A 54,277-nucleotide genomic window follows, 5' to 3' on the forward strand; every position below is an offset into this window, starting at 1 on the left:
GATCACGCCGGTGCACACCCCGGCGATAGCGGCCAATGCGGCGACCGCCGCGTTCACGTCCATGGCATCAAGGTTATGCGGGACGGCTGACACTCTCCCAGCCGTCCGGGTCCCTGCTCGAACAGTCGTCGCCCAGAGTTCACCATGGGGACTATGCGGGTTCACTTGGCCTGGGAGGGACCGCGGCGTACGTCGCCAGGAGTTCACCTGAGGGAAAGTGCCGGTTCATGTGAGGGGTCGGATCCGGACGCGTACGGGGTCGACCGTGGGACCGTGGGGGTCCGAGCCCCACCGGAATCACCGGAACCAGGACCCCGAGGCTCTGCGTAGAGAGGGACATCGATGCGGGACGCGTACCACGAGGAACTTGACTCGATCGGCGAGGGCCTGGTCGAGATGGCCCGCCTGGTCGGGTCGGCCATCGGGCGCGCCACGACGGCGATGCTGGACGCCGACCTGAAGCTCGCGGAGAGCGTGATCGCCGCGGACCAGAAGGTCGACGACCTCCAGCACGACCTGGAGGCGCGGGCGATCGCACTGCTCGCCCGGCAGCAGCCGGTGGCGACGGACCTGCGGATAGTCGTGACCTCGCTGCGCATGAGCGCCGACCTGGAGCGCTCGGGCGACCTCGCCCAGCACGTGGCGAAGCTGGCCCGGCTGCGCTTCCCGGACCGCGCGGTGCCGAACGACCTGCACGCGACGATCCTGCAGATGGGACACCTGGCGCAGCGCCTGATGGCGAAGGCTGCGGAGGTCATCATCACCAAGGACGTGGATCTGGCGATGCAGCTGGAGCAGGACGACGACGAGATGGACCTGCTGCACCGCACGCTCTTCCAGCACCTGATGGACGACCGCTGGAGCCACGGCATCGAGACGGCCGTCGACGTGACGCTGCTCGGCCGCTACTACGAGCGGTTCGCCGACCACGCGGTGTCGGTGGCCAAGCGCGTCGTCTACCTGGTGACGGGTGAGCACGCCGACGAGCTTCAGCCGTCGGAGGCTCCGGTCGAGGGCGCGTAAGCCTTACGGAGCGGGGGCTCGCACACCAGTGCGCCGTTGATGCGCCCTCGTGGGTGGGCATGCAATGGGGGAGGCGAGGTACGCCTTCCAGGGAGGGACCCCCATGGCCGAATCCGCTCCGACCACCGACCCCCAGCAGGAGACCCCGCGCGACCCGGTGTTCCTGCCCGTCCTCGGCGCCTGCGGCTGCGGCTCGGGCTGCGGCTGCGGCTGCCAGTCCGGCGGGCCGTGCCAGTGCGGGGGCTGCTCGGGCTAGCCACGATGCGTGGTGGGCCCCGCTTCAAGGCGGGGCCCGCACTGCCCGCCGCCAGGCACCCCCCTAGGCGAGGTCCAGGACGCCGACGGTCTGCGCGCCGGCGGTCTCGCCGGTCGGGCGGAAGCCGAGCCTGGCGTAGAACTCGCCGGGCCCCTGCTCCCCCGGCTCCCAGCTCACGTACATGCGCCGCGCCCCGCGCCGCACCAGCTCCTCGCGTACGGCCTCGACGGCGAACCGCCCGTACCCCTTGCCCTGGTGCGCGGCCCCGATGTTCAGCCGCCACAGGCCGCTGCGCCGGTCCGCCGGGTCCTTCTCCGGGTTCCACTGGATGTCGAGGAAGGCCATCAGGAAGCCGACGAGCTCGTCCCCGTCGACGATCAGCCGCGGCCAGGCGGTCTCGCCGTACGCGTACGCCTCGGCGAGGGAGCGGACGACGGGGGCGACGTTCTTCGCCTGGTGGGGGTGGACGCCCAGTTCGAGGGCGGCGTCGACGTTGGCGGGGGTGACCTGCTCAAGGCGCAGTGGCGTGCTCATGGCCTGGACCGTAGTGATTCGGCTTGATCATCGCGCGCCAATATCGGGGCGGGCCAGGTCACGAGCACGCCTGTGAGGACTTCCGATGCCGGTCCACCCCGCCACCGCCGCCGTGCTGACGCGGTTCGTCACCCCGGAGCAGGTCACCCCCGCCCTTCATGGGGAGCTGGTCGACTGCTCATCCGCGTCTGCTGACGCCTCACTGACCGGTGAAGAACACCGACCGGAGCTTCAGCCGGTCCGCGGCCGGGTTGCCGTGTGACCGGAGGGTCCAGGAGTCCCCGGTGCAGTCGGGCTCGGTGAAGACGATCACCCACGTGTCGGTGTCGTTGTGCGGCGCGAAGGCCGGCTCGGACCAGCCCGGGTCCGCGACCTCGGGAAGAGTGGTGCAGCCGGGGCTCTCCGGGTCATGGCGGGTGGCGTTCTGAGGGCACGAAGAAGCCCCCGCCCGGCCGGGGACCGGCAGGACGGGGGCTCTCACGTCGTCGTCAGGGCTACTTCTTGCCCTGGTTCTTCACGGCCTCGATGGCGGCCGCCGCGGCGTCCGGGTCGAGGTAGGTGCCGCCCGGGGTGAGGGGCTTGAAGTCGGCGTCGAGTTCGTAGGCGAGGGGGATGCCCGTCGGGATGTTGAGGCCCGCGATGGCCTCGTCCGAGATGCCGTCGAGGTGCTTGACCAGGGCGCGCAGGCTGTTGCCGTGGGCGGCGACCAGGACCGTGTGGCCGTCCAGGAGGTCCGGGACGATGCCGTCGTACCAGTACGGCAGCATGCGGTCGACGACGTCCTTCAGGCACTCCGTGCGGGGGCGGAGCTCCGGCGGGATGGTCGCGTAGCGCGGGTCGGCCGACTGGGAGAACTCCGTGCCGTCCTCGAGCGGCGGCGGCGGGGTGTCGTACGAGCGGCGCCACAGCATGAACTGCTCCTCGCCGAACTCCGCGAGGGTCTGCGCCTTGTCCTTGCCCTGCAGCGCACCGTAGTGGCGCTCGTTCAGGCGCCAGGAGCGGTGGACCGGGATCCAGTGACGGTCGGCGGCCTCGAGGGCGAGCTGCGCCGTGCGGATGGCGCGCTTCTGCAGCGAGGTGTGCAGTACGTCGGGGAGCAGGCCGGCGTCCTTCAGCAGCTCACCGCCGCGGACCGCCTCCTTCTCGCCCTTCTCGGTGAGGTTGACGTCCACCCAGCCGGTGAACAGGTTCTTCGCGTTCCACTCGCTCTCGCCGTGGCGGAGGAGGATCAGCTTGTACGGTGCGTCGGCCATGGGTCCGAGCCTAAACGACGGTCGACGATTGACGTGCACCGTCAATTCGCTGGCGTCCGGCGTATGAGATGCGTAAGTTACGAGAGCCGCAAGAGGGACTTACACAGGACTGACACACGCCAGGGGGCCGGCCACACATGTCCATCGACTCACTCAGACGATCAGCACGCGCCACCGTATCGGGGCTCCCGGGGGGCTTCTGGTGGCTCTGGCTGTCGACCCTGGTCAACCGCACCGGCGCCTTCGTCCTGACGTTCCTCTCCCTCTACCTCACCCAGGAGCTCGGCCACTCCGCCTGGTTCGCCGGACTCGTCGTCGCCCTGCACGGCCTCGGCGGCGTCGCCGGCTCCCCGCTCGGCGGCGCGCTCACCGACCGCTGGGGCCGCCGCCCCACCATGGTCACCATGCACCTGGCGGCCGCCACCTGCGCCCTGCTCCTCGCCGTCGTCACCAGCACCTGGGGCGTCGCCGTCGTCGTCCTCCTCATGGGCGTCGCCATGCAGGCCGTCCGCCCCTCCATCAACGCCACCATCGCCGACCTCGTCCCCGACCACGAGGTCCGCCGCGCCTACGCCCTCAACTACTGGGCCCTCAACCTCGGCTTCGCCATCGCCGCCATCGGCGGCGGCGCCGCGATCGTCCTCGGCTACCGCACGCTCTTCGTCGTCGACGCCGCCGCCACCGCGCTCTGCGCCCTCATCGTCTTCCTCCGCCTGCCCGAGACCCGGCCCGAGGCCAAGGCCGACCAGCAGACCGGCGAGGCCGTCGCCGAGGAGAAGGTCAGCGTCCTGACCGTCCTGCGCGACGCGCCCTTCCGGACCCTGGTGACGCTCAACCTGCTGGTCTGCCTCGTGTTCACCGCTCCCTGGATCGGCCTGCCGCTCACGATGGCCGGCGAGGGCCTCGCACCCTCCGCCTACGGTGTCGTCATCGCCGTCAACGGCATCGTCATCGTCGCCTTCCAGCTGCTCGTCAACAAGGTGACGGACAAGCGCTCCCCGGCGATGCTGCTCACCGTCTCCTCCCTCCTCTTCGCCGTCGGCACCGGCGCCACGGCCCTGGCCGGCTCCTCCCTCGCGTTCGCCGCCACCGTCGTCGTCTGGACGATCGGCGAGATGGTCCACGTCCCCACCAACGCCGCCGCCACCGCCCGGCTCGCCCCGGAGCACGCCCGCGGCCGCTACCAGGGCGTGATGGGCATGTCCTGGGCGGTGGCCGGATTCGTCGCGCCGATCCTGGCCGGCTGGGTCGTCGACGGGCCCGGGCCTAACGTCCTGTGGATCGCCTGCGCCGTCCTCGGCGCCCTCGCCGCCGTCGGCTACCAGACCCGGCTGCGGAAGGCCCTCGCGGACGAGCCCGTCGCCGAGGAGCCGCCCGTCGCCTCGGCCGGCACCGCCGTCACCGTCACCGGCTCCGGCTCCGGCTCCGGCTCCGGCTCCGGCTCCGAGGATGCCCTTCCCGTGGCCGCCGACGACAAGGTCAGCTCCTCCTGAGCGACCTCTGCGCCTCGTAGAGATTCCGGGGGCGTACGGTGCCGGGCGCGCCGTACGCCTCCAGTCGTGCGTGCAGCTCCCCCGCGAAGTCCGGCACGTCGACCTGGTCGAACTCCCGCACCTCGCTGATGCCGACCGTCGCGCTGTACGGGGCGACCGTGTCCAGCCTCACCAGGCCGGCCCGGCCGTTGGTCACCGTCACGTTCCAGTGCGCGAACCTGGCCCCGTAGAGCGGGCCCGCCGAGGCGTCGCCGCCGTGGCGGCCGTCGTTCTCGACCGTGATCTCGGTGCGGACGTTGGCGAAGGGCATGCCGCGGTGGGTGTCGAAGGTGCCCGTCTCCATCACCCCGCGCGACCACACGTTGTGGCTCGACAGGCCCTCGACGTTGATGCCGTGCAGCTGGGTGCCGGCCGGGGCGGGGACGGTACGGGCCGCGACGCGGAAGTCCTCGACCAGGTTGTCGTGCGCCCCCTCCCGGCAGAAGTACGGGTGGTGCGAGCCGCGCCCCTCCACGCGCGTACGGCGCAGCGTGCAGGCGGATGCGGCGACCAGGCCGAAGCCGTTGTCGACGTGGCGCACGACGACGTCCTCGGCCCAGCAGTCGTACGCGCACTGGAAGGTGACGCCGTTGTAGCCCTTGTCGAGGAGGTGCGGGGCCTGGGGAGTCTCCACCGCCTCCAGGGTCAGGCCCACCACCCCCGAGCCGGTCAGCGGTGCGACCCCTGACACGAGCCGGGGGTCCCACTCGGGGCGCACGTCGAGGGGCAGGGGGCGTTCGAGGCGGACGCGACGGCCCTCGACCCGCGTGATCCTCACGGGCCATTCGTAGGGGACGTACGAGGTCAGCTTGGTCTTGTCGTCCCAGGTGTACGCCTCCGGGCCCGGGCCGCCGCCCGCCATGTGCTCCAGGAGGCTGTGCGCGGGGTCGTCGGCGAGCCGGAGCACGACGAACTGCCCCCGGGTCAGGCCGGAAGGGTCCTCGACCGTGACCGTGCGGTCGCCGCGGCGGGCCGGGCGCAGTGCGGTCAGGGTGCGCCACTCGTCGCGCCGGTTGCCGGTCCAGCCCTCGAAGGGCCAGGCCCGCTCCCGTATCGCGGCCACGAGCGAGGCGTGGCGGGCGCGCGGGCTGAGCCAGATCAGGCCGCCGGCCCAGGACCAGGAGGACTTGTCGCCGCCGTAGCGGGACCCGTAGGGGCCGATCAGCTCGGTGAGGCTGCGGGTCGCGCGGAGCGTCGTACGGCCGGAGCCGGCGCCGCGCAGGACGACGCCGCTTTCGGCGATGTGGACGTAGCCGTCGATCCGGTACGTGCCGGGCGGGACGAGGACGGTGCCGCCGCCCCGTTTCCCGGCCGCCGCGAGGGCGCGGTTGACGGCGGGGGCGGAGTCGGCCGATCCGTCGGGGGTGGCCCCGTAGGCGAGGACGTTCGCGACGACGGGCGGGGCGGGGAGGCGGCGCGCGCCGCGGTGGGCGCCGGCGGAACCCACGTAGGGGATCTGCGGGTGGGTGTAGGGGGCGTCCGCGTACTCCTCCCAGAGGGGAGTGGACGCCCGGCCGGGGGTGAATCCGGTGGTGGCGGCCGCTGTCACGATCGCCGCGCCGCCGACGAACTGCCTTCTGCTGAGTGCCATCCCCGAAACCTTTCATGTATATGAACGGCGTTCAGATCCATGCCGGGCGTGAGCATGGCACTCCACGGCCCTTGCGGGAAGGGGGTGAGTGAAGGTCAGTTCGCGGGCTTCTGGGTCAGGTTCTTGAACGCGTCGAGGTTGCGGGTCGACTCCCCGCGCGACACCCGCCACGCGTACTCCCGCCGGATCGCCGTCGCGAAGCCCAGCTCGAGGAGCGTGTTGAAGTCGCCGTCGGCCGCCTCCAGGACGGACCCGAGGAGCCGGTCCAGCTCCTCCGGCGTGACCGCGGCCAGCGGCAGCTTGCCGGCCAGGTAGATGTCGCCGAGGCCGTCGATCGCGTAACTCACCCCGTACAGCTTGAGGTTGCGCTCGAGGAGCCAGCGGTGGACGCCCGGCTCGTTCTCGTCGGGGTGGCGGATGACGAAGGCGTTGAGGGAGAGCGAGTGGCGCCCGAGGCGCAGCGAGAGCGTCGTGAAGAGCTTGCGCGTGCCCGGGAGCTTGACGACGTAGGAGCCCGGTTCGGGGGACTCCCACTCCAGTTCTGCGTCCTTGAACGTGTCCTCGACGACCCGGCGTACGTCCGCAGCCTCAGTCCCCGCCTCTGCCTCAGCCATGGTGGGAGCGTACGCGACGGCGGTGCTCGCGCAGCCGGTGGTCGTGCATGGCGGCCGTGTAGACGTCCGCCGTCCCCGCGGCGGCCGTGTCCCAGCCGAAGGACTCGGCGTGCCGGGCCGCCGCCGCGCCCATGGTCGCGCTCAGCTGCGGGTCGGCGACGAACCGCCCGAGCGCGCGGGCGTAGTCCGCCGGGTCGTGGCCCTGGACGAGGAAGCCGGTGACGTCGTCCCGTACGGCCACGGGAAGACCGCCCACCGCCGCCGCCACGACCGGGGTGCCGGCCGCCTGCGCCTCTATGGCGACCAGGCCGAAGGACTCGCTGTACGAGGGCATGACGAGCACGCTGGCCGCGCGGAACCAGTCCGCGAGCCGGTCCTGCCCGACCGGCGGGTGGAAGCGGACGACATCGGCGATGCCCAGCTTGGCGGCGAGCTTCTGCAGCCCCTCCGGCTTGGCGAGGCCGCTGCCGCTCGGGCCGCCGACCACCGGCACCACCATCCGCGAGCGCAGCGACGGGTCGCGGTCCAGGAGCAGGGCGGCGGCGCGCAGCAGGATGTCCGGGGCCTTCAACGGCTGGATCCGGCCGGCGAAGACCGGCACGAACGCGTCCTGCGGCAGCCCGAGCCGGGCCCGGGCGGCGGCGCGGCCGTCGGCGGGGCGGAAGTGGTCGAGGTTCACGCCCGGGTGGACGACGGCGATCTTGGCGGGGTCGGCGTCGTAGAAGCGGGCGAGCTCGTCCGCCTCCTCCGCGGTGTTGGCGATCAGCCGGTCGGCGGCCGAGACGATCTGGGTCTCGCCGATCACCCGGGCCGCGGGCTCGGGGGTGTCGCCGTCGGCGAGCGCCGCGTTCTTGACCTTGGCCATGGTGTGCATGGTGTGGACGAGCGGCACGCCCCAGCGCTCGGCGGCGAGCCAGCCGACGTGGCCGGAGAGCCAGTAGTGGGAGTGGACCAGGTCGTAGTGGCCCGACCGGTGGCCCGCCCAGGCCTGCATCACGCCGTGCGTGAAGGCGCACAGCTGGGCCGGCAGCTCCTCCTTGGCGAGCCCCTCGTAGGGGCCGGCGTCCACATGCCGTACGAGCACGCCGGGCGCGAGCTCGACGACCGGGGCGAGGCCGCCGGTGGTGGCCCGGGTGAAGATCTCGACCTCGATGTTGATCGCGGCGAGGCGTCGGGCCAGCTCGACGATGTAGACGTTCATGCCGCCGGCGTCGCCGGTGCCCGGCTGGTGCAGGGGGGAGGTGTGCACGCTGAGCATGGCCACGCGGCGCGGGGTGCGGTGCCGGCCGGGAAGCCGGAGCCGGGGCGGCGCCGCCAGGGTGCCGGCGAACCGGGACACGTACTGGCTCACGTCGGCGGTCCTTCCGCTGTCGGGCATGGCAGAGGGAGGGCGAATCTCACCCACCAGCCGCCACAACACCGGAATGCCCCCTTTCATTTCCTCCGGGTCATCCGTTTTGCCAAGTCATTACGGTGACACCGGCGGGTCGCGCCCCTCACCTGGCCCCTCACCTGGCCCCTCGCCTGGCCCTTGCCCGGCCCCTTACGGCCCCGCACCTGCCCCCATAAGGCACCCCTTACGCTCGTTTCATGGCCCCCCGCACCCCCCGCCCCGTCGGCACGATCACCCGCGGGACCACCAACCCCAACCGGTTGCGCCGCCAGGACCGCTGGATCGCCGCCGTGCACGGCCCGGCCCTGCGCCGCAGCCCCGCACCCCCGCTCGCCGTCGACCTCGGTTACGGCGCCGCGCCCTGGACCGCGGTCGAGCTCCTGGAGCGGCTGCGCACCGCCGACCCCCGCACCACCGTCGTCGGCATCGAGATCGAGCCGGCCCGGGTCGCCGCGGCGCAGCCGTACGAGCGCGAGGGCCTCACCTTCCGGCACGGCGGCTTCGAGGTGCCGGTGCCCGGCGAGGTCGCGCTGATCCGGGCCGCGAACGTGCTGCGTCAGTACGACGAGGCCGAGGTCGCCGCCGTGTGGCAGGGGCTGTGCGCGCGGCTCGCGCCCGGCGGGCTGCTCGTGGAGGGGACCTGCGACGAGATCGGCCGGCGGCACGTGTGGGTCGCGCTCGACCGGAGCGGGCCGCGCACGGTGACCTTCGCCACCCGGCTCGGCTCGCTCGACCGGCCCTCGGACCTCGCGGAGCGGCTCCCGAAGGCGCTGATCCACCGGAACGTTCCGGGCGAACCGGTGCACAGCTTCCTGCGGGACTTCGACCGGGCCTGGGCGGCGGCCGCCCCGTACGCCTCGCTGGGCGCCCGGCAGCGCTGGATCCGCTCCGTCCGCGACCTGGCGGCGGACTGGCCCCTGACGGACGGTCCGCGGCGGTGGCGCCAGGGCGAGGTGACGGTGCGGTGGGAGGCGTTGGCGCCACGCGGGTGACGGCAGTCGTGTCGCGCGCCTCCCGGCGGCTCCCCGCCCGCCGCCCGCCGGCTTCCGGCCGAGTTCCTGAACTCCCCCTGAATTTCTCCCGTATCGGGAACGCGGCAGGCGAAACACTCGTCACCCCTGGGGGGATGTGACCCGACAGGCCCAGCTTGCCCCTGTCGTTTTCGTGCCTCGCATGGCACTATCGCCAAGGTCACGAACAAGTTACTGACGGTAAATCAGAAGTGGGTCGCCAGAGGGGGAGCCTGTGAACCGACGCCGCCGTGCCAAAGCCGCGATCATCGTGGCCTGCGCCCTGACGGTGCTGGCATCACCCGCACTCACCCTCCAGGCCTCCGCCGCCCCACTGCCCCCGCCGGCCCAGCCGGCCGCGCCGACCGCGCCGGCCGCACCCGCCCAGCCGAAGAAGACCCTCGAAGAGGTCCGCCAGGAGATAGAGGCCCTCTACCGCCAGGCCGCCGTCGCCACCGACGCGTACAACCTGGCCGAGGAGAAGGCCAAGGAGCAGTCCGACGAGATCGTGAAGCTCGCCCGGATGATCGTCGAGGGCCGCGAGAAGATCGACGACCTCAAGGCGAGGGCGGGCGCCGCGGCCCGGGCCCAGTACCGCAACGGCGGGCTGCCGGACGGCGCCCAGTTCGTGCTGACCGACGACCCCCAGCTGTTCCTGGACAACGCCGGCCGGCTCAAGGAAGGCCACAAGGCCACCAAGGACCTGCTCGGCGAGATGACCCGTACGCAGGCCGAGCTGACCACGTACGCCAAGGACGCCAGCATCAACTGGACCAAGCTGGAGGCCAACCGGGTCAAGCAGGCCAAGGCGAAGAAGGAGATCAACGACAAGATCGCCGCGGCCAGGAAGCTGGAGTCCGAACTCGCCGCCGAGGAGCGGGCCCGGCTGCTGCGCCTCGAGCAGCAGGCGCAGTACCGCGCGCAGACCGCCTGGCTCGACACCGGCGTCCTCAAGGGCCTGAGCGGCAAGGCGACGCCGGCCGGCAAGCGGGCGGTGGAGTTCGCGACGCAGCAGATCGGCAAGCCGTACGTGTGGGGGGCCGAGGGCCCGGGCTCGTACGACTGCTCGGGGCTGACCCAGACCGCGTGGGCGTCGGCGGGGCACACCATCCCGCGCACCTCGCAGGAGCAGTGGCGCCTGCTTCCGCGCGTGGACATCAAGGACATGCGGCCGGGCGACCTGATCGTCTACTTCAAGGACGCCAGTCATATCGGGATGTACGTCGGAAACGGGGCGATCGTGCACGCGCCGCGGCCGGGACGGAACGTGACGATCGCGGGCGCCGGCTCGATGGAGATCCTCGGAGTCGTCCGCCCGGAGTGACGTTCGCCTGGCGTGACGCACGTCCCGAGTGACGTTCGTCATCGCCTCCGGGTCGCCAGGGAGGCGGCTACCTCCCCTTCCGCGGCATATGCCAGTGCCCGGATCCCGATCAGAGTGTGATCACCGTTCCGCTGCGGCGCGCGGTACCGCTATGGTCGGTCCCCGGCCCTCGGGGGGAGGGAAGGAAACCCAGACCGATGCCCGTACCCGTACCGCGTCAGAGAATCGATTCTCTCGCGGCGCCCGGCACCGCCACCGATCTCACGCTCCTGGTCGTCGAGGACGACCCGGCGGGCGCCCTCGCCGTACCCGAACTGCTCGACGCGGCCGGCACCCGGCTCCGCATCCGCACCGCCCGCAACCTCACCGAGGCCGAGCGGCTGCTCACCGACGACGTGCACTGCGTCCTCGTCGACCTCGCCCTGCCCGTACCGCGCACGGCCGACGACGACCCGCTCGCGCCGCTCCGGCACATCCTGCGGCTCGCGCCGCGCCACGCCGTCCTCGCGCTCGCCGCCTCCGCGGACGCCGAACTCGCGGCCGAGGCGGTGCGGGTCGGGGCGCAGGACCACCTCTTCCGCGAGGAGCTCGACGGGCGGGTGCTCAGCCGGGCGATCCGTTACGCCGTCGAGCGCAAGCGGGCCGACGTGGTGCAGGTCAAGCTCGCCGAGTCGCGGCTGCGCGCCCAGGAGAACGCCCGCCTGGAGCGCGGACTGCTCCCGACGCCGCTCCTGGAGGGCTCCGACCTGCGGTTCGCCGCGCGCTACCGGCCGGGCCGGTCCCGGGCGCTGCTCGGCGGCGACTTCTACGACACCGTCCGTACGCCCGACGGCACCGTTCACGCGATGATCGGCGACGTCTGCGGGCACGGCCCCGACGAGGCCGCCCTCGGCGTGGAGCTGCGAATCGCCTGGCGGGCGCTGACCTTCGCCGGGCTGTGCGGGGACGAGCTGCTCTCCACCCTCCAGCAGGTCCTGGAGCACGAGCGGGAGAGCGACGAGATCTTCGCGACCCTGTGCACGGTCGACATCGCTCCCGACGGCCGCCGGGCCGGGCTGTGCCTGGCCGGCCACCCCTCGCCGCTGATCGCCCGGCACGGCCGGGCCGCACAGCTCCTGCCGTACGAGGACAGCGGCCCGGCCCTCGGCCTGCTGCCGCGCGCCCGCTGGCCGCGCCGGCAGGTGGAGCTGGGCGCGACCTGGAGCCTGCTGATGTACACCGACGGCCTGATCGAGGGCCGCTCGGCGGGCCCTGGCTCGCCGCGGCTCGGCCAGGACGGGATGGTCGAGATGATCAACCGGCAGCTGGCGGAGGGCCTGCGGGGCGAGGAACTGCTCGACGCGGCGGTGACGGAGGTGCGCTCGCTGAACGGCGGCGAACTGACGGACGACGTGGCGGTCCTGGCCCTGGAACGGGACAGGGCCAGGGGCTGACCTTGGAACGGGGCACGGTCCACGGCTGGCCTTGGAACGGGACACGGTCCACGGCTCGCCTTGGACGGGACACGGTCCACGGCTGACCGGCCTTGAAAACGGACAGGGCCCGGGGCTGACCCCGGACCCTGTGTCGCTCGCTGTGTCGCTCGCTCTGGCTGCCGTCTCTCTACCGGCCGCCGTTGTACGGACCGTAGGGCCCGTCGCTGCTGGATCCCCCGCGGCGGCCGCCGCCTCCGGAGACCTCGCGGAGGGCGGGGCGCACGTCGACCATGAAGACGATGGCGGCGATGAGCCCGGCGATCTGGAGGAAGAGCATCGGAAGCAGCAGGTTGAGCAGGAGGTTGATGCCCAGCAGGATCAGCCAGAACTTCTTGGTCTGCTTTTCGGCTGCCCGGTACGCGTCCTCACGCGCCATGGCGGCGAAGACGAGCGCGGCGACGGCGAAGCCGATGAAGACCAGCCCGACCACCAGCCACAGAATCGAGTCGAATCCGTCGCGCAACATGCTGAGCACCGCCTAGGTGAGTGGTAGAGAGCGCCTCGCGGCCAAGGTACCCGTTACAACGCTCCGGACACCGGGTTTGGTGCCCGGTACCCGACTGGACTACTTCGAGGCGCCTTCGGCTGCGGCCTTCTTGGCGGGGGCCTTGCGGGGGGCCGGCTTGCGGGCGGCGGGCTTGGGCACGACGGCCTCTTCGGGGGCCTCGTCGGCCTCCGCCTTCGCCTCGCTCTTCGCCTCGGCCTTCGCCTGGGCCTTGGCCTCCGGCTCCGGGTCGGGCTCGACGACGACGGCGATCTCGGTGATCTCCTCGGCGACCTCGCCGCGCCAGGCCCTCACGGTCTCCTCGCCGTGCGCGGCGAGCTCCTCGTACTTCTCACGCGCCTTGACCGCGTACTCGGCGGCGACCCCGACCCCGCGCAGGGCGAGGTCCTGGGCCTGCTCGCCCAGCTTCTTCAGGTCGGTGTCGAGCCCGCCGACGAGCTCGGCGAACTTCGCCTGCGCCTTCTCCTGCACCGCCTTCGGGTCCGTGCTCCGCACGGCCTCGATCCGCGAGGGCGCCTCGGCGGCGATCTGCTCGATCAGCCCGGGCACCTTCTTGGCCTGCTGCACGGCGAGGTCGGCGGTGCCGGCGGCGAAGTAGAGGGGGGTACGCAGTTCGTCGATGATGGCCATGGTCGTGGTCCTCCCAGAGGTTCTACGTCTCGGTGGGCTGCGGCTGCCCGGTGGGCGGCACGCTCGCGCTCTCGGCGGCGCTTTCGGCGGCGTTCTCCTTGCGGAAGGAGTCGTAGATCTGGAGCAGCACCTGCTTCTGCCGCTCGTTGATCGAGGGATCGGCCAGGATGACGGCGCGCGTCTCCAGCTCCTCCCGCTCCTTCTCGTCGAGGATCCCGGCGCGCACGTACAGCGTCTCGGCGGAGATCCGCAGGGCCTTCGCGACCTGCTGCAACACCTCGGCACTCGGCTTGCGCAGCCCCCGCTCGATCTGACTCAGATACGGATTCGACACCCCCGCGGCCTCGGCGAGCTGCCGCAGCGACAACTGCGCGGTGCGCCGCTGTTCACGGAGGTACTCACCAAGATTGCCGACGTTGAGCGATGCCATGCCTCCGACCATGCCAGCCCGTGCTAACTATTGCAAGCAGGCGCTTGCAATAGTTCCGTCAGCTACGCCGCGAAGTGTGACTGCTCGCGATAGTGCCGCCTACGGAGGTCCCGGCGACGTATACGGGACCACGTGGCTGACGTGGGCTGAGCTGGCCAACGCCGACTGGCAGGAGACAGACCCCTCCGGCACGCGAAGCCGCGCCTCGGCCGCAGGGACCGGTAGCGGCTGGGGCCGAGTGTGGAGCGTCATGCGCCTACTCAGCGAAGTCCACGGTGCCGAGAACGTACGTCTCGTCGTCTGGTTCTACTGACCCAACGCAACCGCCGAGCGCCCACCTTGGCCGTTGATGGCAACCACGGCACGTGGCTCGGTGTGCGCGAACCAGCCGACCGGTGTCAGTGGCGCCACGTACGGTCTGCGCATGATTGATCAGTGGGCAGAAGTGCGGGAACGCGGCGCGGCGTTGGGCGCTCAGCCGGCGAGCGGTGGCTTGCGGCTTTGTTCACGACTCTCGGTTCTGGCACAGCCTCTGTGGACCTGGCGCGGAGTGGCAGGTCGGCCGGCTACGTAGCGCGGATGGGTCCGTGGTCAGGGCGCTGTGCCTCCTGGCCACGGACGCCACCTCACGAATCCGTCAGCCGAGAAGGCAGTGGGTGTCGAACAGTGCCCGCGCTACCACTGCTGGTTGGGCTGGCCGGTGCAGTCCCACTGCCGGACCGGGGCGCCGTTGTCCGTCCGCCAGTCCGCGACCTCAAGACACTTGCCGCTGTGCCTGTTGATAAGCGCATTCCTGGAGCCCGAGAGCACGAACGCCCATTCCTGGTTGGGCCGGCCGGTGCAGTCCCACTGCCGGACCGGGGCGCCGTTGTCCGTCCGCCAGTCCGCGACCTCAAGACACTTACCGCTGTGCTGATTCTGGAGCATCGCGTCGTCGTTGGAATTCCAGTCGATCCAGTACCAGCCTTGATTGGGCTGGCCGGTGCAGTCCCACTGCCGGGCCGGGGCGCCGTTGTCCGTCCGCCAGTCCGCGACCTCGAGACACTTGCCGCTGTAACCGTTGTGGAAGGTCCACACCATCGCTGCGGATGCGGGCGAGGACGGCAGACACAGGGCCATGGCAGCGCCCGCCACCGCTACCCCAACAGCTCTGCGTCCCCTACGGATGATGCTGTTTCTCATGGAGATCCCCCTAAGACGAGGCCGGTGCTCGCGGTTCGAGACAGTACCTGAACGAACCTTAACTTGATCATGCTCTCCTGTTGCGGCTGCGCTCGACCCCAGAAGTCGAGCCAGAGCCCGACTCTCGACAGCGTTTGTTCAGCAGCTCGGGAGGCACCCGGATCGGTCAACGGCCTTTGTTCACAAGGACGGGAGGCACCCGGCCGTATGGAATCCCCTTGCGCAATGGTCAAGAACTGTTGACCATTGGGCGCATGGCTACCGATGATCTTCCCGAGACGCTTCACGTCACCACTGACGACCAGCTGCGCGCGGTCTCCAATCTCACGCGGCACCGGATCATGGCCGTGCTCCGCTTCGAGCCGGCGACGATTACGCAGATCGCCGAGCGGGTCGGCCTCGCGAAGGGGAGTTCCAGCTATCACGTGCGGCTGCTCGAGCGCGCCGGCCTGGTGAAGGTGGTGCGGACGCGGAAGGTGCGTGGGGTCACCGAGCGGTACTACGCGATGACCGCGCGGTCGATCGTGCTGCCGGATCCGGGCGAGGGAGGGCCGGATGTGCTGATGCGGCATGCGGTGGCGGACCTGGAGGCAGCGCCGGTGGATGGCGAGCGGCACGTACGGATGGCGCATCTGCGGCTCACCGGGGAGCAGTTCGCGGAGCTGGGGGCGCGGCTGCAGGCACTGGCGGACGAGTATCGGGAGCTGTCCGATCCGTCGCTGCCGGATGCCTCGCTCGTCTTCGCACTGTTCCACCCGACCCCGCGCGAGCGGGCCGAAGGGGACGCCAAGTGAACTGGGACATAAGGAAGTTGCCCGCCGGGTTCGGCCGGCTGTGGACCGCGCAGACGGTGTCCTCGCTCGGTGACGGGGTGATGCATGCCGCGCTGCCGCTGCTCGCGCTGACGTTGACACGGGATCCGATGGCGCTCGCCGTCGTCACGGCCGCCGGAACGCTGCCATGGCTGCTCTTCGGGGTGATCGGCGGTGCGCTGGTGGACCGCTGGGACCGCCGGCGCACCATGTGGGTCGCGGACGCGGCGCGTGCGGTGCTGCTCGCGATACCGGCGGCGGCCGCCGCCCTCGACGTTCTGAGCATTCCGCTGCTCGCGGCCGTCGCCTTCCTGCTGGGCCTCGGCGGACTCTTCTTCGACACGGCCGCCACGGCCTATCTGCCGGACCTGCTCGATCGCGACCCCGCACTCCTGGAGCGCGCCAACTCCCGCCTGCGCGGCGCCCAGACCGCCATGTCCGGCTTCGCGGGGCCGCCCGCGGGCAGTGCGCTGCTCGCGCTCGGGCGGGCGCTTCCGCTGCTCGCCGACGCGGTGTCGTTCGCGCTCTCCGCACTGCTCGTACGGTCGCTGCCCGCCGCGCCCCAGCCCCTGCCGGAGGCCCGAGAGTCGCTGCTCCGGCAGGCGCGGGCCGGCGCCTCGTACGTCTTCCGGGATCGGTTGCTGCTCGGGCTCGCGCTCCGTCCAGCGGTCGGGAACGTCGCCTTCCTCGCCGTGGAGACCGTACTCGCCCTCTTCGCGCACGAACGTCTCGGCATCGACACCTTCGGCTTCGGCCTGCTGCTCACGGCGGAGGCCACCGGTGGCCTGCTCGGCGCGGGCATCGCCTCCTTCCTCGGCCGACGACTCGGCACCGGCACCGCGCTGACCTGCACGGCCACGGTCGAAGGACTTGCCATCCTGAGCCTTGCCGCCGCCCCGAACCCCTACGTCGCCGGCCTCGCGCTCGCCGTCTGCGGAGCGGGCATGGGCGCCACGATGGTGCTCGGTCCCTCCCTCCGCCAGGCGATCGTCCCCGCCCACCTGATGGGCCGGGTCGCCTCCACCTCCCGCATGCTCGCCATGTGCGCCGCCCCGTTCGGTGCCTTCCTCGGCGGCTGGCTGGCCACCACGTACGACGTACGCACCCCGCTCTACGCCGCCGCCGGCCTCCTCCTCACCATGACCGCCGTCACGGCGACCATGACCGGCAACCGCCGGGTCGAGGCGGCGCTGCGTGGCGCTGCCGCGGCCGCCGCTCCCGTGCGTCCTCACTAGGTGCTGAGGCGCGAGGTTGGTCCGCCGTTCGTGGGACGACAGCCGGCGGTACGGGTCAGGGCTCAGCGGGTGGCGACCTGGGCCCAGATCGACAGGCCGATCGCGACCGGGCAGGTCACGGCGCCGGTGAGGAGGGCGCGGCGCGGGACGGTGCGGCGGCGGACGGCGGGGGTGCAGAACAGGGCGGTCGGCACGGCCGCGGTGACGAGACCGGCCACGAGCCACGGAAGGACGAAGTCCCCGACCGGCTCCCCCTCGGACGCCGTCCACATCGCCACGAAGGCCACCAGGAACCCGAGCCCCGTCACCAGCGCCAGGACAACCGCCCACAGAACACCCGCGAGCACGGCGACACCGGTCTCCCGGGGCCGGACCACCGGACGGCCGGGCCCGTAGAGCGGCGGCTGGGCATCGGGACGCATCGTCTGCTCCTTCGGGCGGATGGCGGTGTGACGCCCCATCATCGGCCGCGCCACACCCGGACGACCTGAGTGCGCCTGCTCAACTCCGCCCGGCGACGTACTCAGCCGACCACTCCCCGACCGCCGTGAAGTCCGCCTCCGCAAGCCCCCGCCGCGGGTCCACCCGGCGGAGCAGGGTCGGGGCCGGGTGATGGGCGGCGGTCCAGGCGCGGTCGGCCGCGGTGATCTCGTCGTCCAGCCAGACGTACGGGCGGTCGCCCGCCCACGCCGACAGGGTGCGGGTCTTCCAGTGCAGCCCGGCCCGCGTGTCCCCACCGGACTCCTCGTCCGGCCAGTCGACCACCGGCAGGCGCGGCAGGCCGAGCCGCGGCGCGAGCACGTCGTTCGCGTCGGACATCCACGTGGTGGCCCAGACAAGCTCGCAGCCCAGCGCCATGAGGCGCGGGCCGAGACCCGGGTCGAGGCGGGAGAGGAGCGGGTGGGCGCCGGGCGGGGTGGGGTCGCCGTACGTCGGGTAGGGCGCCGTTCCGCCGAAGGGAATCAGGGGGCCGTCGACGTCCACGAAGAGGAGGGGGCGCATGGCCCCAGCCTCCCACCCGGTCCGCTCCCTGACCCGAAGCCCACCCGTCGCGGGCGGCGAGAGGTCACCATGGCCGCATGAGAGCCGATCGACTCGTCGCCGCCCTCCTCTTCCTGCAAGGGCGCGACACCGTCACCGCCGCCCGACTCGCCGCCGAACTGGAGGTGTCGGAGCGCACCGCGCGCCGCGACCTCGAAGCGCTCGCCGCCGCCGGCGTCCCCGTCTACTCCCAGGCGGGCAAGGGCGGCGGCTGGCGTCTCGTCGGCGGCGCCCGGACCGATCTGACCGGCCTCACCGCCCCGGAGGTCCGCGAACTGTTCCTCCTCACCGGCGCCGCCACCGACCCCGCCGCCGCGGGCCCGCAGACCCGCGCCGCCCTGCGCAAGCTCGTCCGCGCCCTGCCCGCTCCCCTGCGCCCCGGCGCCGAGGCCGCCGCCCGGGCCGCGGTCACCGACGGCACCGACTGGGCGGGGGCGGGAGCCGAACCCGCCCTGCTCGGCGCCCTGCGCAAGGCCGTCGTCGACGGCGTGCAGGTCCGCATCGGATACGGCCGGCCCGGACGGCCACCGAAGGAGCGGCTGGTCCACCCGCTCGGCATCGCCGCCAAGACCGGGGTGCCCTATCTGGTGGCCGGCACCGAGGACGGGCTTCGTACCTTCCGCGTCAGCCGGGTCGGCTCCGTCACCGAGACCGGCGAACCCGTCGTAAGGCCCGCGGACTTCGACCTCGCCACCGCCTGGCGCGCGCTCGCCGGCCGCATGGAGGACCGCATGGTCGCCGCGACCGTACGGGGCCGGGCGGCGCCCGGCACGGAAGGCGTCCTTGAGGGCCTGTTCGGCGGGCGGCTGCGCTAATGGGCGCGCGAGCCGGGCGGCGGCTGGAGCACCATCGAGGTCGACGGTCCCTCCCCCGAGATCGTCGCCGCCCAGGTCGCCGGTCTCGGCGCCCGTGTCGAGCTCCTCGCGCCGCCCGAGGCCCGCGCGGCCCTCGCCCGCATCGCCGCCGAGCTCAGGGACGTATACGGGCCGACGCCAACGCCTCCGGCAGCGGCTCCCGGTGCACCAGGTCGAGCCGCGACACCGCCCGCGTGAGCACCACGTACAGCCGGTGCAGCCCGCGCGGCTCGGCCGCCACGATCGCGGCGGGCTCGGCGACCACGACGTGGTCGTACTCCAGGCCCTTGCTGAGCGAGGCCGGGACGACGGAGACCCGACCGTCGCCGGCTCCGTCGGAGCCGGGTTTCCCGAAGGACTCCCCGACGGACTCCCGTAGGGGGTCCGCCAACGCGTCCGGCGCGATCACCCCCACCGAGCCCTCCTCCTTCAGCGCCCGGCGCACCGCCTCGGCCACCCCCTGCGCCAGGTCCGGCACCTGACGGATCGTCACCGCTCCGCCCGCGCGCAGCGAACGCCCGGCCAGGACGTCCGCGCCCAGCTCCGGGAGCAGCCGGTTGGCGAGCTCGACGACGGCGGCCGGCACGCGGTAGCCGGTGGTCAGGGGCACGACCGGGGCGTCCGGCTTGCCGAGGTGGGCCAGCTGTTCGCGCCAGTCGCGCGCCGCCCAGGGCGTGGTGCCCTGGGCGAGGTCGCCGAGCACGGTCAGGGAGCCGAAGTCCGCGCGGCGCGCGATGGCCCGGCACTCCATGGGCGAGAGGTCCTGGGCCTCGTCGACGACGAGGTGCCCGTATCCCTTGGGGCGTTCGATCAGGCCGGCCAGCTCGTCGAGGAGGACGAGGTCGGCGGCGCTCCAGCGGGCGCTGCGGTACGAACGCGGGGGCTTCGCCCAGCGGATCGCGTCCCGTTCCCCGGAGCTGAGCAGCGGATCGGCGGGCGGCTCGGCGAGGAACGTGGCCAGGACCTCCTCCGGAGTGACCTTGGGCCAGCACGCGTCGACGCAGGCCTTCACCGGCCGGGCCCGCTCGATCCAGCGCACCCAGGCGGCGCCGAGCGTCCCGGCCCGCCGCTCCGCCCGGAGCCGCAGGGCCCGGACGATCCGGGCGCGGACCCGTTCCCGGCCGGTGGCGTAGGGCGGGGCCTCCTGCCGCACCGCCGCGACGATCGAGGCCAGCTCGTGGGCGGGCACCCGCCAGCGGTACGAGCCGTCGGGGACGGCCAGGTCCTCGGCGGGCGCCGGGTCCACCCGCGCGTACAGCGCCCGGCGCAGCACCTCGGCCATCCGGGCGTCGTGCTTGATCAGGGCCGCGGCCTCGCCGTCCTCGGCGCGTACCTCGTGCCGCGCGATCTCCTCCTCGACGGTCGACTGGCGCACGCCGGTCTCGCCGAGGGCGGGCAGCACCTCGGAGATGTAGGAGAGGAAGGTGCGGTTGGGGCCGAGGACGAGGAGCCCGGAGCGCTGGAGGCGCTGCGGGTGGGTGTAGAGGAGGTACGCGGCGCGGTGGAGCCCGACGGCGGTCTTGCCGGTGCCGGGGGCGCCCTGCACGCAGAGCGAGTCGGCGGGCCCTGAGCGTACGAGCGCGTCCTGCTCGGGCTGGAGGGTCGCGGCGATGTCCCGCATGGGTCCGACCCGGGGGCGCTCGATCTCACCGGCGAGGATCGAACCGGGGCGGGCTGGATCGGGGCGGCGGGCTGGATCGGTGACGGCGACGCCGGCGGTGGCAGCGTGATTGGCGTCGACGCCGGCGATGGCAGCGTCAGTGGCGTCGACGCCGGCGGTGGCAGCGTCAGCGATGGGGGCGTCGGGGGTGGCGCCAGCGGTGGCGGCGTCCCTGGCCGCGACGGTCGCGCCGCCGACGGCGGCGGCGGTGAGCCGCTCGTCCTCCAGTGCCGTCAGGTCCTCCGACGCCCCGAGGCTCCCCGGCGCCCAGCCGAACCTGCGCCGCCGGACGACACCCTGCGGGTCCTTGGGGCCCGCCTGGTAGTACGCGCGGGACACCGGCGCCCGCCAGTCGACGACGAGCGGCGGGGCGGACGGGTGCTCCGCGATGCGGCGGCGGCCGATGTGGTGGATCTGGCCGTCCTCGCGGTCGAGGCGGCCGAAGAACAGCGGCCCCGGCGGCAGTTCGCGGAAGACCTTGGCGCGGCTGCGCAGGTGGTAGCCGAGGGCTTCGGCGTCGGCCCCGGAGGCGGCGGTGTCCTCGCCGGTGACGACCTGTTCCTCCACGTCCTCGGTCATCCGGGCGAGGGCGGCACGGCAGGCTTCGTGGTGGGCTCGTTCCTGGTCGAGGTCATGACGGAGGGACTTCATGCGTCCAGGATAGACGAAAAGCGTTACCCGGTTAAGTTTTTTACCCGGTCACCACACGGCGGCCCGGGTCACCCGTACGGCAGCCCCTCCCGCAAGGTCCGGAACGCCGCCTTCGTCGCCTCCACCGCGTCCCCGTACACCGCGTCCGCGCTCTCCCCCGCCGCGATCCTGCGTACGTTCTCCTCGGCGAGGATCCGCAGCACTGCCGCGATCTGTCCCCCGGCGAGCCGGGCCCGGAGCGGGTCTCCCCCCGAAGCCCCGGCCAGCGCCTCCCCGAGGGCCGACTCCGTCCGGCCGATGTAGCCGTAGAGGCGGGCCACCAGCGCCGGGGTGCCGAACACCAGCCGCTGGAAGGCGAGGACGACGGCCACGTCGCACAGGCCGGTGACGGGGTCGCGCCGCTCCAGGCCGTCGAGGAAATAGGCCTGGAGGGCGTCGAGCGGCGAGGTCCCGGCGGGGCGGCCGGCGACCACCTCCGCCGCCTCCTCCTCGTGGTCGGAGAACCGGTACAGGACCAGGTCCTCCTTGGTCGGGAAGTACCGGAACAGGGTCGGCTTGGAGACCTCGGCGGCCGCCGCGATCTCGGCGACCGACACCGCGTCGAAGCCCTTCTCCAGGAAGAGCTCGATCGCCGTCTCCGAAAGCGTCCGCCGCGTCCGCTCCTTCTTCAGCTCCCGCAGCCCGCTCACCCGTGCACCCCTAAGACCTTCCAGCTCCCGATCAGAAGATGTCCATACTCCACGGCCGCAGCGAGGTCCGCAGCAGCAGGTCCGCCCGGGCCGCCGACCCCGCCGTGGCCTCCTCGACCCGGCCGAGCCGCGCGAGCCGTACCGCCGACTCGTCGCCCAGCGACAGCGTGGCGAGCTCCGCCACGTCCAGGACCAGATCGGGCGAGGCGTCCGTCGGCGTGCAGGAGGCCCCTTCGGGCGAGGCGTCGAGCCGGTAGCGCCCGCCCGTGAAGCCGGCCGCGTCCCGTACGTCGAGGACGAGCGTGCCGGAGGCCGCGTACGTCCGGGGCTCGAGGACCTTGGCCACGTCCAGGACCCGCAGCCACAGCATGTCGGCGTGCGTGAGCACCTGGGCCGCCCGCGGGTCGGGCAGCAGCAGCGGCAGGACGTCGTCGGGGGCGCGGTAGCCGGTCCTCACGCGGGTGATCCAGTCGACCGAGCACACGTACCGCCACAGGGCACGCTCGGCGCCCGGGGTGACGGCGAGCAGGTCGCGCACGCTCGCCGTGTTGACCGGCTGCTTGGCGTCGTTCCACCTGTCGTCCGAGGTGTACGCGACATAGCCCTCGACCTCGCCGGCCGCGGACCGGTAGACCGCGTAGAACGGCTCGGTCCACGGCTCCGAGTGGTACGAGTTCCCGGTGCCGACGTCCCACGCGCGGGCGGTCCGGTCGGTGATCCCGGCCCGCTGCGCCGCGAGGCGGCGGTGCAGCGCCGGGCCCTCCTTGCGTATCTCCGCGCCGTCGGACAGGTCGATCCGCCCGCCGCCGTCCTCGGCGCCCGGCCCGGACCAGCGGCGGTCGAACCCGGCGCGGGTCACGTCGACCACCCACTCGGTGCCCCAGTCGGCCACCCCGAAGCCGAACCGCCCGTAGATCGGGTACTCGGCGGCGATCAGCGTCGCGCACGCGTCGCCCCGCTCCTTCGCCGCCGCCAGGTCGTCCGCCATCATCCGGCTGAGCAGCCCGCGCCTGCGGTGGGTCGGGGAGACGGTGACCCCGCTGACCGCGTCGGCGGCGAGGTTCGCGCCGCCGACGGTGCTCAGCTGCTGGTCGAAGGAGTGGAAGGTGGCGACCAGCCGGCCCCGGTCGAAGGCCCCGTACGTACGGGAGAGGTCGGTGTGCGGAAGCCGGTCGGCGACCTCCTCGTCGGGCACCACCGGCGGCCGCAGGAAGCCGACCCGCTTGGCCCGCAGCCACGCGGGGAACTCCGACTCGTCGATCGCGCGCACCTCAGGACTCATCCTTCGAGGCTATGCGGCCCGGCCACGGCCCCGCACGCGAGTTTCCGCGGGGCGCCCAGCAGGTCAGCCCAGCAGGTCAGGCCAGCAGATCGTCGACCTGCGCCTCCCCCTCCCGGTAGCGGCGGGCGATCTCCGCGCTGCAGTCGTCCGCGGTCCGCTGGAGCTGCTGCCGGCGCCGCGACACCTGCTGCTCGTACCCCGCGAGCCGCCCCATCGCCGTGTGCAGCTCGTCGTCCGTACGGGCCGTCAGGTCCGACAGCTCGACCTCCGACAGCATCTCGGCCGCGAGCCGCCGGTACTCCTCGCTGCGCGGCGTCGACAGCGTCACGTGCCGCGCCGAACGCGCCACCGCGCCGGGCCGCGACGGCGTGTCCGCGAGGATCTCCGAGAGCCGGTCGAGGACCGGCGCCTCCGGGTCGCTGCGCCGGGCCAGCTCGGCCCGCAGGATGTCGATCCGGCCCTGCAGCATCCGCCGTACGTAGCTCAGGTCGGCCTCGTCGCCCTGCGCGTCGCGGCGCAGCGCCCGCAGCTCGGGGAGCCGCAGCGCGGCGAGGTCGGGCTGCGTCCGTTCCGGCAGGCGTTCGGACATGCGATCGGGCAGGCCTTCCGGCAGGCCGGGCTCGGCGCGGCGCTGTACGGGCGGCCGCCCGACGGAGCCGGCGGCCCGGGTCAGCGGTACGGGACCGGACGTGTGCCCGGTGCCAGGTGCACTCATGAGAATCGTCCCCTCGACCGGTGCGTAGGCGCACCGCCTGACACGCATGGTGCCACTCGGGCCCCGCCCGACGCAGGCGGTCTGCACCCGTTCGGCCCTCGTTCCGTCAGCCGGTGGGACGATCGGTAGGTTGGTCCGTATGCGAGCTGTGGTGCAGAGGGTCGACGGCGCGAGCGTCGTCGTCGCAGGGGAGACCGTCGGGGAGATCGTCGGCGAGGGGCTGTGCGTCCTGGTCGGGGTGACCCATGACGACACCTCCGAGAAGGCCGCGCAATTGGCCAGAAAGCTCTGGTCCGTACGGGTGCTGGACGGCGAGAAGTCCTGCTCCGACGTGAACGCGCCGCTGCTCGTCATCTCCCAGTTCACGCTCTACGGCGACGCCCGCAAGGGCCGCCGCCCCACGTGGAACGCGGCCGCGCCCGGCCCCGTGGCCGAACCCCTCGTCGACGAGGTGGTGGCGCAACTGAGGGCGCTGGGGGCGCGCGTGGAGACGGGCCGGTTCGGAGCGGACATGCGCGTGTCGCTCACGAACCAGGGCCCGTTCACGGTGCTGATCGAGGTGTAGAGGTGCAGGGCCTCTCCGGCCCTGATCCGCCGGACACGCCCTGGGTCGCCGTCGTGTGCGTCAGGGCGGTACGCGGGCGCCCTCAGGGCTCGACGACGGTCTCCTGCGCGGCCGCCGTGGTCCCCGCGACGAGGTCGGCGTCCACCGGCACGTTCCGCTTCACCAGGGCCAGCGCGATCGGGCCCAGCTCGTGGTGGCGCGCCGAGGTGGTGACGAAGCCGAGCTGGCGGCCCTCGGGCCCGTCCGCGGCGAGCCGGAGCGGCGTGCCGTGGCCCGGCAGATGGACCTCGCTGCCGTCCAGGTGCAGGAAGACCAGACGGCGCGGCGGCTTGCCCAGGTTCTGCACCCGGGCGACCGTCTCCTGGCCGCGGTAGCAGCCCTTCTGGAGGTGGACGGCGCTGCCGATCAGGCCGATCTCGTGCGGGATGGTCCGGTGGTCGGTCTCGAAGCCGAGCCGCGGCCGGTGCGCCTCGATGCGCAGCGCCTCGTACGCGAGGATGCCGGCGGCCGGCCCGTGCGAGCCCGCGAACGCCTCGAGTCCGGCCCGCGGCAGGAAGAGGTCGCGCCCCTGCGCCGTCTCCCGTACGACCACGCCGTCGGGCACGGCTGCGATGGAGCCGGCCGGGAGGTGGACGACGGCGAAGTCGTCGGTGCGGTCGGCGACCTCGACCCGGTAGAAGAACTTCATCGACTCCAGGTACGCGATGAGCTCGCCCTGCGTGCCCGGCTCGACGTGCGCCCAGACCGTCTCGCCGTCGTCGACGAGGTACAGCGCGTGCTCGATGTGCCCGTTCGCGGAGAGGATCAGCGCGTCGGTGGCCTGGCCGGCCGGGAGGTCGCTGACGTGCTGGGTGAGCAGGAGGTGCAGCCAGCTCAGCCGGTCGCCGCCGGTCACGGTGACGACACCGCGGTGCGAGAGGTCGACGAAACCGGTGCCGTCGGCGAGGGTCCGCTGCTCGCGGAACAGGTCTCCGTAGTGCGCGGCGACACCTTCGTCACGGCCTTCGGCGGGGACGGCGCCGGGCAGGGACAGCAGAGGGCTCTTCATGGGAAAAGCCTACGACTCCGGGCCGGTGTCCTTGCCGTCGGCTTTGCCGTCCGCTTCGCCCGCGGCTTCGGCGGCCTTCCGGGCGCAGTCCCGGCACCGGCCGAAGATCGCGAAGTGCTTCATGTCGGTCTCGAAGCCGAAGGTCTCGCGCAGCTTCCCGGTGAACTCGGCCGCCACGGCCACGTCCGCCTCGATGACCTCGGTGCAGTCCCGGCAGACCAGGTGGATGTGGTGGTGCCGGTCGGCGAGGTGGTAGGTCGGCGCCCCGTGCCCGAGGTGGGCGTGGCTGACCAGACCCAGCTCTTCGAGCAGCTCGAGGGTGCGGTACACCGTGGAGATGTTCACGCCGGACGCGGTCTTGCGGACCTCGACGAGGATGTCGTCGGGCGTCGCGTGTTCCAGGGTGTCCACGGCCTCCAGGACAAGCTGGCGCTGGGGCGTCAGCCGGTAGCCGCGCTGCCGCAGGTCGCTCTTCCAGTCGGTGCTCACCACGCCCCCCAGTGTAGGAGGGCGCGGTGCCGATCCCTCGGGAAAGCCCCTACTTGAAGAAGGCGATGCCGTCGTCCGGCATGTCGGGGAGGTTGCGCGCCATCTCGGCGACCTCCTCGGGCGTGACGACCTTCTTCAGGTGCGCCGACATGTACGGCCGCAGCGGGACCTCGGGGGTGGCCTTCTCGCCGACCCACATCAGGTCGCCCTTGACGTAGCCGTAGAGGCGCTTGCCCCCGCTGTACGGCCCGGAGGCGGCGGTGCGCGCGACGGCGTCGGTGGCCATGTCGATCTGCGGCTTCTGGTCGGCGAGCTCGCCGTACCAGACCTCGACGACGCCCTGGTCGCGGACCATGACGACCTCGACCTTGCGGTCCTTGTCGATCCGCCAGTAGCCGCTCTCGCTCTCCAGCGGACGGACCTTGTTGCCGTCGGCGTCGAGCACCCAGGAGTGCGAGTGGTACTCGACGAAGTCCCGGCCGTCGTGGCTGAACGTCACGGACTGGCCGAAGTTGCACTTCTCGGCGCCGGGGAAGTCGGAGACGCCCGCGCCTTCCCACGTGCCGAGGAGGAACGCGAGGGGGACGAGGTCCGGATTGAGGTCGGACGGGATCTCGATCATGAGCAGCTCAGGCGATCTGTGTAGGGGGTTAGCGCTGGCCCTGGTACAGCTTCTTCACGGTCAGACCGGCGAACGCCAGGACCGCAACGCAGACGAGCGCCAGCAGGACTTCGAAGAAAACGATCACTTTGGTGCTCCTCGAATGAGCGATGAAGGCGGAACGGGCCGGACCCCAGCTTAGTGGGCTGGGGTCCGGTGCTCTCGGTGAGGTGGGTCTCGGCGACTCCCGGTCCCGTACGGTCAGCCGAGCAGCTGGTTCTGCAGGGCGACCGTCTGCTGGAACGGGACCTCCAGGGCCTCGCCCTTGCGGGACTGGACGACGAGGCCCAGCGTGTCCCCGGCCTGGACGAAGGCCCAGCGGGTCTGCTCGGGGCCGTACGGCTGCTGCTCGGCGACCGCGTACAGCGAGGTCCCCGAGACGCGGACGTGCGTGCCGAGCGAGTCCGTCTCCGCCTTGAGCACCCCGTCGAGGAGGATCCGGTCGTCGCTGGAGCCGACCTCCAGGGCGTTGTCCTTGAAGTCCTCCGAAAACGCCACCGACTTGAAGCGCAGCAGGTAGACGGCGGCGTGCGTGCCGTCCGGCATGGTCCACGCACGGGCTGCGACATGGCGGGGCGCGGAGTCCGTGAGGGCCTGCTTCAGGTCCGCGCGCTTCTCCTTCGGGAAGACGGTCAGGTACCGGTCGAGGCTGATCCAGCCGCCGTTCAGCTTCGGGTCGGGTGTGGCGCCCGCGGGCGCGGGCAGCAGCAGTCGGCGCAGGTCGGCGTGGTGGACCTCGCCGTCGTTGCCGGTCGTGAACGGGCGCGGAGAGCCCTCCGGCAGCGCCGGGAGGCTGAGCTGCGGATAGTCCCAGCGGCCGTCGCTCTCGGTGGCGAGCCCGGGTACCTCGGTGCGGTCCATCGAGGTGATCCCGGCGGCGGTCCCGGCGCCGGCGGCGGCGCACACGACGACGGCGGCGATCCAGCGGGCGCCGGCCCACAGCGCCCGTCGGCGCCGGTCGGACGAGGCCGCCGCCTTCACGGTGTCCGCCGCCTCGGCCGCCGGGACCGCCGAGCTCTCGGGGGTCACGGCCGGGGTCGCGGCCGGGGTCTCGGCCGGGGTCTCGGCCGGAGTCGCGGCCGGAGTCGCGACCGGAGTCGCGACCGGAGTCGCGACCGGAGTCGCGACCGGAGTCGCGACCGGAGCCTCGGCCGGGGTCACCACCGGGGTCGCGACCGGGGCCTTCTCCTTGTCCGTCAGCTGCTCGCTCATACGTACTCCCCCGGCGACTTGATGTGGTCCAACTGCTTCTTCACCAGCGCGGCGACCGCGGCCTTGTCGAGCGTCGAACCCGCGGCCTCGACGGAGACCAGCAGCTCGGAGTCGTACGCGGAGCAGGTCATCGCCGCGAGCTGGGTCGCGCCCTTGCCGTCGCCGTCTTCCTTGTCCTCGGGGAGGAGGAAGCAGGCAGAGTTCTTGTGCCCGGAGATCTTCGGGCCCTTGGGCAGCTCCAGGATCTTCGCGAGGTCCTGCTCCAACACGAACATGTCGTGGATGCGCCGCTTGTTCTTCATCCGGGTGATCCGGACCGTGACGAGGTGCTGGTTGTCGCGGGAGAGGAAGGAGCGGACGCCGACGCCCTGGACACCCAGGCGGTCGATCCGCTTCTCGTACTCCCGGCGCTTCTTGCCCGAGATCCCGCGCAGCTGGTCCTTGAGGAGGGCCGTGGCCTCCTTCTCGCCGAGTTCGCCGTCGTTGCCGTAGGCACCCGCGTCCGGGCCGAGTCGGTAGCCGTCGGGTACGGGCAGCAGCAGCTTGGCCATCGGGGTGTCGGCGCGGCCACGGTTGACCGTGGTCTCCGCGGGGTCCTTCCCCTCCGTCCCCGAGGCCGGCTCCGCCCAGACCTGGGTCTCGGCGGTGTTGTCGGCCGACGAGACGGTCACGCCGGTGTACGTGATGCCGCCGCCGACGGCCCCGAGCACGAGGACGGCCGGCAGGACGACAGTGAGGGCCTTGCGGCGCCGGCCGGGCCGGGCTGCGGTGGGTGCGACGGTGTCGAGGTCGTCGGTCACAGGCGCTCCAGCTGCTTCTCGGCGAGCGCGCGGATGTCGCTCTTGCTGATCTTCTTCGAGTCGAAGATGTGGATGTCGACCATCACGTCGCCACGGTGGAAGACGGCCCGCGCGGCGTAGAAGTCCAGGTAACCGGCCTTCCGCTCCACCGGGTACAGGTAGTAACGGCCCTCGGCCGTGCCCTTGAGCAGGTCGCCCTCGTTCCCGGCGCCCTCCTTGGCGTCGGGCATGTAGTCCCGCTGGCCCTCGGCGTGCTCGGCCGCGCCGAGCTGGTCGCCGGAGCGGAACTGGACGAGCTCGATCTTGACGGTGCGGGACTGGCCGCTGTCCCACGACGTGGCCGCAGTCCTGCGGATGCCGAGCTCGTTCGTCGACTCGAACATCCACTTCTCGTCGACGTAGCCGTCCAAGTAGTCCGCCACGTCCACCCAGCCGTCGCCCTGCCAGCGCTCGGCGGTCCGCGCTCCGGCCGGCTTCGGCAGCAGCAGTTTCCGCAGGTCCCCGTCGGTTTTCAGGCCGCGGTCGGCGGCCACGGACAGCGGTGTCGGCTCCTGGCCCTTGGGCAGCGGCTTCGCCGGGTACGCGAGGCCGGGCTGGTTGAGGGCCGGCAGCGGGGTGGGCTCCCGCTCGGCCTGGACGCCGTAGCCGACGGCGGTGCCGCCGACGATGCCGAGGACGGCGGCGACGGCGATCAGCGCGACCGTACGGCCGGTCCGACGGCGCTTCGGCGCCCCTTCCGGAACCGGCACCGGCCCGGGTACCGGCGCGGGGTCCGGCGCGGGCGCCGGGGCGTTCTGAGCGGATTCCACCGCTTCTGTGGCTTCCAAAAGAGTCCCCCCACGAGACTAGAAGCGCGGATTCCGTTACCCGCGCGCACACGTGACACGTGGGAGGTGCATGAGGTTGCACGAGGTCGCATTACAGTTCGGCATATGGCGAAGAAGCTCGTGATCAAGGTGACCGCCGGGGCCGACGCCCCCGAACGCTGCTCCCAGGCCTTCACGGTGGCCGCCGTCGCCGTCGCCAGCGGGGTCGAGGTCTCGCTGTGGCTGACCGGCGAGTCCTCCTGGTTCGCCCTGCCGGGCCGGGCGGCCGAGTTCGACCTCCCGCACGCCGCCCCGCTCCCGGACCTGGTCGACTCGATCCTGGCGGCCGGCCGCATCACGCTCTGCACCCAGTGCGCGGCCCGGCGCGACATCACGGAGAACGACGTCCTGCCCGGCATCCGCATCGCGGGCGCCCAGGTCTTCGTCCAGGAGGCGATGGGCGAGGAGACGCAGGCCCTGGTCTACTAGGGCGCCGCCTGGGGTTCCCGCAGGGGCATGCCTCAGGGCTCCCGCTTCTTCTTGCCGTCGAGTTCGTCCCACCACTCGTCCGACTGCTTGTCGCCGCTCGGGTCGTCCCACCAGCGGTCGTCGGGGCCGCGCCGGTTCGCGACCATCGCGGCGATCGGTGGGATGAGCATGGCCACCACGCACATGGCGATGGCCGCGGGCACCGAGAAAAGGCGCACGACGGCCCAGGCGCCCACGAAAAGCACCAGGCAGACGCCCATCATCCAGAAGTAGACGCGTCGTCGCCGTGCGTACACACCTTCAGCGTACGACTGCGGGCCCGACCGCGACAGCGGCCGGGCAGACCGAAGGGCCGTGCCTCAAGCTCCTGGTGATGGCGTCCAACCCCCCAGGGAGGCACGGCCCTTCGGCCGTTCGGTGGTGCGGTGTCAGACCGCGATGGCGACCTCGGCCAGGCCGCCCTGCTGGGCCACGACCTGGCGGTCGGCGGTGCCGCCGGGGATCAGGGCGCGGACGGTCCACGTGCCCTCGGCCGCGTAGAAGCGGAACTGGCCGGTGGCGGAGGTGGGGACCTCGGCCGTGAACTCGCCGGTCGAGTCCAGGAGGCGGACGTAACCGGTGACGGGCTGGCCGTCCTTGGTCACGTAACCCTGGATCGTGGTCTCACCGGGCTTGATCGTCGAGGCGTCGGGGCCGCCGGGCTGTGCTCCACACATGCTGGGAATCCTTACGGTCGAGGTCGAGGGGTACGGGTCTGACGAGGACCCGCGGTCTTACTTGTTGGCGCCGAGCTCGATCGGCACGCCGACGAGGGAGCCGTACTCGGTCCACGAGCCGTCGTAGTTCTTGACGTTCTCGACGCCGAGCAGCTCGTGCAGGACGAACCACGTGAGCGCGGAGCGCTCGCCGATGCGGCAGTAGGCGATGGAGTCCTTCGCCAGGTCGACGTTCTCGTCGGCGTAGAGGGACTTCAGCTCCTCGTCCGACTTGAAGGTGCCGTCGTCGTTGGCGTTCTTCGACCACGGGATGTTGCGGGCGGACGGGACGTGGCCCGGGCGCTGCGACTGCTCCTGCGGGAGGTGGGCCGGGGCGAGCAGCTTGCCCGAGAACTCGTCGGGCGACCGGACGTCGACCAGGTTCTGGGTGCCGATCGCGGCCACGACGTCGTCGCGGAAGGCACGGATCGAGGTGTCCTGGGCCTGGGCCTTGTAGTCGGTGGCCGGGCGGTTCGGGACCTCGGCGCCGTCGACCAGGTCGCGGGAGTCGAGCTCCCACTTCTTGCGGCCGCCGTCGAGGAGCTTGACGTCCTGGTGACCGTAGAGCTTGAAGTACCAGTAGGCGTAGGAGGCGAACCAGTTGTTGTTGCCGCCGTAGAGCACGACCGTCGTGTCGTTCGCGATGCCCTTGGCCGAGAGGAGCTTCTCGAAGCCCTCCTGGTCGATGAAGTCGCGGCGGACCGGGTCCTGGAGGTCCTTGGTCCAGTCGATCCGGATCGCGTTCTTGATGTGGTTCTTGTCGTAGGCCGAGGTGTCCTCGTCCACCTCGACGACGGCGACCTGCGGGTTGTCGAGGTTGGCCTCGACCCAGTCGGCGTCGACCAGGACGTCGCTGCGAGCCATGCTGTTTCTCCTCCGGGGCAGTGTGCGGCGGTTTGTGCGGGGTGGTGCGGGTACGCGCCGTCGCGTGCGGGCGACGGTGGTGCTGCTGCGCAGGGGTGGCCCCGACATCACGTCGTAGGGCCTGAGGAATACGGGAGCAGTGCGTCCCGCTCAGACGGAGCGACAGAGCATGGCGGCGATGCGGCACAGGTCTACTGCCCGCCGCTTCGTGAGATCCGCCTGTCGCTTCATGCCCACGATCGTAGGGACGGACAGGCGGCCGTGTCACCGGTGTGTCGTATTTTGAGACGCGATCGTCCGAAGAGTGAGACCGGAAAGGGGTACGGCCAGGCCCGGGGCACCCTCGCGTGGAGGTGTCCCGTCGGTTTATCTGCGGATCGGACAGGGGTGTCTCAGAATGTGATCTCCGGACCCGTCCACGGCGCTTCTCGGCCGGTCAGGGGCCCTCCAGGGCCGCGTCCCGGACGGTGCTCGGTCCGCGGAGGCCCCGCACCCAGGCGGTGCTCAGCCCGCCAGTACGACGTCCTTGCCGGTCACGCTCACGGTCAGGCCGTCCTCGCGCGCCTCGACCTTCGTCAGCTGCATGCCCTGCGGCAGGCCTTCGATGCGCCGGTCGAAGTCGGTACGCGCCCGCACCAGGCCCTCCAGGCCCGGGATGCCCTCGCCGGGCACCTGGTCGGCCCGCACCCGGATGGTGTCGCCGCCGGCCAGGGTCACCGTGGACAGCACGCTGCGGGTGAGCGTGCGGCCGAGGATCTGCACCCCGCCGGTGACCTTCAGCTTGCCGTTGCCGCCGTACGCGACCTGCACGTCACGGCCTGAGGCCGCGGCCAGGTCCGCGTACGAGATGAGCGCGGTGCCGGTGGCGGAGCCCGCCCTCGCGCTCGTGTACGAGTCGTCCACCGTGACGTCCCGCAGCGCGGCGGTCAGCTCGCCGATGCGGACCGGCCGGCCGCCCGCGGTCGCCTGGACGCCGGTCAGCTTCACCTCGACCTCGTCGAGGCGCTTGTCCGCCACCTGGGTGAGGAACGGGAAGCCCTTGATGTCGACGTCGGTGGACTCCGCCCGTACGGCTCCGAGCCGCACCCGGTCCGCCGCCTCCGACTCCGCGTACGCGACGGCGAGCCGGTCGACGCCGACGAAGATCCCGCCGAGCACGACGGCCAGGATCAGCACAATCCGCAGTGCCCGCATGGTCTGAGTCCCCCTGGTAGGTGGTGCGTGAGGGCCGGTGCCCGACGCTGATGCCCGGAAACGAGATCGGCCCCCCGACACGAAGATCGACGTGTCAGGGGGCCGGTAGGTTCCCGGGCGCGCTGTGGCGGGTGTTACGCCAGCGCCCGGCCGAGCAGGTAGACGGCGGGCGCGGCCGCCGTCAGCGGCAGGGCGACACCGGCCGTCATGTGCACGAAACGGGACGGGTAGTCGTAGCTGGCCACCCGCAGCCCGATCAGGGCGCACGCCCCGGCCGCGAGGCCGAGCAGCGCGCCCGCGGCGGCGCCCAGGCCGGCGAAGCCACCGGCCGCGATGCCGCCGCCGGCCGCCGCGAGCAGGGCCACGACGACGGAGACCGGGCCGGGGAGGGGGACGGCCCGGGCCAGGACCGCGGCGGCGACGGCGAGCCCGCCGACGACCACCGCGTCCGGCTCGGCGCCCAGGTGCCCGGTGGCCATGATCGCGAGGGCCGCGGAGGCCACCGTCGCCATCAGGCCGTACATGCGCTCGTCGGGGTCGGCGTGGCTGCGCAGCTGGAGCACCAGCGTGAGCAGCACCCACACGCCGAGCGTGCCCAGGATCGCGGCGGGCGCGTGCTCCCGGCCGGTGGCGAGCAGCGCCACGTCGGCGGTGACGCCGCCCAGGAAGGCGAGGGCGATGCCCTGCCGGGCCGGCCACATGCCGTTGAGCCGGAACCAGCCCGCGGCCGTGACCGCCTGCAGCAGCACCAGCGGAACGAGCAGCCCGTACGGGCCCACGGCCGCGCCGCCCGCGAGCAGCACACCGAGCACGGCGGTCAGGGCGGCAGGCTGCATCCCGGGCGCGATGATCGGCGAACGGCCCTCGGCACGGGCGCGCTGGGCGTCGGTGATCCGGGCGTTGCCGGCAGTGGTGGGCGGGGAGTAGGCCGGGGCGGGGGCGGGGGCGCCTTCGGGTGCGACCGCCGCGGTGTCGTACGCCGGCGCGGCCACCGGCGTCTCGTACGCGGACGCGGACGCTTCGTACGCGGGCGCCACCTGCTCGTACGGGCTCTCCGGCGGGAGCGGATGCCCGCCGGTCGGGTGGGCCTCCTGGGCGTAGTCGTACGCACCCTGCGGCTGGCCCTGCGGCGGCAGGTACGCCGTGTCGTGCGACGCCGGCGGCTGCACGACGGGCTGGAACTGGGTGTCCCAGGTCTGGCCCTCCCACGTCTGGGTGACGTGCGGGTCGTACGGCTGACCGCCCGGCGCGCCGCTCCGCGGCTCGTATGGATACTGCTGGTCACTACTCATGCTGTGCGGTTCACCCTCCTGCGAACGGCGGGAGCACCTCGACCGTGCCGCCCTCGGCCAGCCGTACGGTCTCATGGGCACGGGTCCCGACGGGATCGCCGTCGATGAGGAACGAGCAGCGCTGCAGCACCCGGACCAGCTCGCCGGGGTGCCTCACGCGGGCCGCGTCCAGCGCCTGCGCCAGGGTCTCGGCGGCGTACGGCTCCTCGGCGACACCGGCGGCCGCCTTCGCCGCGGCCCAGTAGCGGATGGTTCCCGCTGCCATAGCGGCACTCCCTTCGTTCGTGTGCGCGCCGCCCCCCATGATGGGCTATGGCCGGGTGAGCCAGGCCCCGAGCCGGGCGAGCAGTTCCTCGCCGGCCGCGTTCTCCGCGTGCCCCATGCCACGCTCCAGCCACAGCTCGGCCGCGCCGTCGGGCGCCGCCGCGACGAGGCTGCGGGGGTGGTCGACCGGGAAGTACGCGTCGCGGTCGCCGTGCACGATCAGCAGCGGGGTCGGTGCGATCAGCGGCACGGCCTCGACGGGCGAGAGCGGTACGGGGTCCCAGTCCTTGCCGTCGATCCGGGTGCCGAGCCCGTAGCGGCCGACCAGCCGGCCCACCGGCCGGGTCACCACCCAGTGCACGCGCCGCATCGCGGGCGTACCCCGGTAGTACCAGCGGGCCGGGGCGCTGACGGCGGCGACCGCGTCGGTGTGGGCGCCCGTGCCGCGCTCCAGGGCGGCGTGCCGCAGCACGATCGAGCCGCCCATGGAGAAGCCGACCGTCACCACCCTCGGATGGCCGAGCTCCCGCGCCCAGCGGACGGCGGCCGCCAGGTCGAGCACCTCGCGGTCGCCGACGGTCGAGCGCCCGCCCGAGCCGCCGTGGCCGCGGAAGGAGAAGGAGACGACGTGTGCGTGCTCCCGGAGCGCGAGCGCCGCGCGCCGGAGCGCGGGCCGGTCGACCGAGCCGGTGAACCCGTGCGCCACCACGACCGCCGTATCGGTGACACTTGCGAGAGCCGGTTCGTAAACCGCCTCGATCCGGACACCGTCACCGGTACGCAACATTGCACGGCGAGCGTCCCGGTCATGGACGGAAGTGAGCGAGGAAACATCCACCATGTGAAATCGGCCCTCTGCCTCGGAACTCATGTGGGCTATTCTGCTTGCCAGAGGATCCGGGCAACGCAGCCCCCGGGTCCTTTTGTGTTTTCCGACCGTTGTTACGGATGGATGAACAAAAGCTCTCAGGGCGCGAGAGCCATACGTGAGCCACACCGCAGACGTCCTCGCAGGGACCGAGGAGGAACCGACGTCATGGACGAGCGTACGAAGCACGACCGACGACCGACGACCCAGTCGACGACCCAGTCGCTTACCCGGGCAGGTGGGAAGCGATGAGCTCACTGCTGCTCCTCACCAACGCCCTCCAGCCGTCGACCGAGGTGCTGCCCGCCCTCGGCCTGCTGCTGCACAACGTGCGCGTGGCCCCCGCCGAGGGCCCGGCCCTGGTGGACACCCCGGGCGCCGACGTGATCCTCGTGGACGGCCGCCGCGACCTGCCGCAGGTGCGCTCGCTGTGCCAGCTGCTGCGCTCCACCGGCCCGGGCTGTCCGCTGATCCTGGTCGTGACGGAGGGCGGTCTCGCGGCCGTCACCGCCGACTGGGGCATCGACGACGTGCTGCTCGACACCGCGGGACCCGCCGAGGTCGAGGCCCGGCTGCGGCTCGCGATGGGCCGCCAGCAGATCGTCGCGGACGACTCCCCCATGGAGATCCGCAACGGCGACCTGTCGGTCGACGAGGCCACGTACAGCGCCAAGCTCAAGGGCCGGGTCCTGGACCTGACCTTCAAGGAGTTCGAGCTGCTCAAGTACCTCGCCCAGCACCCGGGCCGGGTCTTCACCCGCGCCCAGCTCCTCCAGGAGGTGTGGGGCTACGACTACTTCGGCGGCACCCGAACGGTCGACGTCCACGTACGGCGTCTGCGGGCCAAGCTCGGCCCCGAGCACGAGTCGCTGATCGGCACCGTCCGCAACGTCGGCTACCGCTTCGTCACCCCCGAGAAGGTGGAGCGGGCGGCCGAGGAGGCGCGGGCGAAGCAGGAGGCGCGCGCCGGGGCCCGGGTCAAGGAGGCCGCACGGGAACTCACTCCTGTGGAGGACCGTTAACGTGGCGTATGCCACAGCGCGACCTGCCGGTAGGTAGGTCACCCCGCGTAGACTGCCGCGCGTGGCCAAGGTGACGCGGGATGACGTAGCGCGACTGGCGGGTACTTCGACCGCGGTCGTGAGTTACGTCATCAACAACGGACCCCGGCCGGTCGCCCCGGCCACGCGCGAGCGTGTCCTCGCCGCCATCAAGGAGCTGGGCTACCGGCCCGACCGGGTGGCCCAGGCGATGGCGTCACGCCGCACCGACCTCATAGGCATGATCGTCCCGGACGCCCGGCAGCCCTTCTTCGGGGAGATGGCGCACGCCGTCGAGCAGGCCGCCGCCGAGCGCGGAAAGATGGTCCTGGTCGGCAACTCCGACTACCGCGACGAGCGCGAGGTCCACTACCTGCGCGCCTTCCTCGGCATGCGGGTCTCCGGACTGATCCTGGTCAGCCAGGGCATGAGCGAGCGGGCCGCGAGCGAGATCGAGGCCTGGGACGCCCGGGTCGTGCTGCTGCACGAGCGGCCCGAGGCCCTCGACGACGTCGCCGTCGTCACCGACGACATCGGCGGCGCCCAGCTCGCCACCCGTCACCTCCTGGAGCACGGCCACCCGTACGTGGCCTGCATGGGCGGCATCCCGAACACCCCCGCCGTCGGCGACCCGGTCGCCGACCACGAGGAGGGCTGGCGGCGGGCCATGCTGGAGGCGGGCCGCTCGATCGAGGGACGGCTCTTCCAGGCCCCGTACAACCGCTACGACGCCTACCAGGTGGCACTGAAGCTGCTGTCCGGCCCGGACAGGCCGCCGGCCATCTTCTGCTCGACGGACGACCAGGCCTTCGGCGTGCTGCGGGCCGCGCGCGAGCTGCGCATCGACGTGCCGACGGAGCTCGCGGTGGCGGGCTTCGACGACGTGAAGGAGGCGGCGCTCTCCGATCCGCCGCTGACCACCGTCTACTCCGACCGCCCGGCGATGGCCCGGGCCGCCGTGGATCTGGTGCTCGACGACTCGCTGCGGGTGGCGGGCTCGAAGCGCGAGCGGGTGAAGCAGTTCCCGTCGGCGCTGATCGTCCGCCGCTCCTGCGGCTGCGCCTGACGACACCCCCCGGCAGCCCCGCGACCGCGCCTGACGACACCCCCCGGGCGGCCCCGCGACCGCGCCTGACGGCACCCGCCGGGCGGCCCGCCGCTGCGCGGGACGGCACCCCGGGCGCCCCTCCGGCCGCGTCGGACAACCCCGCCCAGGGCAGGTCTTTATTTCGGGCATACAGCCTTCTGTCGGGCTTCTCACCCCGTCCTCAGCCCCCTCTCATCTACGACTCCGAGAGTCGTGGTCATGACGGACTACCAGCAGCCCCAGCCGCAGCAGCAGCCGTACTACCCGCCGAGGCCCCCGTACGACCCGACGCGGCCGATCACCACCGAGCCGGGCACCACGGTCTGGCCGGCCGGCGGACAGGTACCGCCGCCGGTGGATCCGACGGTCCCGTTCGCGGCGGCCGCCCCCGCCCCCACCCCGCACCGCAGGGCCCGGCGCGGGGTCGGCCTCATGGCGGCCGTGGCCCTCGCCGCCGCGGCGATCGGCGGAGGGACCGCGACCCTCGTCCAGCAGTGGACGGCCGACGGCGCCACGACCGCCTCCGGCGGCGTGACCGGCACCAACGTGTCGGCGAGCAGCAAGGGCACGGTCGCCGGGGTCGCCCAGGCGGTGTCCCCGTCGATCGTGGAGATCTCCGCGAGCTCCGGATCCGGCAAGTCCACCGGCTCCGGCGTGATCATCACCGGCGACGGCGAGATCGTCACCAACAACCACGTCATCTCGGGTGCCGACCAGATCACGGTGCAGACCTCCGACGGCAAGAGCTACGACGCCAAGGTCGTCGGCACGGACCCCGACAAGGACCTGGCGCTGATCAAGCTGGAGAGCGCCTCCGGCCTGAAGGCGGCCACGCTCGGCGACTCCGGCAAGGTGCGGGTCGGCGACGAGGTGGTGGCGATCGGCTCCCCCGAGGGCCTCACCGGCACCGTCACCAGTGGCATCGTCTCCGCCCTCGACCGCGACGTGACCGTCGCCAAGGACGAGGGCCAGGACAGCGGCCAGGGCAGCGGCCGACCGTACGACCCCCGCCAGGGCTGGCCGTTCGAGTTCGGCGGGCAGCAGTTCAACGGCGACACCGGCTCGTCGAAGACCACGTACAAGGCGCTGCAGACCGACGCCTCGCTCAATCCCGGGAATTCCGGCGGCGCGCTGATCAATATGAACGGCGAGATCATCGGAATCAATTCGGCCATGTATTCGCCCAGTTCTTCGAGCGGTTCCACGGCCGGCAGCGTCGGCCTCGGATTCGCGATCCCGGTGAACACCCTCAAGGCCGACCTCGACGACCTGCGCTCGGGCGGCTCCAGCTGAACACATGCGAGGCTGGGCCCATGACTGGCCAGCAGAACGACGCCGATCGCGCCGAGCGCATCCTCATCGTGGACGACGAGCCCGCCGTACGGGAGGCGCTGCGCCGCAGTCTCGCCTTCGAGGGCTACGGGACCGAGGACGCCGTCGACGGGCTCGACGCGCTCGCCAAGATGGCGTCGTACGGCCCCGATCTCGTGGTCCTCGACGTCCAGATGCCCCGCATGGACGGGCTGACCGCGGCCCGCCGGATCCGGGCGTCCGGCTCGACCGTGCCGATCCTGATGCTGACCGCCCGCGACACCGTCGGTGACCGCGTCACCGGCCTCGACGCGGGCGCGGACGACTACCTGGTGAAGCCCTTCGAGCTGGACGAGCTGTTCGCCCGGATCCGCGCGCTGCTGCGGCGCAGCTCCTACGCGGCGGCGCAGGCCGGGCCGCGACCCGAGGGCGACGTGCTGTCCTTCGAGGGCCTGCGGATGGACCTGACCACGCGCGAGGTCACGCGCGGCGGGCGGCCGGTGGAGCTGACCCGTACCGAGTTCACCCTTCTGGAGATGTTCCTGGCCCATCCGCGGCAGGTGCTCACGCGTGAGCAGATCCTGAAGGCCGTGTGGGGCTTCGACTTCGAGCCGAGCTCCAACTCCCTCGACGTGTACGTGATGTACCTGCGGCGCAAGACCGAGGCGGGCGGCGAGCGGCGCCTGGTGCACACGGTGCGGGGCGTCGGCTACGTACTGCGCGGCGGAGGCACGGAGTGAGAAGCCCGGTGGACGGAGACACGGCGTGAGAAGCCCGGTGGCCTGGTTCCGCTCCCGCCCGCTGCGCTCCCGCCTCGCGCTGCTCACGGCCCTCGCCGTGGCGGTCGCGGTGGCGGCGGTGTCGCTGGCCTGCTGGTTCGTGACGCGGGCGCAGCTGGAGGGGGAGCTGGACGACTCGCTGCGCTCCGCGCAGCTCACCCCGCAGGACGCCCAGCAGCTGCTGAGCTCGTGCGGGCCGGACGCGCAGACCCGGCCGGCGCCCTGGTCGCGCGACTCGCAGACCCTGCAGATCGTCTCGACGGACGGCGAGGTGCTCTGCTCGACCGGCCGCTCGCAGATCCCGGCCCAGGCCTCGGACACGAAGGTGGCCCAGGGGCGGCTCGGCTCCGCGCTGCACACGACGGACGCCGAGGACGGCACGCAGATGCGCGTGTACACGTACCCGATGAACCTGGTCCGGCAGCCGATCTCCCAGCCGGTAGCCGTGTCGGTGGCCCGTCCGACGTACGAGATCGACAACTCCCTGAACACGCTGGGCTGGGTGCTGCTGCTCGTCTCCGGCATCGGCGTCGTCGGCGCCGGCGCGGCCGGGCTCTGGGTGGCGCGGACCGGCCTCGAGCCGGTGCACCGGCTGACCGGGGCGGTCGAGCACGTGGCGGCGACCGAGGACCTGACCGTACGCATCCCGGTCGAGGGCGAGGACGAGATCGCCCGCCTGTCGCGCTCCTTCAACGCGATGACGGCGGCGCTCGCGACCTCGCGCGACCGGCAGTCCCAGCTGATCGCGGACGCGGGCCACGAGCTGCGCACGCCCCTGACCTCCCTGCGCACCAACATCGAGCTGCTCGCCCGCAGCGAGCAGACGGGCCGCGCCCTGCCGCCGGAGGACCGGCGGGCCCTGCTGGCCTCGGTGAAGGCGCAGATGACGGAGTTGGCCGCGCTCATCGGCGACCTCCAGGAACTGGCCCGCCCGGACGCCGCGGCCCCGGGCCGCCTCGAGGTCGTGCCGCTGCACGGCATCCTGCGCTCGGCGCTGGACCGGGCCCGCCTGCGCGGCCCGGAGCTGACCTTCGAGACGGATCTGGCCCCCTGGTACGTGCGGGCCGAGCCGGCGGCGCTGGAGCGGGCCCTGGTCAACGTCCTGGACAACGCGGTGAAGTTCTCGCCGCCGCGCGGCACGATCGAGGTGACGCTGATGCGCGGCGAGCTGACCGTTCGCGACCACGGCCCGGGCATCGCGCCGGACGAGCTGCCGCACGTCTTCGACCGCTTCTGGCGCTCACCGTCGGCCCGCAGCCTGCCGGGCTCCGGCCTCGGCCTGTCGATCGTGGCCCGCACGGTCGGCCACGCGGGCGGCACGGTCGCCCTGACCCCGGCGCAGGACGGCGGCACGGTGGCGACGGTGCGGCTGCCGGGGGCGCCGACACCGCCGCCTGAGGTGACGGGCGGGTCCTCAGTTGTGCCGGATGAGGGACTCGACGAGTCCTGACCGGGTGTCGGGGAAGTCGAGCGGGACGATCCCCAGCCCCTTCCAGCCGGCCGCCTCGGCGCCGTCGAGGAAGGAGTGGACCTGCGGGTTGAGGCGGTCGGAGTTCCAGCGGGGCGGGAGGGCGGCGGCGGTGGAGACGAAGTTGACGTAGAAGCGGCCGGGCTGTGCGGCGGCCTTGCGGAACTGGGCCTGGATCTTGGGCCACTTGGCGAACGGTTCGGCCTGGTAGTCGTCCTGGACGTCGAAGTAGGCGCCGTCGGCCCAGCGAAGCCCCGGCAGCCCGCCGTTGTCGGCGAGCAGCACGACCCGCCCGCGGGCCTCGCCGAGCGTGGGGACGCCGGAGCCGATACGGAACAGCCCCCGCCAGCCGCGTACGTCCAGGTAGTCGTCGAAGACGGCCCGGAAGGTGGCGTCGGACTCGGACGAGTACTCCTGCTTGACGCGCATGAGCACGGTCTCGGAGGGATGGGCGGCGAGGAAGTCGCGGCAGGCGACGAGGACGTCGCCGAACATGAGGTTCTGGTAGGAAGCCCCGTGGTGGATCGCGAACGACCCGCCGGTCACCCGGCACCGCACGTCCAGGAACCGGATCCCGCTGTCCAGTTGCCGGGCGATGGTGGTGTTCTGGCAGGCCGTCCAGGGCCCGCCGTAACGGGCGCCGGAGTCGTGGGTCCCGGGGATCGTGAGCTTCTGGAGCGGGGTGGGGTCACCGTGGGCAGCCATCCAGTCCTGGGTCCCGAGGGCGGTGGCCGCCCGGGCGGAGGGGGTGCCCACGAGGAGTGCGGCACCGGCTGCGGCGGCGCCCGCGAGAAAGCGTCGTCGGTCCATGGCACCGCACTATGGCAGGAGTTGACGTGCTCCTGCCATAGCTTGGACCGGGAAAGGGGCGGTGCCCGCCGCAGCGGACACCGCCCCTTCCTTTCCTGCGGAGTTACTGCACGACCGTGATCCGGTCGGCCGCCGGCACCGCCAGCGGCGTCGTCGCCGTGGAGTGGGCCGCGAGGTACGCGTTGAACACGTCCAGGTCCGAGGCGCCGACCAGCTTGTTGGTGCCGGTGGCCAGGGCCGGGAAGCCGTCGCCGCCACCCGCGAGGAACTCGTTCATCGCGACGCGGTAGTTCTTCGCCGGGTCGATCGGCTCGCCGTTCAGCTTGATCGTGCCGTCGACGACCCGGTCCGCGCCGGTCTTCTTCATGTCCAGCGTGTAAGTGAGGCCCCTGGAGACCTGGAGGATCTTCACCGAGTTCAGGTTCGAGCCGCTGACCTGCTGCTTCAGCGCCGCGATCAGGTTCGCGCCGGACAGGTCGACCACGTTCATCATGTTGGTGAACGGCTGGACCGTGAAGGACTCGCCGTAGGTCACCACGCCGTCGCCCTCGGAGCCGGAGGCCTTGTGGACGAGGTCGGCGCGGATGCCGCCGGGGTTCATCAGGGCCAGCTGCGCGCCGCCCTTGTCGGCCGGGGCCAGGCCCTCGAGCTGGGCGTCGGCGATGACGTCGCCGAGCGGCTTCTCGTACGCCGTGGAGCCGCGGCCGTTGATGTCGGCGGCGATCCAGCCCTGCGGACGGTTGGCGATCGGGGCCGCCAGCGTCTGCCAGTCGCCGATCAGCTTGGTCATGTCCGCGGCCTTCGGGACGTCACGCGAGACGACGTGGTTGGCCGAGGCGACCGCGGTGCGGACGATGTCCCTGGTGCGGCGGTCGTAGGTCAGCGTGGTGTCGGTGTACAGCTTGCCGAACGACGACGCCGAGGTCACCAGGCGCGGCTTGCCCGACGGGTCGGGGATGGAGCACACGTACGCCTGGTGGGTGTGGCCGGTCACCAGCGCGTCGACCTGCGGGGAGACGTTCTTGGCGATGTCGACGATCGCGCCGGACACGCCCTCGCCGTCGCCGTCGCCGTCACCGTCGCAGTTGTAGTTGTACGCGGCAGAGGCCGGCATGCCGCCCTCGTGCACCAGGGCGACGATGGACTTGACGCCCTTGCGCTCCAGGATCTTCGTGTACTTGTTGATCGTCTCGACCTCGTCGCCGAACTTCAGGCCCTTGACGCCCTCGGCGGTGACGACGTTCGGAGTGCCCTCCAGGGTCACGCCGATGAAGCCGATCCTGACGCCGTTCTTCTCCCAGATGAAGTACGGGTCGAGCAGCGGCTTGCCGGTCTTCTCCTTGGTCACGTTGGCCGCGAGGTACGGGAAGTCGGCGCCCTTGAACTTCTCGCCCTTGACGTAGCAGCCGGCGGTCGGGTGACAGCCGCCGTTCTGCATGCGGGCGAGCTCGACCGCACCCTCGTCGAACTCGTGGTTGCCCACCGAGGTGACGTCCAGGTCGAGCTTGTTGAGCGCGCCGATCATCGGTTCGTCGTGGAACAGGCCCGACAGCAGCGGCGAGGCACCGATCAGGTCACCGGCGGCGGCCGTGATGGAGTAACGATTCCCCTCACGCGCCTGGCGCAGGTGCGTGGCCAGGTACTCGACACCGCCCGCGTCGATCTTCTCGGTGGTGCCGTCCTCCTTGACCCGGGTGACCTGGCCGGAGGAGCCGGCCGGCGGCTCCAGGTTGCCGTGGAGGTCGTTGAAGGAGAGCAGCTGGACGTCCACCATCCGCCCCCAGCCCTTGCCGTGGCCGTACGACGCGGCCCCGGCGCGGTCCTGAGACGCGCCCGCCGGCATCGCCGCGACGAGCGCGCCGATGGTGGCAAGTCCCGCCCCCGCGACGAGGATCCGCCGCCCCGCCCTGTTCTTCTTCCGTGTCGCTGCCATCTCTCCCCAGTTTCTGACGACTCCGGTCCTGCCCGCGCAGCCTAGAGTCAACGCGCGTAGCGCAACAGGGGGTACCGGGTTACGAGCTGGTTGCCGTTGGCCACCTGACGGTCTCCCGGTGATCTCCCACCGGGTGGCGCGCCACCGCCGTAGGCTCGTAGCCATGACTCCTGACGCGGCGCCGGCCCTCGAACCCGGACGGCAGATCACCACCCACGAAGAGCTGAGCCCCGGGCAGGTCGAGGACGTCCTCGACCTGCTGGAGGCCGCCGACCGCGCCGACGGCATGCACGCCGTGTCCGAGCAGGGGCGGCTGTATCTGCGCCACGGCCGGCGCGAGGGCGTCCGGCACTTCCTCCTCACCGTCGGCTCCCACCTCTACGGCTACGCCCAGCTGGAGGAGACCGACCCGGTCGAGGCCCCGGCGGCCGAGCTGGTCGTCCACCCCTCGCACCGCGGCCGGGGCCACGGCCGGGCGCTCGGCACCGCGCTGCTCGACGCCTCCGGCAAGCGGCTGCGCGTCTGGGCACACGGCGGCAAGCCGGCCGCCCGGCACCTCGCCCAGGTGCTCGGCCTGACCCTGTTCCGCGAACTGCGCCAGCTGCGCCGGCCGCTGGTGCCGCTGGACATCGCGGAGCCGGAGCTGCCCGAGGGCGTCACCGTCCGCACCTTCGTACCCGGCCAGGACGACACGGCCTGGCTCGCGGTCAACGCCGCCGCCTTCGCGCACCACCCCGAGCAGGGCTCGCTCACCCAGCGGGACCTGGACGACCGGATGGCGGAGCCCTGGTTCGACCCGAAGGGCTTCTTCCTGGCCGAGCGGGAGGGGCGGCTCGTCGGCTTCCACTGGACCAAGGTGCACGCCGAGGAGCAGCTGGGCGAGGTGTACGTGGTCGGTGTCCTGCCCGACGCGCAGGGCGGCGGCCTCGGCAAGTCGCTGACCGCGATCGGCCTGCGGCACCTGGCGGCCCAGACACTGCCGACGGCGATGCTGTACGTGGACGCCGACAACCTGGCCGCGGTGACGGTGTACGAACGGCTCGGCTTCCGTACCCACGAGGTGGACCTGATGTACCGCACGGAGTCGTGAACGGGGTCGCCACCCACCTCCGGATCGTCCAGCAGACCAAACAGGCCCTCCGCACGGGCCTGCTGACACCCGGGGACCGGCTGCCCACGGCCCGCGAGGTCGTCGAGGCCACGGCCATCAACCCCAACACGGCCCTGAAGGCCTGCCGCGAGCTGGAACGCGAGGGCCTCGACGAGGCCCGCCGCGGCCTCGGCACCTTCGGCCACGCCACCCTCGGCACCGGCCCCGCCGAGTCGCCCCTGCGCGGCGAACTCGCCGACTGGGCCCGCCGGGCGCGCACCGAGGGACTCGAACACGACGACGTGGCCGCGCTCTTCACCTCCGTACTGAACGAATGCTTCGAGTCCGAGGGGGACACCGCATGACCACCGGCACCGCCCTGGCGGCCGAGGGCCTGGGGAGACGGTACGGAGGACGGGGCGGGCAGCGACCCCTGCGCGACCGGCGGCGAAGAGGGCGAGGGCGGCGGCCGGTGCGAGGGCGGCGGCCGGTGCGAGGGCGGCGGCCGGTGCGAGGGCGGCGGCCGGTGCGAGGGCGGCGGGGTTGAGTGCGCGGCCCAGGCGCAGGGGGCCGGCGCTGCGCGCCCGGCACCCGTGACCCCGCCTTCAGGCCGGGGCGGGGCCCGACGCGGCCCCGCCCCCGATTCCCGCACGTCACGTCCTCGTTACCAACCATTCAGACGAGCTTGCGACGCTCACGCAATGAAGCGCTCCGTGTCCGCTCTCCCCAAAGGGAGACTTCCCGCACCCACGGCCCGCTCCGACGCGCCCGACCAGCCCTTCGCGCGGAAGAATGGGGCCATGAGCAAGCAGCCCGCCGAGGTCCCGGTCCAGTCGTCCACCAAGACGTCCACGAAGACGTCCGGGAAGACGTCGTCGCAGTCGTCCGAGAAGACGTCCGAGAGGGCGGCCGCGAAGGCGGCCGAGAAGGCCTCCGGGACGACCCCCGGCACGACCTCCTCCCAGCCGTCCCTGGGATCCATAGCCGCCCACCGCCCGCACGCGGTCAACCACGCGGCCGTCAGCGAGCTGGAACCCGACCTGGACGCGGATCTCGACGCCTACGAGGACGGCAGCGCCGGCGAGCTGCCCCAGGGACGCTTCCTCGACCGGGAGCGCAGCTGGCTCGCCTTCAACGAGCGGGTGCTCGAACTCGCCGAAGACCCCACCACGCCCCTCCTCGAACGGGCGAACTTCCTCGCGATCTTCGCGTCGAACCTCGACGAGTTCTTCATGGTCCGCGTCGCCGGCCTCAAGCGCCGCATCGCCACCGGAGTCGCCACCCGCTCCGCCTCCGGGCTCCAGCCCCGCGAGGTGCTCGACCTGATCTGGACCCGCTCGCGCGAGCTCATGGCCCGGCACGCCGCCTGCTACCAGCAGGACGTCGCCCCCGCCCTCGCCGACGAGGGCATCCACCTCATCCGCTGGCCCGAGCTCACCGAGAAGGAACAGGCGCGCCTCTTCACCCTGTTCCGCCAGCAGATCTTCCCGGTCCTCACCCCGCTCGCCGTCGACCCCGCGCACCCCTTCCCGTACATCTCCGGGCTCTCGCTCAACCTCGCGGTCGTCGTCCGCAACCCCGTCAGCGGCCACCGCCACTTCGCCCGCGTCAAGGTGCCGCCGCTGCTCCACCGCTTCCTGGAGGCCTCCCCCGAGCGCTACGTCCCCCTCGAGGACGTCATCGCCGCGCACCTGGAGGAGCTCTTCCCCGGCATGGAGGTGCTCGCCCACCACATGTTCCGGGTCACCCGCAACGAGGACCTGGAGGTCGAGGAGGACGACGCCGAGAACCTGCTCCAGGCCCTGGAGAAGGAGCTCATGCGGCGCCGCTTCGGCCCGCCGGTGCGCCTGGAGGTCGAGGAGTCCATCGACCCGTACGTCCTCGACCTGCTGGTCCGCGAGCTGAAGATCTCCGACTCCGAGGTCTACCCGCTGCCCGGCCCGCTCGACCTCACCGGCCTCTTCGGCATCGCCTCCCTCGACCGGCCCGAGCTGAAGTACCCCAAGTTCGTCGCCGGCACCCACCGCGACCTCGCCGAGGTCGAGTCCGCCTCCGCGCCCGACATCTTCGCCGCGGTACGCGAACGGGACGTGCTCCTGCACCACCCGTACGACTCCTTCTCCACCTCCGTCCAGGCCTTCCTGGAGCAGGCCGCGGCCGACCCTGACGTCCTCGCCATCAAGCAGACGCTGTACCGGACCTCCGGTGACTCCCCCATCGTCGACGCCCTCATCGACGCCGCCGAGTCCGGCAAGCAGGTCCTCGTCCTCGTCGAGATCAAGGCCCGTTTCGACGAGCAGGCCAACATCAAGTGGGCCCGCAAGCTGGAGGAGTCCGGCTGCCACGTCGTCTACGGCCTCGTCGGCCTGAAGACCCACTGCAAGCTCTCCCTGGTGGTACGCCAGGAGGGCGAGGTCCTGCGCCGCTACAGCCACGTCGGCACCGGCAACTACCACCCCAAGACCGCCCGGCTGTACGAGGACCTCGGCCTGCTCACCGCCGACCCGCAGGTCGGCGCGGACCTCTCCGACCTGTTCAACCGGCTCTCCGGCTACTCCCGCCGCGAGACCTACCGGCGGCTGCTCACCGCCCCCAAGTCGCTGCGCGACGGCCTGGTCTCCCGGATCAACAAGGAGATCGCCCACCACCACGCCGGCCGGCCCGCGTACGTGAAGATCAAGGTCAACTCGATGGTCGACGAGGCCGTCATCGACGCCTGCTACCGGGCCTCCCAGGCCGGCGTCCCCGTCGACATCTGGGTCCGCGGCATCTGCGCCGTACGGCCCGGGGTCGAGGGCCTGTCGGAGAACATCCGGGTCCGCTCGATACTCGGCCGCTTCCTGGAGCACTCCCGGGTCTTCGCCTTCGGCAACGGCGGCGAGCCGGAGGTCTGGCTGGGCAGCGCCGACATGATGCACCGCAACCTGGACCGCCGCATCGAAGCCCTGGTCCGGGTCGCCGACCCCGCCCACCGGGCCGCCCTCACGCGGCTCATGGAGACCGGGATGTCCGACACCACCTCCTCCTGGCACCTCGGCCCGGACGGGAACTGGACGCGGCACGCGACCGACCCCGAGGGACAGCCGCTGCGGCACGTCCAGGAGATGCTCATCGACGCGCGGAGGCGCCGGCGTGCACAACCCTGACATCACCACCGAGGTCTCGGCCGGCGAGGTCCTCGCCCCCTATCTGCACGCGCGGGCCGCGGACTTCCTCCGCGGCCTGCGGCTGCACGGGGAGAGCGGCGCCGACACCGCCGGCGCCGAGGCGGCCACCCGCACCCTGCGGGCCGCGGCACGCCGCATCAGCGGCACCCTGCACACCTTCCGGCCGCTCCTCGACCCGGCCTGGGCCGACCACCTGCGCACCGAGCTGGCCTGGCTGTCCGGCACCCTCGCCCTGGAACACTCCTGCACCTCCCGCCTCGTCCGACTGGTGGACGCTCTGTCCCGCCTGTCGAGCGGCGGCGCCCCGATGACGGCCGCCCCGGCCGGGCCCGTACCCGCCGCGCGGCGCACCGAGGGCGGCCCCGGCCTGACCGTCGGCGCCGCCCGCGCCGGCGCCCTCCTCGAACGCCAGCTCACCCTCGCCCGGACCCGCGCCCACTCCGCCGCCCTGCAGGCGCTCGGCTCGTCCCGCTTCCACGCCGTCGCGGACGCCGTCGCCCTGCTCGCCTCCGAGGTCCCCCTCGGCCCGGCCGGCACCGCCCGCGCCGTCGAGGTCCTGGACGCCCCCGCCGCGGTCGCCGAACACCGGCTCCTCGACGCGGTGGCCGCGCTCCCGCTGACCCGGGCGGCCCACCCGTACAACGCCGACGCCCTCGCGCTGGCCGCCGGCGAGTCCCAGGACGCCCCCTGGCACCAGACCCGCGGCCTGCTCCGCCTCCACCGCTACGCCGCCGAGGTCCTGCAGGGCGGGGCGGATCCGGACCCGGTCCTGTACGAGGCGGGCCGCGCCCTCGACCGGCACCGGGACGCCGCCGAGGCCGCCGCTGCCGCCGCCACCGCCGCCCGCACCCCCCGGATCGCCCCGGCCACCGCGTACGCCCTCGGCGTCCTGCACGCCGACCAGCGCCACGACGTCGAGGCCGCCCGCTTCGCCTTCCAGCGCGCCTGGACCCGGGCCACGGCAGGTGTGCCGTGATCCTGGCGGCGGGCTGCGTCCTGTGGCGCCCGGGCCCGGAGGGCCAGGGCATCGAGATCGCCCTGGTCCACCGCCCCAAGTACGACGACTGGTCCCACCCGAAGGGCAAGCTGAAGCGCGGCGAGTCGGCCAGGGCCTGCGCGCTGCGCGAGGTCCTCGAGGAGACGGGCCAGTCCTGCGAGCTGGGCCAGAGCCTGCCCACGGTCCACTACCTGGCGAACGGCCGCCTGAAGGAGGTCACGTACTGGGCCGCGAGGGCCCTGGGCGGCACCTTCGCCCCCAGCCGCGAGGTCGACGTGATGGCCTGGCTTCCCCCGGCGGCGGCCCGCCCCCGCCTCACCCAGCCACGAGACCGCGAACTCCTCGACGTCCTGCTGGAAACCGCGGCGCACTAACCCGCCGCCGCCCGCCCGAGGGCACCACACCTCACCTTCCGGCACGGTTCACTTGCCGTTCACCCTCTCCCGTCGACGGCTTCACCTGTTCTGCCTAATTTCGGGCCTACAAGGTGCACAGCTCAGTGCTGCACCCACCACCCCGACACACGCCGCCATAAAACGTTCAGGACACCAAGGTCCACAGCAGGGCGGCTTCTGGAAGGAACACCCGAAAGTGAAGCTTTCGCGCAAGAACGGGCTTCGCGCCTCCGCGATCGGTGCCCTCGTCGTCTCCGGTGCGCTCGTCCTCTCGGCGTGTGGTTCGGACAACAACAACGAGCCCGCCAAGGAGGGCGGCAAGACCTCCGCCGCCGCGTCGAACATCAAGTGCGACGGCGCGAAGGGCCAGCTCCTCGCCGCAGGCTCGAGCGCCCAGAAGAACGCGATGGACCTCTGGGTCAAGAACTTCCAGGCCGCCTGCTCCGGCGTGGAGATCAACTACCAGGCCATCGGCTCCGGCGGCGGCATCACCAAGTTCAACCAGGGCCAGGTCGCCTTCGCCGGCTCCGACTCCGCCCTGAAGGACGAAGAGGTCGCCGAGTCGGCGAAGATCTGCAAGACCGGCAAGGGCGTCAACCTGCCGATGGTCGGCGGCCCCATCGCCATCGGCTACAAGCTGGACGGCGTGGACAACCTGGTCCTGGACGCCTCCACGATCGCCAAGATCTTCGACAACAAGATCACCAAGTGGAACGATCCGGCGATCGCCAAGCTGAATTCGGGCGCCAAGCTGCCGGACTCCACCATCCAGGCCTTCCACCGCTCGGACGAGTCGGGCACCACCCAGAACCTGGGCAAGTACCTCTCGACCGCCGCCGCGGCCGACTGGAAGCACGACCCGAAGTCGAAGTCGTGGCCGGCCCAGGGTGGCCAGGCCGCCAACGGCTCCTCCGGTGTCGCCACCGCGGTCAAGGACGCCGAGGGCTCCATCGGCTACTTCGAGCTCTCCTACGCCACCGCCAACAAGATCTCCACGGTCAGCATCAACACCGGTGCCGCCGCCCCGGTCGCCGCGACCACGGAGAACGCCTCCAAGGCCATCGCCGCCGCCAAGGTCAAGGGCACCGGCAGCGACCTGGCCCTCTCCCTCGACTACGCCACCAAGGCCGAGGGCGCCTACCCGATCGTCCTCGTGACCTACGAGATCGCCTGCGACAAGGGCAACAAGGCGGAGACCCTGCCGACCCTGAAGGCCTTCCTCAACTTCACCGCCAGCGAGGAGGGCCAGAAGGTCCTCTCCGACGCCGGCTACGCCCCGCTCCCGGCCGAGATCGCGGCCAAGGTCCGCGAGATCGTCCCCACCCTGTCCTGACCCCCGGCCGGGTCCGGCCCCTCTCCTCCCGTGGAGGGGCCGGCCCCGGCATCCGGTGCACCGCCGCCAGGAGCCGTACGCCCCGCCGTACCGGCCCCGCAGACCGGAGAAACAGATGGCTACGACAACACCCGGCACACCAGACATACAAGGGAGCCGACGCGCCAAGGGCGCGACCCGCCCCGGCGACCGCATCTTCAGCGGACTGTCGCGAGGCTCCGGCATCACCCTTCTCGTGATCATGGCCGCGATCGCGGGCTTCCTCACCTACCGCGCCGTCCTCGCGATCTCCGCCGACAGCGCCAACTTCTTCACCACCTTCGAGTGGAACCCGGCCGGCAGCCCGCCGGTCTTCGGCATCGCCGTCCTCGCCTACGGCACGATCGTCTCCTCGATCATCGCCATGGTGATCGCCGTGCCCGTCGCGATCGGCATCGCGCTCTTCATCTCGCACTACGCCCCGCGCAGGCTGGCCAAGCCGCTCGCGTACGTGGTCGACCTGCTCGCCGCCGTACCCAGCATCATCTACGGCCTGTGGGGCGCGATCTTCCTCGTCCCGTACCTCGGCGGCCTCAACCAGTGGCTCAACGAGTACATGGGCTGGACCTACATCTTCGACAAGTCCAGCGACGGCGTCGCCCGCAACCTCTTCACCGTGGGCATCCTGCTGGCGATCATGATCCTCCCGATCATCACCAACGTGACCCGCGAGGTCTTCCTCCAGGTCCCGAAGATGCACGAGGAAGCCGCCCTCGCCCTCGGCGCCACGCGCTGGGAGGTCATCCGCATGTCGGTGCTGCCCTTCGGCCGCTCCGGCATCATCTCCGCCTCGATGCTGGGCCTCGGCCGAGCGCTCGGTGAGACCATGGCGGTAGCCGTCGTCCTCTCCCCCAGCTTCCTCATCTCGGGCCACCTGCTCGACCCGGGCGGCGGCACCTTCGCCCAGAACATCGCCGCCAAGTTCAACGAGGCCAACGAGTTCGGCCGTGACGCGCTGATCGCCTCCGGTCTCGTCCTCTTCGCCATCACGCTGCTGGTCAACGGCGCGGCCCGCTGGATCATCGGGCGCCGCAAGGAGTACTCGGGGGCCAACGCATGAGCCACGCCATACAGGAACGGCCCGTCTCCCAGGCCCGTCCGCGCCGACCCCTCTCGTCCGCGCACCTCCCGCGCTGGACCCCCGCCGCCATCGCGGTCGGCTCGATCGCCGCGGGCTGCGGCATCGGCCTCGCCGCCGGCTGGCACAGCAAGGTCCAGTGGGGCCTGGCCTCCGCCCTGCTCTTCGTCCTCGCCACGTACGCGATCACCACCAAGGTCGAGGGCTCCCGCCAGGCCAAGGACCGCGTCGCGACCAGCCTCGTCTGGGTCTGCTTCGTGCTGGCCGTCGTGCCGCTGCTCTCCCTCGCCTGGGTCACGATCAGCAAGGGCATCGAAGTCCTCGACGGCTACTTCCTCAGCCACTCGATGAACGGCGTCCTCGACGCCGAGGCCGGCGGCGGCGTCTACCACGCGCTGCTCGGCACCATCGAACAGGTCGGCATCGCGACCCTGATCGCCGCGCCGATCGGCCTGCTCACCGCGGTCTACCTCGTCGAGTACGGCGGCGGAAAGCTCGCCCAGGCCGTCACCTTCTTCGTCGACGTCATGACGGGCATCCCGTCGATCGTCGCGGGTCTGTTCATCCTCGCCACCTGGAATCTGATGCTGGGCTTCGGGCCCTCCGGATTCGCCGGCGCGATGGCCCTCGCGATCCTGATGATGCCGGTCGTGGTCCGCTCCACCGAGGAGATGCTGAAGCTCGTCCCGAACGAGCTGCGCGAGGCGTCCCTCGCACTCGGCGTCCCGAAGTGGCGGACGATCCTGAAGGTGGTCCTGCCCACCGCGATCGGCGGCATCACCACGGGCGTCATGCTCGCGGTCGCCCGTATCACCGGCGAGACGGCCCCCGTACTCCTCCTCGTGTTCGGTACGAAGCTCATCAACCCGAACCCCTTCGAAGGCGCCCAGTCCTCCCTGCCGCTCTACGTGTACGAGCAGTACGCGGTCGGCACCGACGCCGCTGTGGCCCGCGCCTGGGGCGCCGCGCTCGTCCTGATCGCCTTCGTCATGATCCTCAACCTGGTGGCCCGCGGCATCGCCCGCTGGAAGGCCCCGAAGACCGGCCGCTGACGCGGTCACCCTGGAAGTGAATTGATATGGCCAAGCGAATCGACGTCAGCGGCCTCTCCGCCTACTACGGCAACCACAAGGCGATCGACGACATCTCCATGACCGTCGAGCCCCGCTCCGTGACGGCCTTCATCGGCCCGTCCGGCTGCGGCAAGTCCACCTTCCTGCGCACCCTGAACCGCATGCACGAGGTCACCCCCGGTGGCCGCGTCGAGGGCAAGGTGATGCTGGACGACGAGAACCTGTACGGCGCCGGGGTCGACCCGGTCGCGGTGCGCCGCACGGTCGGCATGGTGTTCCAGCGCCCGAACCCCTTCCCCACCATGTCGATCTTCGACAACGTGGCGGCGGGCCTGAGGCTCAACGGCAGCTACAAGAAGTCCGAGCTGGCCGAGGTCGTCGAGCGCTCCCTCAAGGGCGCGAACCTCTGGAACGAGGTCAAGGACCGCCTGAACAAGCCGGGCTCCGGCCTCTCCGGCGGCCAGCAGCAGCGCCTGTGCATCGCCCGCGCCATCGCGGTCGAGCCGGACGTGCTGCTGATGGACGAGCCCTGCTCGGCCCTCGACCCGATCTCGACACTGGCGATCGAGGACCTGATCGGCGAGCTGAAGGAGCGCTTCACGATCGTCATCGTGACGCACAACATGCAGCAGGCCGCCCGCGTCTCCGACCGCACGGCGTTCTTCAACCTGGCGGCCGTGGGCCAGCCGGGCAAGCTCATCGAGCTGGACGACACGGAGCGCATCTTCTCCAACCCGAGTGTCCAGGCGACCGAGGACTACATCTCCGGCCGCTTCGGATAAACACGTTGTACGGCGCTGCATGGCGGTGCCGCCGTATGACGAACAGGGCCCGGCTCCCCCACAGGGGAGCCGGGCCCAACCACGTTCGCTCGGGATATCGGATCCAATATCCCGGATCCGATATCCCGGATCCGATATCCCGGATCCGATATCCAGCAGCCTTTATCCGAAGAGCAGCTTCACGACGTAGTAGCTGACCGCGGCCACGAGCGCGGCCGCCGGCATGGTGATGAACCAGCCCAGGATGATGTTCTTGGCCACGCCCCACCGCACCGCGTTCACCCGCTTGGTGGCACCCACACCCATGATCGCGGACGTGATGACATGGGTCGTGGAGATCGGCGCGTGGAAGAGGAACGCCGAGCCGAACATGATCGACGCGCCGGTGGTCTCCGCGGCGAAGCCCTGCGGCGGGTCCAGCTCGATGATCTTGCGGCCGAGGGTCCGCATGATGCGCCAGCCACCCGCGTACGTACCGAGCGACAGCATCACGGCGCAGACGATCTTCACCCACACCGGGATCTCGTCGCCCGCGTCCTGCACATCGGCGATGACCAGGGCCATCACCACGATGCCCATCGTCTTCTGCGCGTCCTGCAGACCGTGACCGAGCGCCATGCCGGCCGCCGAGACCGTCTGCGCGATACGGAAGCCGCGCTTGGCCTTGTGCGGGTTGGCCTTGCGGAACAGCCACAGGATCGCGCACATGACCAGATAGCCGACGACCAGACCGACCACCGGCGAGACGAACATCGGGATGACGACCTTGTCGAGCACGCCCGACCAGATGACCTCGGTCCCGCCGGCCAGCGCCGCGCCCACCATGCCGCCGAACAGGGCGTGCGAGGAGGAGGACGGCAGACCGAAGTACCAGGTGACCAGGTTCCAGATGATCGC

The 54,277-nt window shown here is 72.0% G+C and carries 57 protein-coding genes and 1 pseudogene (2 of these 58 running past the window's edge); 25 read left to right on the forward strand and 33 right to left on the reverse strand.

The window, feature by feature from the left end; translation table 11 throughout:
- Positions 1 to 63 carry the 5' portion of a sensor histidine kinase gene (locus ACIGEZ_RS30945; RefSeq protein WP_399837673.1) on the reverse strand. 1,221 nt of this gene lie to the left of the window's left edge, so only the first 63 of its 1,284 coding nucleotides appear in the window; the start codon lies at positions 61 to 63; its stop codon lies off the left edge, out of view.
- A gap of 279 nt (positions 64 to 342) precedes the next feature.
- Between ACIGEZ_RS30945 and phoU the strand changes: the two genes are divergently transcribed.
- Both phoU and ACIGEZ_RS30955 read left to right on the forward strand, forming a co-directional pair.
- Complete coding sequence (gene phoU, locus ACIGEZ_RS30950) at positions 343 to 1,023, forward strand: phosphate signaling complex protein PhoU (RefSeq protein WP_399837676.1); 681 nt, start codon at positions 343 to 345, stop codon at positions 1,021 to 1,023.
- 103 nt (positions 1,024 to 1,126) lie between these two features.
- Positions 1,127 to 1,279 (forward strand): hypothetical protein, encoded by a 153-nt coding sequence (locus tag ACIGEZ_RS30955; RefSeq protein WP_399837681.1) that lies wholly within the window; start codon positions 1,127 to 1,129, stop codon positions 1,277 to 1,279.
- Between the two features lie 63 nt (positions 1,280 to 1,342).
- Here ACIGEZ_RS30955 and ACIGEZ_RS30960 read toward each other — a convergent pair whose 3' ends face one another.
- From ACIGEZ_RS30960 to ACIGEZ_RS30970, 3 genes are all read right to left on the reverse strand, one after another.
- Complete coding sequence (locus ACIGEZ_RS30960; protein WP_399837684.1) at positions 1,343 to 1,813, reverse strand: GNAT family N-acetyltransferase; 471 nt, start codon at positions 1,811 to 1,813, stop codon at positions 1,343 to 1,345.
- 199 nt (positions 1,814 to 2,012) lie between these two features.
- On the reverse strand, positions 2,013 to 2,294 hold the full coding sequence (locus ACIGEZ_RS30965) for a hypothetical protein (RefSeq protein WP_399837688.1): 282 nt from the start codon (positions 2,292 to 2,294) through the stop codon (positions 2,013 to 2,015).
- Positions 2,295 to 2,307: 13 nt separating this feature from the next.
- Complete coding sequence (locus tag ACIGEZ_RS30970) at positions 2,308 to 3,066, reverse strand: phosphoglyceromutase (protein WP_399837691.1); 759 nt, start codon at positions 3,064 to 3,066, stop codon at positions 2,308 to 2,310.
- Positions 3,067 to 3,203: 137 nt separating this feature from the next.
- Between ACIGEZ_RS30970 and ACIGEZ_RS30975 the strand changes: the two genes are divergently transcribed.
- Positions 3,204 to 4,559: an MDR family MFS transporter gene (locus ACIGEZ_RS30975; RefSeq protein ID WP_399837694.1), complete on the forward strand. Its 1,356-nt coding sequence runs from the start codon at positions 3,204 to 3,206 to the stop codon at positions 4,557 to 4,559.
- Here the strand turns inward: ACIGEZ_RS30975 and ACIGEZ_RS30980 are convergent.
- The 3 genes from ACIGEZ_RS30980 to mshA form a co-directional block, all read right to left on the reverse strand.
- Positions 4,546 to 6,189 (reverse strand): glycosyl hydrolase family 28-related protein, encoded by a 1,644-nt coding sequence (locus ACIGEZ_RS30980; protein ID WP_399837697.1) that lies wholly within the window; start codon positions 6,187 to 6,189, stop codon positions 4,546 to 4,548. The genes ACIGEZ_RS30975 and ACIGEZ_RS30980 overlap by 14 nt on opposite strands.
- Positions 6,190 to 6,284: 95 nt before the next feature.
- Positions 6,285 to 6,803 carry a YbjN domain-containing protein gene (locus ACIGEZ_RS30985; protein WP_399837701.1) on the reverse strand — a complete coding sequence of 173 codons (519 nt, stop codon included), beginning with the start codon at positions 6,801 to 6,803 and terminating at the stop codon, positions 6,285 to 6,287.
- Positions 6,796 to 8,154 (reverse strand): D-inositol-3-phosphate glycosyltransferase, encoded by a 1,359-nt coding sequence (mshA, locus tag ACIGEZ_RS30990; RefSeq protein ID WP_399837704.1) that lies wholly within the window; start codon positions 8,152 to 8,154, stop codon positions 6,796 to 6,798. The genes ACIGEZ_RS30985 and mshA overlap by 8 nt, the downstream gene beginning before the upstream one ends.
- Positions 8,155 to 8,393: 239 nt before the next feature.
- On the opposite strand from mshA, the gene ACIGEZ_RS30995 reads away from it, so the two are divergent.
- From ACIGEZ_RS30995 to ACIGEZ_RS31005, 3 genes are all read left to right on the forward strand, one after another.
- A complete protein-coding gene (locus ACIGEZ_RS30995; RefSeq protein ID WP_399837707.1) occupies positions 8,394 to 9,188 on the forward strand; it encodes a class I SAM-dependent methyltransferase in 795 nt (264 codons plus the stop codon).
- A gap of 253 nt (positions 9,189 to 9,441) precedes the next feature.
- On the forward strand, positions 9,442 to 10,530 hold the full coding sequence (locus tag ACIGEZ_RS31000) for an NlpC/P60 family protein (protein WP_399837710.1): 1,089 nt from the start codon (positions 9,442 to 9,444) through the stop codon (positions 10,528 to 10,530).
- A gap of 197 nt (positions 10,531 to 10,727) precedes the next feature.
- The gene (locus ACIGEZ_RS31005) at positions 10,728 to 11,963 is read left to right on the forward strand and encodes a PP2C family protein-serine/threonine phosphatase (RefSeq protein WP_399837713.1); all 1,236 of its coding nucleotides are present in this window, start codon (positions 10,728 to 10,730) and stop codon (positions 11,961 to 11,963) included.
- 169 nt (positions 11,964 to 12,132) lie between these two features.
- Here ACIGEZ_RS31005 and ACIGEZ_RS31010 read toward each other — a convergent pair whose 3' ends face one another.
- From ACIGEZ_RS31010 to ACIGEZ_RS31025, 4 genes are all read right to left on the reverse strand, one after another.
- On the reverse strand, positions 12,133 to 12,471 hold the full coding sequence (locus tag ACIGEZ_RS31010; RefSeq protein ID WP_399837716.1) for a DUF2516 family protein: 339 nt from the start codon (positions 12,469 to 12,471) through the stop codon (positions 12,133 to 12,135).
- A gap of 99 nt (positions 12,472 to 12,570) precedes the next feature.
- A complete protein-coding gene (locus tag ACIGEZ_RS31015) occupies positions 12,571 to 13,140 on the reverse strand; it encodes a hypothetical protein (RefSeq protein WP_399837718.1) in 570 nt (189 codons plus the stop codon).
- Between the two features lie 22 nt (positions 13,141 to 13,162).
- Positions 13,163 to 13,570 (reverse strand): helix-turn-helix domain-containing protein, encoded by a 408-nt coding sequence (locus ACIGEZ_RS31020; RefSeq protein WP_399837721.1) that lies wholly within the window; start codon positions 13,568 to 13,570, stop codon positions 13,163 to 13,165.
- A 675-nt stretch (positions 13,571 to 14,245) separates the two neighbouring features.
- Positions 14,246 to 14,689, reverse strand: a complete 444-nt coding sequence (locus ACIGEZ_RS31025) for an RICIN domain-containing protein (protein ID WP_399837724.1) — start codon at positions 14,687 to 14,689, stop codon at positions 14,246 to 14,248.
- 317 nt (positions 14,690 to 15,006) lie between these two features.
- Here ACIGEZ_RS31025 and ACIGEZ_RS31030 point away from each other — a divergent pair, with 317 nt between their 5' ends.
- Positions 15,007 to 15,546: an ArsR/SmtB family transcription factor gene (locus ACIGEZ_RS31030; RefSeq protein WP_399837727.1), complete on the forward strand. Its 540-nt coding sequence runs from the start codon at positions 15,007 to 15,009 to the stop codon at positions 15,544 to 15,546.
- A gap of 17 nt (positions 15,547 to 15,563) precedes the next feature.
- Positions 15,564 to 16,799, forward strand: a complete 1,236-nt coding sequence (locus tag ACIGEZ_RS31035; RefSeq protein WP_399837889.1) for an MFS transporter — start codon at positions 15,564 to 15,566, stop codon at positions 16,797 to 16,799.
- 62 nt (positions 16,800 to 16,861) lie between these two features.
- On the opposite strand, the gene ACIGEZ_RS31040 is transcribed toward ACIGEZ_RS31035, so the two are convergent.
- Together ACIGEZ_RS31040 and ACIGEZ_RS31045 are read right to left on the reverse strand one after the other, a co-directional pair.
- Entirely contained in the window at positions 16,862 to 17,221 is a 360-nt protein-coding gene (locus tag ACIGEZ_RS31040; RefSeq protein WP_399837730.1) for a hypothetical protein, read from the reverse strand.
- A 79-nt stretch (positions 17,222 to 17,300) separates the two neighbouring features.
- Positions 17,301 to 17,801, reverse strand: a complete 501-nt coding sequence (locus ACIGEZ_RS31045; protein WP_399837733.1) for an HAD domain-containing protein — start codon at positions 17,799 to 17,801, stop codon at positions 17,301 to 17,303.
- Positions 17,802 to 17,878: 77 nt separating this feature from the next.
- Between ACIGEZ_RS31045 and ACIGEZ_RS31050 the strand changes: the two are divergent.
- A pseudogene (locus ACIGEZ_RS31050) lies at positions 17,879 to 18,892 on the forward strand (helix-turn-helix transcriptional regulator).
- On the opposite strand, the gene ACIGEZ_RS31055 reads toward ACIGEZ_RS31050, so the two are convergent.
- The 4 genes from ACIGEZ_RS31055 to ACIGEZ_RS31070 all read right to left on the reverse strand — a co-directional run bounded on the left by ACIGEZ_RS31055 (position 18,810) and on the right by ACIGEZ_RS31070 (position 23,691).
- Positions 18,810 to 21,005 (reverse strand): HelD family protein, encoded by a 2,196-nt coding sequence (locus ACIGEZ_RS31055; RefSeq protein ID WP_399837736.1) that lies wholly within the window; start codon positions 21,003 to 21,005, stop codon positions 18,810 to 18,812. The pseudogene ACIGEZ_RS31050 and the gene ACIGEZ_RS31055 overlap by 83 nt on opposite strands.
- Before the next feature lie 68 nt (positions 21,006 to 21,073).
- Entirely contained in the window at positions 21,074 to 21,718 is a 645-nt protein-coding gene (locus tag ACIGEZ_RS31060) for a TetR/AcrR family transcriptional regulator (protein ID WP_399837892.1), read from the reverse strand.
- Between the two features lie 7 nt (positions 21,719 to 21,725).
- Positions 21,726 to 22,976, reverse strand: coding sequence for a GNAT family N-acetyltransferase (locus tag ACIGEZ_RS31065; protein WP_399837739.1), 1,251 nt, complete (start codon positions 22,974 to 22,976; stop codon positions 21,726 to 21,728).
- A gap of 76 nt (positions 22,977 to 23,052) precedes the next feature.
- The gene (locus ACIGEZ_RS31070) at positions 23,053 to 23,691 is read right to left on the reverse strand and encodes an ABC transporter substrate-binding protein (protein ID WP_399837742.1); all 639 of its coding nucleotides are present in this window, start codon (positions 23,689 to 23,691) and stop codon (positions 23,053 to 23,055) included.
- 139 nt (positions 23,692 to 23,830) lie between these two features.
- Between ACIGEZ_RS31070 and dtd the strand changes: the two genes are divergently transcribed.
- Entirely contained in the window at positions 23,831 to 24,256 is a 426-nt protein-coding gene (gene dtd / locus ACIGEZ_RS31075) for a D-aminoacyl-tRNA deacylase (RefSeq protein WP_399837745.1), read from the forward strand.
- 82 nt (positions 24,257 to 24,338) lie between these two features.
- Here the strand turns inward: dtd and ACIGEZ_RS31080 are convergent, their stop codons facing one another.
- The 6 genes from ACIGEZ_RS31080 to ACIGEZ_RS31105 all read right to left on the reverse strand — a co-directional run bounded on the left by ACIGEZ_RS31080 (position 24,339) and on the right by ACIGEZ_RS31105 (position 29,275).
- Positions 24,339 to 25,304, reverse strand: a complete 966-nt coding sequence (locus tag ACIGEZ_RS31080) for a YgfZ/GcvT domain-containing protein (RefSeq protein WP_399837749.1) — start codon at positions 25,302 to 25,304, stop codon at positions 24,339 to 24,341.
- 9 nt (positions 25,305 to 25,313) lie between these two features.
- On the reverse strand, positions 25,314 to 25,796 hold the full coding sequence (locus ACIGEZ_RS31085; RefSeq protein WP_399837752.1) for a Fur family transcriptional regulator: 483 nt from the start codon (positions 25,794 to 25,796) through the stop codon (positions 25,314 to 25,316).
- A gap of 46 nt (positions 25,797 to 25,842) precedes the next feature.
- Complete coding sequence (locus tag ACIGEZ_RS31090; protein ID WP_399837755.1) at positions 25,843 to 26,415, reverse strand: FABP family protein; 573 nt, start codon at positions 26,413 to 26,415, stop codon at positions 25,843 to 25,845.
- 240 nt (positions 26,416 to 26,655) lie between these two features.
- Positions 26,656 to 27,666: a hypothetical protein gene (locus ACIGEZ_RS31095; protein WP_399837758.1), complete on the reverse strand. Its 1,011-nt coding sequence runs from the start codon at positions 27,664 to 27,666 to the stop codon at positions 26,656 to 26,658.
- A complete protein-coding gene (locus ACIGEZ_RS31100) occupies positions 27,663 to 28,466 on the reverse strand; it encodes a hypothetical protein (RefSeq protein WP_399837761.1) in 804 nt (267 codons plus the stop codon). Before ACIGEZ_RS31100 ends, ACIGEZ_RS31095 begins: the two co-directional genes overlap by 4 nt.
- Complete coding sequence (locus tag ACIGEZ_RS31105; RefSeq protein ID WP_399837763.1) at positions 28,463 to 29,275, reverse strand: hypothetical protein; 813 nt, start codon at positions 29,273 to 29,275, stop codon at positions 28,463 to 28,465. The genes ACIGEZ_RS31100 and ACIGEZ_RS31105 overlap by 4 nt, the downstream gene beginning before the upstream one ends.
- 123 nt (positions 29,276 to 29,398) lie before the next feature.
- On the opposite strand from ACIGEZ_RS31105, the gene ACIGEZ_RS31110 reads away from it, so the two are divergent.
- A complete protein-coding gene (locus tag ACIGEZ_RS31110) occupies positions 29,399 to 29,761 on the forward strand; it encodes a DsrE family protein (RefSeq protein WP_399837766.1) in 363 nt (120 codons plus the stop codon).
- 32 nt (positions 29,762 to 29,793) lie between these two features.
- On the opposite strand, the gene ACIGEZ_RS31115 is transcribed toward ACIGEZ_RS31110, so the two are convergent.
- The 7 genes from ACIGEZ_RS31115 to ACIGEZ_RS31145 form a co-directional block, all read right to left on the reverse strand.
- The gene (locus tag ACIGEZ_RS31115) at positions 29,794 to 30,057 is read right to left on the reverse strand and encodes a DUF3099 domain-containing protein (protein ID WP_399837769.1); all 264 of its coding nucleotides are present in this window, start codon (positions 30,055 to 30,057) and stop codon (positions 29,794 to 29,796) included.
- Between the two features lie 132 nt (positions 30,058 to 30,189).
- Entirely contained in the window at positions 30,190 to 30,477 is a 288-nt protein-coding gene (locus ACIGEZ_RS31120) for a DUF1416 domain-containing protein (protein ID WP_399837772.1), read from the reverse strand.
- A gap of 57 nt (positions 30,478 to 30,534) precedes the next feature.
- Positions 30,535 to 31,380: a sulfurtransferase gene (locus ACIGEZ_RS31125; protein WP_399837775.1), complete on the reverse strand. Its 846-nt coding sequence runs from the start codon at positions 31,378 to 31,380 to the stop codon at positions 30,535 to 30,537.
- Between the two features lie 504 nt (positions 31,381 to 31,884).
- On the reverse strand, positions 31,885 to 32,574 hold the full coding sequence (locus ACIGEZ_RS31130) for a DUF2993 domain-containing protein (RefSeq protein WP_399837778.1): 690 nt from the start codon (positions 32,572 to 32,574) through the stop codon (positions 31,885 to 31,887).
- Positions 32,575 to 32,708: 134 nt separating this feature from the next.
- Positions 32,709 to 33,941 carry a hypothetical protein gene (locus ACIGEZ_RS31135; RefSeq protein ID WP_399837781.1) on the reverse strand — a complete coding sequence of 411 codons (1,233 nt, stop codon included), beginning with the start codon at positions 33,939 to 33,941 and terminating at the stop codon, positions 32,709 to 32,711.
- Positions 33,877 to 34,131, reverse strand: a complete 255-nt coding sequence (locus ACIGEZ_RS31140; RefSeq protein WP_399837784.1) for a MoaD/ThiS family protein — start codon at positions 34,129 to 34,131, stop codon at positions 33,877 to 33,879. Before ACIGEZ_RS31140 ends, ACIGEZ_RS31135 begins: the two co-directional genes overlap by 65 nt.
- 45 nt (positions 34,132 to 34,176) lie before the next feature.
- Entirely contained in the window at positions 34,177 to 35,001 is an 825-nt protein-coding gene (locus ACIGEZ_RS31145) for an alpha/beta hydrolase (protein ID WP_399837788.1), read from the reverse strand.
- A gap of 245 nt (positions 35,002 to 35,246) precedes the next feature.
- On the opposite strand from ACIGEZ_RS31145, the gene ACIGEZ_RS31150 reads away from it, so the two are divergent.
- The 5 genes from ACIGEZ_RS31150 (at position 35,247) to ACIGEZ_RS31170 (ending at position 40,665) form a co-directional block, all read left to right on the forward strand.
- The gene (locus ACIGEZ_RS31150) at positions 35,247 to 36,020 is read left to right on the forward strand and encodes a response regulator transcription factor (protein WP_399837791.1); all 774 of its coding nucleotides are present in this window, start codon (positions 35,247 to 35,249) and stop codon (positions 36,018 to 36,020) included.
- Positions 36,021 to 36,081: 61 nt separating this feature from the next.
- Entirely contained in the window at positions 36,082 to 37,104 is a 1,023-nt protein-coding gene (locus ACIGEZ_RS31155) for a LacI family DNA-binding transcriptional regulator (protein ID WP_399837794.1), read from the forward strand.
- A gap of 240 nt (positions 37,105 to 37,344) precedes the next feature.
- Positions 37,345 to 38,418 (forward strand): S1C family serine protease, encoded by a 1,074-nt coding sequence (locus ACIGEZ_RS31160; protein WP_399837797.1) that lies wholly within the window; start codon positions 37,345 to 37,347, stop codon positions 38,416 to 38,418.
- A gap of 20 nt (positions 38,419 to 38,438) precedes the next feature.
- Positions 38,439 to 39,176, forward strand: a complete 738-nt coding sequence (locus ACIGEZ_RS31165) for a response regulator transcription factor (protein ID WP_399837800.1) — start codon at positions 38,439 to 38,441, stop codon at positions 39,174 to 39,176.
- A gap of 25 nt (positions 39,177 to 39,201) precedes the next feature.
- Positions 39,202 to 40,665 carry a sensor histidine kinase gene (locus ACIGEZ_RS31170; protein WP_399837803.1) on the forward strand — a complete coding sequence of 488 codons (1,464 nt, stop codon included), beginning with the start codon at positions 39,202 to 39,204 and terminating at the stop codon, positions 40,663 to 40,665.
- Here ACIGEZ_RS31170 and ACIGEZ_RS31175 read toward each other — a convergent pair.
- Entirely contained in the window at positions 40,630 to 41,493 is an 864-nt protein-coding gene (locus tag ACIGEZ_RS31175) for a phosphatidylinositol-specific phospholipase C (protein ID WP_399837806.1), read from the reverse strand. The genes ACIGEZ_RS31170 and ACIGEZ_RS31175 overlap by 36 nt on opposite strands.
- Before the next feature lie 103 nt (positions 41,494 to 41,596).
- Positions 41,597 to 43,426 (reverse strand): bifunctional metallophosphatase/5'-nucleotidase, encoded by a 1,830-nt coding sequence (locus ACIGEZ_RS31180; RefSeq protein WP_399837809.1) that lies wholly within the window; start codon positions 43,424 to 43,426, stop codon positions 41,597 to 41,599.
- 163 nt (positions 43,427 to 43,589) lie between these two features.
- On the opposite strand from ACIGEZ_RS31180, the gene mshD reads away from it, so the two are divergent.
- The 9 genes from mshD (at position 43,590) to pstB (ending at position 53,380) form a co-directional block, all read left to right on the forward strand.
- Positions 43,590 to 44,516 (forward strand): mycothiol synthase, encoded by a 927-nt coding sequence (mshD, locus tag ACIGEZ_RS31185; RefSeq protein ID WP_399837812.1) that lies wholly within the window; start codon positions 43,590 to 43,592, stop codon positions 44,514 to 44,516.
- Positions 44,513 to 44,881 carry a GntR family transcriptional regulator gene (locus ACIGEZ_RS31190; protein ID WP_399837815.1) on the forward strand — a complete coding sequence of 123 codons (369 nt, stop codon included), beginning with the start codon at positions 44,513 to 44,515 and terminating at the stop codon, positions 44,879 to 44,881. Before mshD ends, ACIGEZ_RS31190 begins: the two co-directional genes overlap by 4 nt.
- Before the next feature lie 336 nt (positions 44,882 to 45,217).
- The gene (locus ACIGEZ_RS31195) at positions 45,218 to 47,662 is read left to right on the forward strand and encodes an RNA degradosome polyphosphate kinase (protein ID WP_399837819.1); all 2,445 of its coding nucleotides are present in this window, start codon (positions 45,218 to 45,220) and stop codon (positions 47,660 to 47,662) included.
- Complete coding sequence (locus ACIGEZ_RS31200) at positions 47,649 to 48,659, forward strand: CHAD domain-containing protein (RefSeq protein WP_399837822.1); 1,011 nt, start codon at positions 47,649 to 47,651, stop codon at positions 48,657 to 48,659. Before ACIGEZ_RS31195 ends, ACIGEZ_RS31200 begins: the two co-directional genes overlap by 14 nt.
- Positions 48,656 to 49,054: an NUDIX hydrolase gene (locus ACIGEZ_RS31205; RefSeq protein ID WP_399837825.1), complete on the forward strand. Its 399-nt coding sequence runs from the start codon at positions 48,656 to 48,658 to the stop codon at positions 49,052 to 49,054. The genes ACIGEZ_RS31200 and ACIGEZ_RS31205 overlap by 4 nt, the downstream gene beginning before the upstream one ends.
- A 217-nt stretch (positions 49,055 to 49,271) precedes the next feature.
- Positions 49,272 to 50,408, forward strand: coding sequence for a phosphate ABC transporter substrate-binding protein PstS (gene pstS / locus ACIGEZ_RS31210; RefSeq protein ID WP_399837828.1), 1,137 nt, complete (start codon positions 49,272 to 49,274; stop codon positions 50,406 to 50,408).
- A gap of 115 nt (positions 50,409 to 50,523) precedes the next feature.
- The gene (pstC, locus tag ACIGEZ_RS31215; RefSeq protein ID WP_399837830.1) at positions 50,524 to 51,507 is read left to right on the forward strand and encodes a phosphate ABC transporter permease subunit PstC; all 984 of its coding nucleotides are present in this window, start codon (positions 50,524 to 50,526) and stop codon (positions 51,505 to 51,507) included.
- Positions 51,504 to 52,577 (forward strand): phosphate ABC transporter permease PstA, encoded by a 1,074-nt coding sequence (gene pstA, locus ACIGEZ_RS31220; protein WP_399837834.1) that lies wholly within the window; start codon positions 51,504 to 51,506, stop codon positions 52,575 to 52,577. The genes pstC and pstA overlap by 4 nt, the downstream gene beginning before the upstream one ends.
- Positions 52,578 to 52,603: 26 nt before the next feature.
- Entirely contained in the window at positions 52,604 to 53,380 is a 777-nt protein-coding gene (gene pstB, locus ACIGEZ_RS31225; protein ID WP_399837837.1) for a phosphate ABC transporter ATP-binding protein PstB, read from the forward strand.
- Between the two features lie 162 nt (positions 53,381 to 53,542).
- Here the strand turns inward: pstB and ACIGEZ_RS31230 are convergent, their stop codons facing one another.
- Positions 53,543 to 54,277: the 3' portion of an anion permease gene (locus ACIGEZ_RS31230; RefSeq protein WP_399837839.1), read on the reverse strand. Its footprint extends 264 nt past the window's final position; only the last 735 of its 999 coding nucleotides appear in the window; its start codon lies off the right edge, out of view — the gene reads right to left on this strand; the stop codon is at positions 53,543 to 53,545.

The sequence above is a fragment of the Streptomyces sp. NPDC085481 genome, from assembly GCF_044541845.1.
GTDB lineage: Bacteria > Actinomycetota > Actinomycetes > Streptomycetales > Streptomycetaceae > Streptomyces.

What these genes read in the sequence shown, in the direction of transcription:
- phoU (WP_399837676.1), top strand. Translation starts at nt 343, where the DNA reads ATGCGGGACGCGTACCACGAGGAACTTGACTCGATCGGCGAGGGCCTG.
- ACIGEZ_RS30955 (WP_399837681.1), top strand. Translation starts at nt 1,127, where the DNA reads ATGGCCGAATCCGCTCCGACCACCGACCCCCAGCAGGAGACCCCGCGC.
- ACIGEZ_RS30960 (WP_399837684.1), bottom strand. Translation starts at nt 1,813, where the DNA reads ATGAGCACGCCACTGCGCCTTGAGCAGGTCACCCCCGCCAACGTCGAC.
- ACIGEZ_RS30970 (WP_399837691.1), bottom strand. Translation starts at nt 3,066, where the DNA reads ATGGCCGACGCACCGTACAAGCTGATCCTCCTCCGCCACGGCGAGAGC.
- ACIGEZ_RS30975 (WP_399837694.1), top strand. Translation starts at nt 3,204, where the DNA reads ATGTCCATCGACTCACTCAGACGATCAGCACGCGCCACCGTATCGGGG.
- ACIGEZ_RS30980 (WP_399837697.1), bottom strand. Translation starts at nt 6,189, where the DNA reads ATGGCACTCAGCAGAAGGCAGTTCGTCGGCGGCGCGGCGATCGTGACA.
- ACIGEZ_RS30985 (WP_399837701.1), bottom strand. Translation starts at nt 6,803, where the DNA reads ATGGCTGAGGCAGAGGCGGGGACTGAGGCTGCGGACGTACGCCGGGTC.
- ACIGEZ_RS30995 (WP_399837707.1), top strand. Translation starts at nt 8,394, where the DNA reads ATGGCCCCCCGCACCCCCCGCCCCGTCGGCACGATCACCCGCGGGACC.
- ACIGEZ_RS31005 (WP_399837713.1), top strand. Translation starts at nt 10,728, where the DNA reads ATGCCCGTACCCGTACCGCGTCAGAGAATCGATTCTCTCGCGGCGCCC.
- ACIGEZ_RS31010 (WP_399837716.1), bottom strand. Translation starts at nt 12,471, where the DNA reads ATGTTGCGCGACGGATTCGACTCGATTCTGTGGCTGGTGGTCGGGCTG.
- ACIGEZ_RS31015 (WP_399837718.1), bottom strand. Translation starts at nt 13,140, where the DNA reads ATGGCCATCATCGACGAACTGCGTACCCCCCTCTACTTCGCCGCCGGC.
- ACIGEZ_RS31020 (WP_399837721.1), bottom strand. Translation starts at nt 13,570, where the DNA reads ATGGCATCGCTCAACGTCGGCAATCTTGGTGAGTACCTCCGTGAACAG.
- ACIGEZ_RS31025 (WP_399837724.1), bottom strand. Translation starts at nt 14,689, where the DNA reads ATGGCCCTGTGTCTGCCGTCCTCGCCCGCATCCGCAGCGATGGTGTGG.
- ACIGEZ_RS31030 (WP_399837727.1), top strand. Translation starts at nt 15,007, where the DNA reads ATGGCTACCGATGATCTTCCCGAGACGCTTCACGTCACCACTGACGAC.
- ACIGEZ_RS31040 (WP_399837730.1), bottom strand. Translation starts at nt 17,221, where the DNA reads ATGCGTCCCGATGCCCAGCCGCCGCTCTACGGGCCCGGCCGTCCGGTG.
- ACIGEZ_RS31045 (WP_399837733.1), bottom strand. Translation starts at nt 17,801, where the DNA reads ATGCGCCCCCTCCTCTTCGTGGACGTCGACGGCCCCCTGATTCCCTTC.
- ACIGEZ_RS31055 (WP_399837736.1), bottom strand. Translation starts at nt 21,005, where the DNA reads ATGAAGTCCCTCCGTCATGACCTCGACCAGGAACGAGCCCACCACGAA.
- ACIGEZ_RS31065 (WP_399837739.1), bottom strand. Translation starts at nt 22,976, where the DNA reads ATGAGTCCTGAGGTGCGCGCGATCGACGAGTCGGAGTTCCCCGCGTGG.
- ACIGEZ_RS31070 (WP_399837742.1), bottom strand. Translation starts at nt 23,691, where the DNA reads ATGAGTGCACCTGGCACCGGGCACACGTCCGGTCCCGTACCGCTGACC.
- dtd (WP_399837745.1), top strand. Translation starts at nt 23,831, where the DNA reads ATGCGAGCTGTGGTGCAGAGGGTCGACGGCGCGAGCGTCGTCGTCGCA.
- ACIGEZ_RS31080 (WP_399837749.1), bottom strand. Translation starts at nt 25,304, where the DNA reads ATGAAGAGCCCTCTGCTGTCCCTGCCCGGCGCCGTCCCCGCCGAAGGC.
- ACIGEZ_RS31090 (WP_399837755.1), bottom strand. Translation starts at nt 26,415, where the DNA reads ATGATCGAGATCCCGTCCGACCTCAATCCGGACCTCGTCCCCCTCGCG.
- ACIGEZ_RS31095 (WP_399837758.1), bottom strand. Translation starts at nt 27,666, where the DNA reads ATGAGCGAGCAGCTGACGGACAAGGAGAAGGCCCCGGTCGCGACCCCG.
- ACIGEZ_RS31110 (WP_399837766.1), top strand. Translation starts at nt 29,399, where the DNA reads ATGGCGAAGAAGCTCGTGATCAAGGTGACCGCCGGGGCCGACGCCCCC.
- ACIGEZ_RS31120 (WP_399837772.1), bottom strand. Translation starts at nt 30,477, where the DNA reads ATGTGTGGAGCACAGCCCGGCGGCCCCGACGCCTCGACGATCAAGCCC.
- ACIGEZ_RS31125 (WP_399837775.1), bottom strand. Translation starts at nt 31,380, where the DNA reads ATGGCTCGCAGCGACGTCCTGGTCGACGCCGACTGGGTCGAGGCCAAC.
- ACIGEZ_RS31130 (WP_399837778.1), bottom strand. Translation starts at nt 32,574, where the DNA reads ATGCGGGCACTGCGGATTGTGCTGATCCTGGCCGTCGTGCTCGGCGGG.
- ACIGEZ_RS31135 (WP_399837781.1), bottom strand. Translation starts at nt 33,941, where the DNA reads ATGAGACCGTACGGCTGGCCGAGGGCGGCACGGTCGAGGTGCTCCCGC.
- ACIGEZ_RS31140 (WP_399837784.1), bottom strand. Translation starts at nt 34,131, where the DNA reads ATGGCAGCGGGAACCATCCGCTACTGGGCCGCGGCGAAGGCGGCCGCC.
- ACIGEZ_RS31145 (WP_399837788.1), bottom strand. Translation starts at nt 35,001, where the DNA reads ATGAGTTCCGAGGCAGAGGGCCGATTTCACATGGTGGATGTTTCCTCG.
- ACIGEZ_RS31150 (WP_399837791.1), top strand. Translation starts at nt 35,247, where the DNA reads ATGAGCTCACTGCTGCTCCTCACCAACGCCCTCCAGCCGTCGACCGAG.
- ACIGEZ_RS31160 (WP_399837797.1), top strand. Translation starts at nt 37,345, where the DNA reads ATGACGGACTACCAGCAGCCCCAGCCGCAGCAGCAGCCGTACTACCCG.
- ACIGEZ_RS31165 (WP_399837800.1), top strand. Translation starts at nt 38,439, where the DNA reads ATGACTGGCCAGCAGAACGACGCCGATCGCGCCGAGCGCATCCTCATC.
- ACIGEZ_RS31175 (WP_399837806.1), bottom strand. Translation starts at nt 41,493, where the DNA reads ATGGACCGACGACGCTTTCTCGCGGGCGCCGCCGCAGCCGGTGCCGCA.
- ACIGEZ_RS31180 (WP_399837809.1), bottom strand. Translation starts at nt 43,426, where the DNA reads ATGGCAGCGACACGGAAGAAGAACAGGGCGGGGCGGCGGATCCTCGTC.
- mshD (WP_399837812.1), top strand. Translation starts at nt 43,590, where the DNA reads ATGACTCCTGACGCGGCGCCGGCCCTCGAACCCGGACGGCAGATCACC.
- ACIGEZ_RS31195 (WP_399837819.1), top strand. Translation starts at nt 45,218, where the DNA reads ATGAAGCGCTCCGTGTCCGCTCTCCCCAAAGGGAGACTTCCCGCACCC.
- pstC (WP_399837830.1), top strand. Translation starts at nt 50,524, where the DNA reads ATGGCTACGACAACACCCGGCACACCAGACATACAAGGGAGCCGACGC.
- pstA (WP_399837834.1), top strand. Translation starts at nt 51,504, where the DNA reads ATGAGCCACGCCATACAGGAACGGCCCGTCTCCCAGGCCCGTCCGCGC.
- pstB (WP_399837837.1), top strand. Translation starts at nt 52,604, where the DNA reads ATGGCCAAGCGAATCGACGTCAGCGGCCTCTCCGCCTACTACGGCAAC.